We start from the raw sequence: 57671 nt of genomic DNA on the forward strand, positions 1-57671 counted from the left end.
TGAGACACTGGACAGCGTGATCAGAGCCGCGCGGCTTCTGTCCCCGGTCTACAGAGGGGCGAATACATTATATAAAGACGAAGGAAACAGTATGTTTCTTCTGGCACTGGCGCCCTCTGCTCACTCCGCCAACGAATTCAACAAGATCTGCAATATGCTTTCTGAATATGCCTCACCTGAAAAGGCAGATCCGGCTGTCCTTGCTTATCTCGAAGAGCACTTAAGGATCATTATTTCAGCGGATGCCATACAGAAGTTGTCTGTACTTTAATATGTCTGCATGATTTCATCTTAATTGAAGATATACGTGTCCGTACACGCAAAAAGTCCCGGAAGCTCTCCGGGACTTTTTATATTTCTCCAAAAACTTACAGCCTGTCTTATTTTCCTGCGGCTGTCATCGCCGCGTTAATCTTCTCTACAAGAAGAGCGCTGTCAATACCATGTACCATGGCCGCTTCTTCCAGTGTCTCCATCTGGGAAGCAGGGCACCCGAGACAGTGCATGCCGATCTCCATCAGGATCGGAGCGGATTCCGGAAAAATGTTGAGAAGTTCGCCGATTTTTGTATCTTTAGAAATCTGTGCCATTTCTATTTCCTCCTTAAAATTATAAATTGATATTTCTCAGTGGATTTTATTATAATCCCTGTTGAATAAATTATCAACCGGGAAATGCTCTGCTTATCTGAATTTTCTGACAGGTTCCCTTAAATATTTTTGTTTTTTTGAATACTTAAAAGTCAAGAATCAACCCGATTTTTTTCGACAATTTTACATTTTCATAACAAATCCCCAAAACGTCCGTTCTTTTTCCGCCGGTGAATAATTCACCAAAACCATGTGTTTTTGTGTGGATAATGTGGATAACTTTGTGGAAATCCTTACCTTTTCCACGTTTTTCATACTTTTCTATGTGGATAAGTTGAAAACTTCCTGCTTTTTTATTTCGACGCTTTTTTACAAATAAAAACATTTTTGTGCATTTTGCTTATTCATCTTCCGCTTTATGTCGAAAACGGGAATCCCGCACCTCAGAACTGAAATACAGTTTTCCCGTTTTTATCAAATTTGTATTTAAATATTTATCAGAGTACACGCCTTACAGCAATGATGGGCGCGTAAGTAGCGCTGCAGATCCCAATGCCGTCCGCCTCATTCATGGCATTGACAATATTTCCATCTCCCATATACAGACCCACATGTCCGTCATACAGGATCAGATCTCCCGGAAGCGCCTCTTCGTAGCTGACCGCATATCCCGAATTTACCATATCATATGTGGTCCTCGGAAGGCTTATACCAAAATGCGCGTATACCGACTGGACAAACCCGGAACAGTCCGCCCCATTCGTCAGGCTTGTCCCGCCCCAGACATAAGGATTCCCTATAAACTGACAGGCATAGTCTATAACAGCCTGCCCTGCTGCCGCCGCCTCAGCCGACGCGGTCTGGGCTTCTGCGGCGGCCCGGGCCTCCTCCTCGCGGGCTTTTTCTTCCGCGATACGCTCTTCTTCCTCTTCCTTTGTCTCCCCGTAGGAATAGGAAGTCTCACAGGTTACATAGCTGCCGGACACCCAGCCGTCAATATCTCCCACTTTCACAGGATACCAGCCGTCTACCGGATCACCGGTCATTTCATACTGCTCATCCATCTCGATCTGCGTCAGGATGTCGGCATCCGTCCCCTGCCCGTCCCGTACATTGAGAACATAGGCAGTGACTGTAACTGTATTATTTTCATACTCCCGGGCACAGGCCTTAGCTTCTTCGCCCGTAATAAGGGCTTCGGAAGGTACGTACCCCTCCGCAGCACCTGACCGGATCTTCGTCCAGCCATCCAGATACTCCAGCACCTGAGCCGCGGAGTCACTGTAAAGCTTCCCGATCCAGTCGCTGTTGTCATCCGGAGCACTTCTGATATAAGTATAATCTCCTGTATCAGAAAATGCCATATTCAGATACTCTCCCTCTTCTGTTGGTACCAGATAGAGATCTATATTGTTTTTTACTTCTGTCTCATAACATTCTTCCAGCACCGATTCAATCCCTGCCGCCTGAATAAATGGCTGCTCTTCTGTATTTTCTGCTGCCATAACATTCAGCGCGCTCCCCGGGATCATGGTCATGCCTGCCAGGACAGAAATGACCAGTTTCTGCTTAATGTGTGTTTTATCCATATAAAACCTCCTTCATCGTATGTCTTTATCTTTTGTAGGAAGTTCTAAATGTTACACATTTGTTAAATTTGTTACGTTGGTATTATATCAATACAAATGTGTGATGTCAACTGATTTCACAATGTTTTCATCGACATTCATTGACATACATTGCCGAAAATCCTCTTATACAACCTTTCCGGCCGTGATTTTATTAATTATTTTGTAATATTTTAGTACAAATATTCCTTCATTATATAATTTATAAAAATATCATTTTCTATTTTTTTAAAATAGTAGTTGACAAAACACAGATTAAGTATTATATTTTAATTACAGTAATTGTTATTGTTATTATTTTAATAACTGTTCTCATTTAGAAATGAAAGGGGGATTCCCGATGGCATCATTAAAGTACAGCCGACAGCGAGAATGCATCCGTCATTACTTAATGGAAACGAAGGAACATCCTACTGCTGACTCGATATATATGCATGTGAAGCAGGAATTTCCCAATATCAGTCTTGGAACTGTCTACAGGAATCTGAACCTTCTCACAGATATCGGAGAAGCGGTAAAGATATCTACTCCTGACGGAGGAGACAGATTTGACGGAAGACTTGAGCCGCACAATCATTTTCTCTGTACGAAGTGCGGACGATTACTGGATCTGGATATCGATATGCACAGCCTTGAAGAAGTCAACCGCCTTGCGGCGGAAAACTTCGATGGCGTCATCACATCCAGCACCACGCTGTTTTACGGTGAATGCAGTGACTGCATTAAAAAGTCATAACAATAAAAGTTCAAAAAGAAAAGGAGAGAAACATCATGAAAAAATGGGTATGTACAGTTTGCGGTTATGTTTACGAAGGAGAAGCTGCTCCGGCAGAATGTCCGGTTTGCCACGCACCGGCTGAGAAATTTAAAGAGCAGACAGGCGACAGAGAATGGGCCGCTGAGCACGTTGTCGGTGTGGCACAGGGCGTAAGCGAGGACATCCTTGCTGATCTGAGAGCAAACTTTGAGGGCGAGTGCTCTGAAGTAGGCATGTATCTGGCTATGGCAAGAGTCGCGCACAGAGAAGGATATCCGGAAATCGGACTTTACTGGGAAAAAGCTGCTTACGAAGAGGCTGAGCACGCCGCGAAATTCGCTGAACTGCTTGGAGAGGTCGTAACAGACAGCACAAAGAAGAACCTTGAGATGCGTGTAGACGCTGAGAACGGCGCTACAGCAGGCAAATTTGACCTGGCAAAACGCGCGAAAGCCGCCAACCTTGACGCGATCCATGATACCGTTCATGAAATGGCAAGAGACGAGGCCCGTCACGGAAAAGCATTTGAGGGACTTCTCAAGAGATATTTTGGCTAAACCCTGTATTTCATAATAGAATATAATCAGGAGGATACAATATGTCCAAATATACTGGAACAAAAACAGAAAAAAACCTGATGGAGGCGTTCTCCGGTGAATCACAGGCCCGCAACAAATATACTTATTATGCTTCCGCGGCCAGAAAAGCCGGTTTTGTACAGATGGCAAATATTTTTGAAGAGACCGCGAATCAGGAAAAAGAACACGCTAAAATGTGGTTCAAAGAATTCCACGGCATCGGAAACGTAGAGGAAAATCTGGCGGACGCGGCTGCCGGTGAGAACTATGAGTGGACAGACATGTATAAGAGGATGGCTGAGGAGGCCGAAGAAGAAGGTTTCCCGGAGCTTGCCGCGAAGTTCCGCGGTGTCGCTTCAGTAGAAGCGGCTCATGAGAAACGTTATCAAAGACTCCTGGACCACTACCGCGAGGGCAAGACCTTTAAGGATGAGGCTCCCCTTGGGTGGAAATGTGGCAACTGCGGGTATATCTACGAGGGCGACGAAGCTCCGGAAATCTGCCCGGTATGCGCTCATCCAAGAGCCTACTTTGAGAGAAAGGCTGAAAATTACTAAAAAACACTTTTTCAGAAATTATTGATCTTTCGTTCCCGGATCATTTATTATTCAGAAAGATTTTGCTCCTGCAGGATGCCTTTCTGATATGGTAAATGATCCGGGAATTTTTTATCCTGTCTGACAGGATCCTGCCTCCAGTAACTTTAATTTTTCCGCGCGGCTCATGTGCTTGATCGCCCACTCTCTGCGCATGGCCTCTTCTTTTGTCATAAATTCTTCCCAATATACAAGAGTGACCGGCCGGCGGGATCTGGTATACTTCGCGCCTTTTCCCTCATTGTGGTCTTTTATCCTTTTATCCAGATCGTTGGTCCATCCAGTATAGAATGTTCCGTCATGGCAGCGGACCATATAAGTATACTTCATATTCTGCTCCTTCTTTCGATACTTATATAATATCATATACGGCAGAATCCGGAAAATAAAAACAGGCAGAACCGGGAAAATTTCCTCTCCCGGTTCCACCTGTTTCCGTTTTTATACGCGGCAGTCTTATTCCATGAAGTTCATCGGATCCACCGGTGATCCGTCTTTGAGGATCTGAAAATACAGATTTGGTCCTTCCACGCTGTAATATCTGGTAGGTTCGTTCAGGTTTCCGACCGTCTCTCCGGCGTTGACATAATCGCCCACGGCCAGGGGAACATCTGTCAGCTGACCATATACGGCAGTATACCCATTTCCCATATCAAGGGTAACCGTTGTCCCTGTCTGCGCGGTCTCTTCAATATTAGTCACGATACCGGCAGCGGATGCGCCGATTGTCTCGCCTACTTCGCCGCCGATGATCATTGCCGGATTATACTGATACTGTTCCAATGTCTGAAAAAATACTGTCTGATCCATGCTGTATCCCATGATCACCGCTCCGCTGGCCGGCCACGCCAGAGTACTCTCCTCACTGAACCATACGCCTGATGTATCTGTACCGGTCACTTCCGCATTCTTCAGATCTCCGGCAGCGCTGTCTTGTATATCTGCCTCCTGGCTGCTTTCTGTCAGATCCTCACTCTCATCTGATGTATCCTCGTCTGCCTCCGGGAGCACGATATCATCTGTTGTCGTCTCCTCTGTATTTTCTTCTGTAAGCTTTTCTGCCTGCTCGTCCGCCTTCGCCATCTGTTCTTTGATATCCCTGCGGTAATTACTGAAGGTATATGCTCCAACTAACGCTATGACCGCGACAAAACAGATCACGATGCCGACCGCGGCGCCCTTTCCTTTAAGGAATGAGGGTTTTTCATTCTTGTTCATTTATCATCACCTCTGGCTATATTTTTGCCAGAAAGCGCCTGTATTATTCTGCATATTGAAAAGATTTCCCTCCGCGTTAAAATACTTCTGTTTCCTGGATATCTTTTCTTATCTCGGTCCCTTCAAAGAAAAAATCCAGGATCTCTTCGTATGTTTTTCCTTCTTCCGCCATTTTGTCCGCAGTCCACAGACTCATTCCCAGTCCATGTCCCTTTCCTGTTGTCGTGATCTTGATGCCTTTTTCCTCTTCGCTGAAAGAAAACGCGCTGGACGGAAGCGACAGCGCGTCCCGGAACTGATCCCCCGTACATATGGTATTCCCGATCCTCAGACTTTGTACATAGCCGGCAGAATCACTGGACTGGATCTCAAAATCAGCAAAAGTGTATCCTTTTTCCGCCTGATCTCCGTCACTGGCCGCCACAAGGAAATCTCTGCACAGCTCCTGGATCTCTTCGTATGTAAAGGAAAATATCTGGATCTCATCTTCCGCTTCTTTGTCAAGCGGACATTCCCGGACGGCTACATAGGGATACTCCTCTGTCCCCAACGCCTCCGCGGCGCTCCTTGTCTTTCCGCAGCTGGACTGATGAAAAGGAGTCCACGCGTATGTTCCATTGTACTGAAGCACTGTATCATCTGTCTCCTCCACCGCCCGGACATATTTTTGATAGTACTCTTCAAAATCTTCTGCTCCCCATTTCTTCTGCATCTCTTCCCAGGTCAGATACTCCATGTCCAGTACCTTTGGTTCCCCGCTGTCCGAAGTGCCTGTGTCCTGGCTGCGGTAAAGCTGGGTACGTATCAGCACCGCCTGTGCCTTCAGAGCTTCCGTTTCGCAGTCTTTTGGAACTTCTCCGGCAAGGATCCCTGTCAGGTATTCTGTCCATCCGATCTCTGTCACTTTATCCGTTTCCTCTGTATCTGACACCTTTACATAAAAAGAACCTCCGTCTTCCGTGGTCACATCCGCTCCGTTTACAAATACAGAGACAATATAAGGAAGCAGGATCAGAATAGTAAGAAAAGCGGCCAAAGACCGGAATTTCTGCCTGATCACATATCGATTCATAAAAACAGCCCTCCATATTTCATCATATGAAGGGCTGTTCTGTGTCATACCTTTGTTTATGGATTCTCCGGCGGCTCCGGACTTTCTTCCGGATGGACCGGAGGCGCAGGCGGTTCCGGGTTTCCTTCCGGATGGACCGGAGGCGCAGACGGTTCCGGATTTCCTTCCGGATGGACCGGAGGCGCAGGTGGTACCGGCGGTTCCGGAGGTGTCAGTCTGGGCTCCATTCCGGGATTAAAAGGTTTATTTCTCATGGCAAACATACAGAAGGCGCCATAGAACGGTATGATCGCCGAGAGCACAGAATGTACGATAGCCATATTGTGAGTGGTAAAATTCTCGAAGATCTGTGTATTGATCAAAATCGTAAGTGTACTGTGGATTCCTGCATATACCAGCAGCAGTGCGATCATAAAGAGATACAGCAGCAGGATCAGCATAATGCTGCCCGCTCCTATTCCGCCGGAACCTCTGCCCACAGCAAAAGCTCCAAAGACAATGGCTCCGACTATTACAGCGACGAACACGCTTGTTATCACTCCATAGGCAATCGGAAGGATCAGGTTCCATATGCCCGGGTTCTTGATCTTCCTGCTTTTAAGTGAAATTTCTCCTGCCAGTTCGCCATGAAAATAGTCCCTCGCGAACGGAACAAATGCCAGCCAGGAATTATTTTTCCCCATACGCTTTCCGATCGTGTAAAGACCTACCGAATGGAAAATATAGTCTACCAGTACAAAGATCAGTGCCACTGTGAGCACGATCAGATAAATAGACAGGATCGCGGCCGCAAGCGCGTCGCTGCCGCTGCCCATCGGATAATCATATTCATAGGTATACTCAAAATTCATATTTTCAGCCTCCTTTCTGTTTTCCTCCCCGCGAGACCGGGGCCTGGCACATCCTTATTCTTCCTGTCCGGACGGAACATCCACTTTCTCCAGATGCCAGATATCCCTGACGTATTCCTCAATGGTCCTGTCTGAAGAAAACTTTCCGCTGCACGCGGTATTCAACATAGCCATCCTGGACCATCTCTGCTGGTCTCTGTAAGCCTCCTCCACTCTCTTTTGGGCATCTGCGTAGGAGCGGAAATCTTTCAGGATAAAGTAGGTATCCGCCCTGTCTGTACACTGTGTGTTGAGCAGAGAATTGTAGAGATTTCTGTACATATTATGGTCGCCGTGTGAGTAAGTCCCATCCATCAGCTGGTCAACTACGCGCTTTAACTCCCAGTCATTGAAATAGATATCTGTGGGATTGTAGCCGCCGTTGTTCTCATAATTGATGACTTCCTCTGAGCTGAGCCCGAAGATGAAGGCGTTCTCCTCGCCCACCTCCTGGACGATCTCCACATTGGCGCCGTCCATGGTCCCCAGCGTGGGAGCCCCGTTCAGCATGAACTTCATGTTTCCGGTTCCGGAAGCCTCCTTGGACGCAGTAGAGATCTGCTCACTGACATCCGCTGCCGCAAAAATGATCTCCGCGTTGGACACCCGGTAGTCCTCAATAAATACAACTTTCAGTTTCCCATTGATGCTTCGGTCATTGTTGACCACATCCGCCACGGAGTTGATCAGCTTGATCGTCTCCTTGGCCCTGAGATATCCTGCTGCCGCCTTTGCTCCGAAAATAAATGTCCTGGGATAGAAGGACATCTCGGGATGCTCCTTGATCTGATTATACAGATACATAATATGCAGGATATTGAGAAGCTGACGTTTGTATTCATGGAGACGTTTCACCTGCACATCAAAAATGGAGCGGGGATCAACATCAATTCCGTTGTGTTCTTTAATATATTTCGCGAGACGGACTTTGTTCTGATACTTGATCTGCATAAATTCACGCCTTGCGTTCTCATCATCTACATAAGGTTTCAGATCCGAGATCTTAGACAGATCCGTGATCCAGCCGTCCCCGATCTTTGCCGTGATCCAGTCAGCCAGCAGAGGATTGCCATGTGCCAGGAAACGCCTCTGGGTGATGCCGTTTGTCTTGTTGTTAAATTTCTCCGGCATCATTTCATAGAAGTCTTTCAGCTGCTGAGTCTTCAGGATCTCTGTGTGAAGCTTTGCCACGCCGTTCACGGAGAAACCTGCTATGATCGCCATATTCGCCATGCGCACCTGTCCGTCCATGAGAATGGCCATTTTCTTTACCTTCTGCTCATTGCCCGGATACATCTGGCGCACCTGGATCAGGAACCGGCGGTCGATTTCCTGTACGATCTGATAGATACGCGGAAGAAGACGGGAAAACAGGTCGATCGGCCATTTCTCCAGAGCCTCTGCCATGATCGTATGGTTTGTATAGGCACAGGTCTTTGATGTAACATCCCACGCCTCTTCCCATGTCAGCCCTTCCTGATCGATAAGCAGGCGCATCAGTTCCGGCACGGCCACTGTCGGATGAGTATCATTCATCTGAATGACCACTTTTTCATGAAGTTTGCGTATATCGTCATGTTTCTTCTTATATTTCGAGATCATTGCCTGGAGGCTCGCAGATATGAAGAAATACTGCTGTTTCAGACGAAGTTCCTTGCCTGAGTAATGATTGTCATTGGGATAAAGTACATCGACGATCAGTTTCGCAAGGTTCTCCTGCTCCACAGCCTTGTGGTAGTTTCCTCTGTCAAATTCATCCAGCTTAAAGTCTGTGATCGCCTTTGCGTCCCATACACGCAGCGTGTTCACTACATGGTTTCCATATCCCACGATCGGCATATCATAGGGTATCGCCAGAACCGACTCATAATTTTCCTGGATAAAGATATCTTTTCCGGTCTCCGGATCTTTCTCAAAACGGATATTTCCTCCGAAACGGACTTCCTTCGCATACTCATCCCGGCGCAGTTCAAAAGGATTTCCTTCCTTCAGCCAGTTATCCGGGACCTCTACCTGATAGCCGTTTTCGATCTTCTGTTTAAACATGCCGTACCGATAACGGATGCCGCAGCCGTAAGCCGGATAATTCAATGTGGCCAGCGAATCCAGAAAACAGGCCGCAAGACGTCCCAGCCCTCCGTTTCCAAGCGCCGGATCCGGCTCCTGATCTTCGATCGCGTTCAGATCAATGTTCATTTCCGCCAGGGCTTCTTTTACTTCTTTGTATGCGGTCATATTGATCAGGTTGTTCCCCAGGGCACGCCCCATAAGAAATTCCATGGACATATAATAAACGATCTTCGCGTCCGCTTTGTCATAAGCCTCCTGGGTCGCCAGCCAGTCATCGATGATGACTTCCTTCACTGAGTAGGACACTGCCTGAAAAAGCTGCTGCCGGGTGGCCTCATCAATGGTCTTTCTGTAAAGAGTCTTTACATTTTCTCTGACCGACTCCTTAAAAGCTTCTTTATCAAATCTTTTGCTGTACATGTTATTGATCTCCTTCTTTCTCAACACCCATTGTAACCGCTTCACCGTTGATCTTCCAGTCCTTTACGAAGCCTGCCGGCTCTGCTTTCACAATCTCGTCCGCGAGGACTTCCCCGCTGATCTGAGTGCCGTATTTCTCAAAGATTTCTTCTGCCTTCCCGCTTCCGCTGTAAGTCACGCGGATCCGGTCCATGACCTCAAAGTCAGCCTCTTTCCTCATTGTCTGTACTTTGCTTATGATCTCCCGGACAAACCCTTCCTCCAGAAGTTCCTGTGTCAGGTTTGTATCCAGAACTACCGTGATGCCGTTATCATTCTCAGACACGTACCCCTCCACCTGGGCGGTCTCGATCAACAGATCCTCCTTAAAAAGGGTGATCTCCTGTCCGTTCACGTCAAGTTTCAGGGCTCCCGCGGCATTGATCTCATCCATGGCCGCGTTTCCGTCTATATTGTCAAGGGCCGCTTTGATGCCACCTAACATTTTACCATATTTCGGCCCCACTGTCTTTAACTGTGGTTTAAAACTATATGAAGTAAAATCTCTTACATCGTCCGTAAATTTAACATTCTTCACATTCAGTTCATCTGCCACGATATCCTGATAGAAATCAGAAAGGACAAAATCCGCTTTCACGAACATCTGGCCGATGGGCTGGCGGTTCTTGATATTGGACGCGTTCCTGCAGGCGCGCCCCATGACCACCAGCTTAAGCACCCGGTCCATATCCTGCTCCAGCTCTCTGTCGATCTGCTCTTCTTTCACCTCCGGGAAGAGACACAGATGGATGCTCTCCGGCGCGTCCGGATCAATGCTGCGCACCAGGTTCTGATAGATCTCCTCTGTCATGAAGGGGATCATGGGCGCCGCCGCCTTGGAAACGGTGACGAGGGCTGTATACAGTGTCATGTACGCGTTGATCTTATCCTGTTCCATCCCCTTTGCCCAGAAGCGCTCACGGCTCCTGCGGACATACCAGTTGCTCATGTCATCCACAAACGCCTGCAGCGCGCGGGCCGCCTCAGGGATCCGGTAATTGGCAAGGTCGCCGTCCACTGTTTTTACCATGGTGTTCATCTTGGACAGAAGCCATTTATCCATTACCGTCAATTTATCATATTCCAGTGTGTATTTTGTGGCGTCAAAATTATCAATATTCGCGTAGAGCACAAAAAACGCGTAAGTATTCCAGAGCGTCCCCATGAACTTTCTCTGTCCTTCCACGACTGCCTTCCCATGGAACCGGTTAGGCAGCCAGGGGGCACTGTTGACATAGAAATACCAGCGGATCGCGTCTGCTCCGTATTTCTCCAGAGCATCAAAAGGATCTACCGCGTTCCCCTTGGACTTGCTCATCTTCTGGCCGTTTTCATCCTGTACATGCCCCAGGACAATGACATTTTTATAGGGCGCTTTGTTGAAGATCAGAGTGGAGATCGCCAGCAGAGAATAAAACCATCCTCTCGTCTGATCCACCGCCTCGGAAATAAAGTCCGCCGGGAACTCTTTCTCGAACAGCTCCTGATTCTCAAAGGGATAGTGATGCTGTGCAAAAGGCATGGAACCGCTGTCAAACCAGCAGTCAATGACCTCCGGCACCCGGTGCATCTGAGCGCCGCACTTCGGACATTTGATCGTAACTTCATCAATATACGGACGGTGCAGCTCGATGTCATCCGGGCAGTTATCCGACATTTCCTTTAACTCGGCGATGCTGCCGACAGAATGCATGTGCCCGCACTCGCACTCCCAGATATTCAAAGGTGTTCCCCAGTAGCGGTTCCGGCTGATGCCCCAGTCCTGGACATTCTCGATCCAGTCGCCGAAGCGGCCTTTGCCGATGCTCTCCGGGATCCAGTTAATGGTATTGTTGTTGGCGATCAGGTCATCCCGCACGGCGGTCATCTTGATAAACCATGACTCACGGGCATAGTAGATCAGCGGTGTGTCGCATCTCCAGCAGTGGGGATAGCTGTGCTCAAACTTCGGCGCGTCATAGAGCAGACCTCTCGCGTCGAGATCCTTCAGCACTTCCGGGTCCGCCTTCTTCACAAACAGACCCGCGAAAGGAGTAGACTCTGCCATGTTTCCCTTTTCATCCACCAGCTGGACAAAAGGAAGATCGTACTTCCTTCCTACATTGGCGTCATCTTCACCAAAAGCAGGCGCGATATGGACGACCCCGGTACCATCCGTCAGTGTAACGTACTCGTCACATACGACATAGAAGGCTTTCTTATTCTGCTTCGCGGCAGCGTCCGCCGCGCACTGGAAGAGCGGCTCATATTCTTTATATTCCAGTTCTGTCCCTTTATAAGTCTTAAGAATCTCATAAGCCGGCTTCCCGTCTTCCGCCAGCTTGCCGAGCACCGTGTCCAGAAGCGCGCAGGCCATATAGTACGTATGACCGTCCGCCGCCTTTACTTTCGCGTAATCCTCCTTCGGATGCACGCAGAGTGCCAGGTTGGACGGAAGCGTCCAGGGCGTGGTGGTCCATGCCAGGATATATGCGTCTTCTTCCTTTACCTTGAATCTCACGATGGCGGAACGCTCTTTTACATCCTTATATCCCTGCGCTACCTCCTGGGCAGACAACGGTGTCCCGCAGCGGGGGCAGTAGGGCACGATCTTGAATCCCTTGTACAGAAGCCCTTTCTCCCAGATCTTCTTGAGCGCCCACCATTCAGACTCAATAAAGGAATTATGATAGGTCACGTATGGATGCTCCATATCAGCCCAGAATCCTACAGTTGCTGAAAAATCCTCCCACATGCCTTTGTATTTCCAGACACTTTCCTTACATTTCCCGATAAATGGCTCCAGTCCATACTCTTCGATCTGATCTTTTCCGTCCAGGCCCAGAGACTTTTCCACCTCCAGCTCCACCGGCAGGCCGTGTGTATCCCACCCTGCCTTCCGGGGCACCATATATCCCTTCATGGTACGGTACCTGGGAATCATGTCCTTGATGACACGGGTCAGCACATGACCGATATGGGGCTTTCCGTTGGCAGTCGGCGGCCCGTCATAGAATACATAACTTGGACAGCCTTCCCGCTCTTCCATGCTTTTTTCAAAAATGTGATTATCATCCCAGAATTTCTCAACTTCTTTCTCTCGTCCGACAAAATTCATATCAGTGGGAACTTTCTTGTACATTTTTCCATTCCTTTCTGTTCATTTTTTATGTCCCGATACTTCGTTCCCGTACCGGAATGTGTCCCGGATGGAAACAGCAGGCATCGGAAAGAATCCTGGATGGCTTTTTATCATATAAAGCAGCCCGGAAGGCCGTTTCATATGATAAAAAAGGCTTTCGTCCTGTAATAGGACGAAAGCCTGGTTCTCTCGTTTTACCACCTGTTACAACATACTTGGATACTCTGTCTCATCCCGTGCTGCCGGCCGCCGCTCATCTGTCATATGGCTGCCCCGCCATGGCCTGTGTACAGGGATCCGTATATGGCGCCCCTTAACGCGGGACTGACGTCGGCTCTTATTCTGTCAGGGCGGCACTGTCGCCTGGTCATTTCGGATGCCGCGGCTCGGGAGTGATCTTTGATAACCTTCTACTTGTACCGGGCTTCCACCTTCCCCGGCTCGCTGGAACGTTCAAACAGCCACTACTGTCTCCGTTTTCGCCTTTTCAGTGTAAATTTTATGCACAGACATATTATAAGTAGAAACTCCTGATTAGTCAAGAGGCAGAAATCAGCCTTTCTGCAGTCTTTCTTTTGCCTTTTCAAGCAGCTCATCAGAAACCCCGGAGTATTTTTTTATATCTTCCGGAGACATGCCTCTTTTCAGCATAGCTGCCACCAGTGAAGTCTTTCCTTCTTTTTTTCCTTCCTGATAACTTTCATCCCGTATCGTCTTTTCATATTCTTCCTGATCAAAACTTGTCAAAATCATCCCTATGACCTCCGCTCTGTTCTTCATCAGGATATCGCTCAGGATATTCTTCTCAATACACTCGTCTACTGTCTCCGCCACTGCTTCCTTCAGAGGCCGCCCGTTTCTGATCTTCTCCCTGACCCCGGCAACAAGGATTGCATATTCTTTCAGTTTCCCGCATCTGTCCATCAGCGTTTTATTGTGGCCGTAGTTGACATTGAGCATCACTGCCGTGCATTCCAAAGCCGGCTCCCTGTCCTTCTGTACATATGCGTCGGAAAGTTTCAGCTTCGATCTGTCCGGCTCTGCGGCCGTGCCGTTATAGAATACGATAAACTGTGGCGTGGGCAGTTTGATCCGGGTCCGCCCGTAAATGCGGATCTTCTGTGACTCTGCATAACCTTCATAAAGTCTGCTGAAGTAAAACAGCCCCCGCAGGGGAAGATTCGGGCACTGGGTGCTGTTATGCTCGTACAGGTTCATCGTCCCGTCAATGAGAAATGACCGGTCGTTTCTCATTCCCAGATAGATCACATCCTCCAGTGTATTCACTTCCAGTGCCTCCGGATCTTTATAATCCGTACCGTTCACCGCATTATAGAGCTCCAGCAGATCCTCTTTCCTCTCAAAGACCTTGCAGAAGAGCCTGTCTTTGTACTCCCGGTTCACCTGATCCGATATTCTGTTGTAATTGCCTGTTTCCATCTGTACCTCCATTATAAATCTTTTTTCTTCTCTGGCAAAGCTTTTCATGTCAGATATTTTAGCGATATTTTTCTGTGTTTGATTCCCGGGATTTTTTCTGATCCACCTGTGGACCGATCAGGCAGAACGCCTTTCTGTGACAGCTCAAGGATAGCATTTCCATGCCGGCTGGGCAATGTGTTTTTTGTTGATAATCCATTTATTTTGTTGACAGATCGGTGGATATCTCAGATGGGCCGTGATACTGTATGATCAGCAGTGTTTTGAAATTTACCTGAAAATGGAGAATGGCAATCATGCCATTCTCCATTCCTGAAATAAAGGGGGACATTTTAATTTTTCTTTGTCTTCTTTGTGATCACAATGGATACTGCCGCAATGCCCGCGATACCGATGATCACGAACAGGGCGATGCCCATGCCTCCGGTCGTCGGAAGGGTGAACCCTTTATGGTTCTCCACCGCGATGATCGCGGTTCCGTTCTCCGTGTCGATCCTGGATACATAGGTGCCGGTAGTCTCATCCACTTCCTGACCGTTTACTTCCAGGGTAAACGTGCCGTCTGCCGCGTCTGTGGCTGTGATCTTCACCTTGATGGGATCCGCCAGAAGCGTGTAGCCTGCCAGCGCTTTTGTCTCTTTCAGATAGTAGGTGCCTTCGTCCAGGCCTTCAAAACAGAGTTGCCCATTAGAACCTGTGAGTTCCAAAGTACCAATCTGTGTTTGGAGTTCCGAATCTTCATACAAACCAAACTGTACGTTCTGCAGAGCCTCTCCACCCGCATTTCCAGCCTCTTTGGTAAACTTTTCTACCATGATATTAAAGGTATATACATTTACCACCGGAGTTGTCGGCGTCACTTCTTCTGTGGTGCCCGGCTTGTTGTTATATGTAAGTGTCGCCTCGTTTCCAATTCCGCCGGTTCCGGCTACTGCGTCTTCCGTAATTTGGGCGTAATAGGTAACGATCACCTCTTTACCTGGATTGGCCTTGATATAGTCCTCTGCAAAGTCAATTGTCAGATCCGGAGTATCACCGGTCTGATCCCCGGCAGTAAGGGTATACGTGGAATCGCTCTCCGTTACCTCTCCGGCATCGACAGTTACTTTGATCGGATGAGTCACGTCATTCTGGATCTCCAGTCCGTCACTCATTACGTCGGTAATACGGAAGGTCACGGTCTGATCAAAGTATTCCTCCGGATAATCCGGAATTGTCGTCGTTATCTGATACTGTACGAAATCGCCGATCGCAACGGTATCGTCTCCACCTACAACTTCTTTCTCAATCCCGATTCCTTTGTTTTTCGGAGTCGCTGTCACATCATAGATCCAGGCATCTCCGGCGTCATTGGTAGACGGCACTGCGATCAGGAATGGGCTTCCTGCAGTATACCCCTCCGGAGGCGTGGTCTCTACTACCAGGTAGTATCCAAGTCCCAGCCCTGTAAAACTTGCCACTCCATTCGCCTCTGTCGTATCCGTACGGACATCTTCCGCACTCGCGGACGCGGTTACCAGCTCATCGATCAGAGCCTCGATCTGCTGAGCGGAATAGTTGCCAAGAGCATCTGGCCTTACTCCATCCAGAGCTGTCTCAAAAGCTGTCTCAACTGTGTAAGAAGCATAGCTGCCGTCAGAACCCGGTGTCAGGCTCATGATCTTGTAGATCGTGTACGTAGCGCCTGACAGGGGTTGCTGCTGATCGTCCTGCCTTGTAATGGTGATGCTTCCTGTTGTGGTCTGTCCATCGATGATGGAATCTGCCTCTGCCGTCACCGGGGAGAACACTGCCGCCCCTGCGAAGGCTGTGGCCCCGATCAGACACAGGGCCAGGGCTCTTGCCGCCCATCTTGTTCTTCTGCTCGTTTTCATATTCTTTCTCCTCTCTTTCCTATGAATCTGAGCGTTTCTGTGCTGCTTGTTTATGAGTTCCATTGTAGGTTTATTTCTGTTTCTTCCCCATCCTCCACAGGATGAAGATCAGGGCTGCCAGGGCCAGCAGGGCCCCGCCGAAAATCCAGGCATTCCCACCGGTCAGCGGAAGGGTGAAGTTCCTGCTGTTGTAGATCTTCACATGGACCTCGTCATTGGATCCTGTGTTCTGTACGATATGGATCTGGTCGTCTTCCTCCTGGGAGGTAACGCTGTTCCCGTCCACCGTCACTCTCATGACGCTCCCTTCCCAGGTCACGTCCAGCTTCACCGGGTTCGCTAGGAGCTGATACCCCTGTGGCGCTTTCGTCTCCACCAGATAATAGGTCCCGGTCTTTAAGTTCTGTACGGTGATCTTCCCATCTGAGCCTGTGATGTAGGGGTCTGCCTGCACCGGGTTGTTCTCCAGCTCATCCCGGTACAGCATGAACTCTGCCCCGGAAAGGGGGCTCCTGTTCCCCCGGTCCTCTTTCGTCAGGTACAGGTCGAAGAGTTTTGCCGTATACTGGTTGGTAAAGGTGAAGCTGACATTGCTCCCACTCTCCCCCAGAGTTCCTTCCAATACCGCCTTTTTGGCTTCATATTCATATCCCGGGTCCAGTTCCTCCACCTGGTAGTATCCCGGGAGCAGCCCTGTGAACCGGGCTGTCTCGTTGGCTTTCAGGGTAAACTGTCCTTCTCCGTCTGTCCGGTAGGTGTTCTGGGATGTCCCGCTCTCAATGCTGTAGACCGCCCCCTCTACTGGCTGGTATCCTTTATCCTCCTGATACCTCAGGACAAAGGTAAACTCCTTCTGCTCCAGGGGAGCCTCCCCGTCCAGGTTTTCGATCACTTTTGTGACCGAGAGGGAAGCAGGGGCTTCCTTATTCACGAAGGGCAGCACTTCCACTGCGTCAGTGACCGTCTTATCGGTGTATCCTTCCACGCTTAATGGCAGGGTCTGGATGTAGTTCGGGTTCGCCGTTTCGCTCACGTTGTACACCGTTCCTGCCGGGATCCCGGTGAAGAGAGCGGTCTGCCCGGCCTGCAGGGTGAAGGTCCCGTTTTCATCGGTGGCTCCCGTAACCTGGGTCCCCTGTCCATCCGTTACCGGCTCTCCTCCGGTAGTATAGAGCAGGTAGTCTGCTCCCTCCCATACGCTCCGGTCCTCATGGGTCAGGAGGAAGGTAAAGGCATCCTCAGGGGTGCTCCCGTCCTCCATCCGCTTGCTCACCGCGAAGGAGGCGCTGGCGTTGTTGAAGTTCTCCAGCACTGCTCCCCCTGTTCCGGTGGTCCCTTCCCGGACCGCCTCCCCGGTGCATCTCCAGTCTTCCAGTCCTTCCGCGTCTGTGTCTTCCGTGATCCGATAATCTACATCCTGTGGGATCTCCGGAAACTCGGCGGCCTGTCCGCCTTTCAAGGTGAACCGTCCTTCCCCGTCCGTGGTCCCGGTCCCGATCTCCAGTCCGGTGGCCAGGTCCCGGATGGTATAGTTCTCCTGGCTGTAGGGCTTCCCGTCGATCTCCAGAATGAAGGGGAAGTCCGGGGTCTCCGGCGCTTCATACCCCTCCGGGAAGGAGATGGTCTTTTGAACCACCATCCGGGTGGTCCCGCCTCCGCCTCCAATGGTGTTGGTGAAGGCCGCCCAGGCTCCCTGGGCTCCCACAGTACCCACCGCGGCGGCCCCTCCGGCGGGCCGGGTCTGGACCCATCCCTCAGAAGGCACTTCCGTAACCTCATAGGCCACGCCGGTGCCTACATATTCAAACTTGGCGGTCTGTCCGGGCTTTAGGGAAAAGGTCCCGGACCGGTCCGTCTTCCAGGGAACGTTGTTCCCGTTGGTATCCTTGTCAAACACTTCTGTCCCGGAGGCGTCATAGAGACGGTACTCCATCCGGTTCACCAGTTCCCCGTCCAGGCGGAGGATAAAGGTGAAGGACAGGTCCTCCGGCACTTCATATCCTTCGGAGAGGCTCTCCACCTCCTTGGTGACAAACAGGTCCGGCGTCTCGTTCTGGGCGTTCTCAAAGACTACCCGGGGTGTGGATTCCGATCCTGGGGCGTCATCCCCGGCAGAATTTCCATCGGCCCACACGGGAAGGGCTGTCCCGGCCAGCAGGCAGAGGGAAGCCAGGAAGACAACAGTTTTTTTGATATACTTTTTCATTTCTTTTGTGGGGACCGCTCCAATCGGCTATTGAATGTTCTATAACATCCGCATCTCATTGCCTAACGGAACAGTGTCGTAGAAACACAATAGTCCCGCTCCTCCTTTCTTTCCTCGATAAACTACTGCCTGAGCCAGATGACCTCGCCGCCTTCCCAGCCCCATGGGGCGCCGGTGATGGCGTCGGGTGTGTTGTCAACGGAGATGGAAGTAAAATTAGTTCCTTCAAAAGCACTGTCGCCTATATTTGCTACTTCCTTCGGAATTATTAGTTTTCCATAAAGTCCTTCGCAACCCATAAATGCATAGTTTTCTATTATTTTTAACGTGCTTGGTAATGATAGCCTACCAGTAGGATACTCTCCACCCAGATAATTTTCAGCAAACGCACATTCCCCGATACTTAATACACCTTCTGGAATATTCAAGTCTCCTGAAATCAGAGGACAATTATAAAAAGCATAATCGCCTATACTTGTTACTCCTTCCATAAGTTTAAGCCTTGTGAACTGAGTACATGATTGAAAAGCATAATCGCCTATACTTCCCCCTGAAATTTTTATCTCTCCTGTAAGACTGTCACAGCCAGCAAAGGCATACTCTCCTATCGTTGCCGCCGGAACTTCCAAATCTCCTTTCAAATGTGTACACGAATCAAATGCCATATTACCTATTCTTTCTATACTATCTGGAAAATGGATTCCCGTAATTTCACTCTCCTGAAATGCACTGTTTGCTACTCCTGTAACCCGATATTCTCCTCCTTCCCAGATGATATACTCTGGTATCGTCACATCTCCACTGTTCAGAACTACCTCCTGCCCGGTCTTAGCATCTGTTACTCCTGTATTAACCATTTCCTGAGTGATATCAATTTCATCAACTACTGTGAACGTAGTTGTACCTTCAAGTCCTCCTTCTGTCCAATACACAGTAACTTCTCCTGATGATCCTGCTAACCAACTAGGAATAGTTTCCGGGTCCAAAGTAAATTCCTCTGATGTCAGCTGTATTCTTCTCCCATCAGAGTAGATTACATTCACAATAAAATTGTCTTTATCCAGAACCTCTCCTGCAGTTACCCGGTTATCCTCCATCCGTACGTCCAATTCTGCCGGTATCACTTCCGCCGTTGGCTGGATCAACATTAGATTGTCTCCCAGTTTTGTAACCCGATTCTCCGGCGTGCCGCTTAAGTTCTTCAGTACATGGTCTGCCTTCAGTTCCTCCCGTACTGTCCATACCGTTTGGTCGGGGAGATAAAGCCGGGCATACTGACCTGCTTTCAGGATGATTTCTCCTCTGGCTCCGGTCACATCTGTTCTGATCTCTGCGTCTGTTGCCGTATCATATACCGTATAGGAGATCCCTGCCCCCGGCCTTGTAGCCAGGATATCGTCCGCACTTGATACCAGTTGGCTTCCTCCTCCCGGATTTAACCTTGCAACAATCTCATCCGAAGGGCTCTCTGCGCTGTCCCGCGAAATCGAACCTTCTGAGTGACTCTGATCCTTTATGGATAATACCTGTTCCAGTATCATGGTAAAATCTGTGTCTGACGGATTTTCCATCTTTTTCTCAATTTCTACCGGAGTCGTCCGATTGGAGTTTACAAAAGCGTTTCCATTTTTCTTATATAGATTTTGTCCAGTACTAATTTCCAAGCCTGCCCCATCTCCACCCGGATCATCTGAGCCAGAATCTATTCTGCGTCCGGAACTGATATCTCCTGATTCTTCAGCTTTATCAGGGTCTCTATGGTCACTGTCTACAGTATTGCCGCCAAAACCATATCCCGCCAACAGTCCCCAGCTTTCATCTGACTCTTCCGGAACTTCCACTACTCTGTAATCTCCTGCCTTTGCTCCTTCATATAAATTTATAGAAACATCGGCTTCTGTAAATCTGACACTAGGATATCCATTTGCTGCTTTTGTGAGGGTAATCTTCCCATCTGATCCTGTCGTAAGTATACGGTCGCATGTCGGGATCCCTTCCGCAGATGTCACATAATCAACCCCTTCTGACGGATTCCAGGTCATTCCGTCATACTGTTCCACCCTCCAGACCAGTTTCGCGCCTTCCGGCACTTCATCTGATCCCAGAGTCATTTTTTTATAGATCTCAGAAGCAATCGTTACAGTAGATATCTCATTAATGATCTTAGCTATCGGCTGCTCTTCCAGCGTACCGCTTATTGGCCGGTCTCCAGCCGGCTCTTTCTGAGATACTGCCTTCCATGACATGTCTGGTAGCACAATGATCCCTCTGCTTTGAGGATCCTGATCAGGCGCCAGCATCTGGATTGTTGGCACAATGATCCTGTGCTGATCTTCTTCGGACTCGGAAAGCCGATAAGATACCACCCCTTCCAGGGCAGAGTCCGTGATCAGCACGATCTTCCAAGGCATGAGTTCAAAAGAGGACCCTGCGCTCCAGGTCTCTTCTGTTGTCTCTCCCCTCAGAGTATCTATCACCGTCACCTGTGTATCACTTCTGGGCCAGATATATGTATCTCCGGTGCTGTCTGTAGCTTCCAGAGTAAGAGAAACTGCTGCTTCGATCCGGCTGCTCGTATCTGTCCATTCACCGGTTCCCAGATCCAAGCTTCCACCTTTCATCTGTTCTATATAGGTTCGCGCCGCTTCATCCGCCCCTTCGTATTCTTTCGTGATTGCCAGTCCACCCGGTGTTCCATTGATAAAGGTAACTTCACTTCCCTCACTGCCAAGAGTGCCTGTATGGGGCTGCTTCTCTGTCGGATAGATCTGTTTGTAGTCCGAATCTTCCGTTTCCTCTACTTCAAAAGATTCTCCCAGCATTCCCGCCTCTGCCAGCTCTGCAGTCTGCCCGTCCTTCAGGGTGAATGTTCCATCCGCTCCGGTCTGGTACTCCCCGATCACCGAGCCTCCTTCTGTCAGTGTATAAGTATGGTTGCCAAGCGGCTCCCCTTCCACACTGGCAGTCATAGTAAACTCTTTTGCTTCTACTTTTTCCACTTCCGCCTGGTCTGCCCGGTCATAGTTCACGAACTTGGTCACAGACAGGGAACGCATCAGATAGTCATTGATGAACTCCACGCTCCGGCTGCTGCTGTAGAGAGGCATCTCTGCCTCCTGTGTCGTGTTGGCTGCCCGGTAGAGTTCGCCGCTGTTCGTCTCGGTAATGATATAGGTCTCTCCACCCTCCAGTCCCCGGATCCTGACAGTCCTTCCCGCGCAGTCACAGGTAAATTCGCCGTTTTCATTCAACGTCCCGGAGTCTCCCGGCGCGGTGCTCTCTGTTCCGTCGCTGTTTAAGAGAACCCATTCTTTTCCGCTGACCGGTGTTTCACTGTCTCCTTCCACCTTCTTGATCCGGAAGGTAAACTCCTGGGTACAGTCTGACGGATCCTGATGCGTCAGGTTCTTGGTCAGGAGCAGGTCCTTCCACCGGTAGATATTGGTAATGGAAGTAGAGATGCCCTGCAGCGGCACTGTACCTTCCACGGTATCACTATTGCACAGCCAGTTGTCGGATTCACCGTTGGCCCCGCTGACCTCTTTCAACTGATATTCCACTCCAACATCTCCCGGGAAAAGCGCGATGATCTCTCCCGGCCGGATGGTGAACCTTCCTTCTTCATCGGTATATCCCTCTCCGGCTGTACCGAGACTGGTGACTTTCGTCGGGATCCCTCCGTCTGTACGGGCGCTGTTCACATACCAGAACTCCGCGTTGGAAACCGGCGTGTAGGTTCCATCTTCTCCTTTTACACGAAGCTGGAAGGTAAACTCTTCTCCGCTGATATCCACACCTTTGGGTACTGCCTGTGTCTTTTTCTGGGCATACAGCACCGGCCGGTACGTATTTGCTGCCGTCACCGTGCGCACTGCGGCCGTGCCGCTATCGTCCACTGTTTCGTTATCTGTAATCTCTGTTTTCCAGAAGGGATTCTCTTCCTCTTCTATCTGGATCCGCCCGGCATCGGGAAGTTCGGTAAAGACCGCCTTCTCCCCGGCTTTCAGGGTGAGGATCCCGCTGCCGTCTGTGGCATACATCCGGTCTGTCTGCTGGATCCATGCCCCGTCCGTCAGTTTCCACAGCTGATACTCTTTATTGGCGAAAGCTGTCCTCTGTCCGTCTTCTTCTTCATACAGATAGAACTGGAAGGACGTATCCTGCACGGCTTCCGGTGTCTCCCCGGCAAACTCTTTGACCACTTCCAACGTCTCTTCCCGGCCCAGCCTTACTTTGACGGAATTTCCTTCCGAGAGCACTGTCATATCCAGCATTTCATTCTTTGCGTAATAAACAGGACTGTTACAGATATCCGTTTCTGTGTCCGGTATGCTGTCCGGAGCCTGCATCCGGATCTGGAACGAGGCCGCCCGCATATCTTCCAGGGCAAATGCGCCCCCGCCTGCTGCCTGCGACAGATCCACCGCCACTGCCCGGACTTTACTGGCTGTATGTGTGGTCAGGAATTCCCCAGCCGGATACCATCCATAGGCTTCTGTCAGGATCTCCGACGGCTCCTGGCCCTCTGCCGGAAGCTTTGCGTTCCGGTCTTCATTGTAATAGACCACCGGTTCCGCTCCCATTTCCTCCAGTCCTGTGGTATCCACAGACTGGAAGGTTCCATACAATCCGCCATTTTCGGGATCCGCGTTTTCCAGCTGGTCAAAGATCACGATATCTGTCAGAGCCTGACCTCCTGCTGACACGGTAATGTCATAAGTATATCTCTTTCCCGGCCCGACTACGGCACTGTTCTGATAGCTGCCGAAACGATCCGCGTCTGCCCTTACCAGCTTTGTGATGCCCTGCATTCCCGCAATGGCGATATCTTCCTGATCCATTGCGCTGGCATACAGGACGTTCCGGATATCTGTAACGTCATCCTCGTTCAGATCGCCGTCTTTAAAAGGCTCATAATCCCCTGCCAGATCTTGGGGGACGATCGTTCCGTCATCAAAAGCGACTTCGTCCTCTGTCCCGAATAAAGGCTCTCTCCACAGCGGATCCCCTTCTTTATCTTCCGGCATAAAAGCGCTGATATTCGCATTCTCATGAACGACATCCAGATCTTTCCAGTCATAGTAGGCCTGGAAGCTGACGCCCCAGCCTTCTGCCCACATGCCGTCCCGATAGACCTGGGTTCCGTCGCTGTCATATGTCCATCTGCCTTCGCTGTAAACAGCGGAATCTGCCCCCTCATACTGGATATGGAAGATCACCATTGTTCTTCCGCTGCCCCGGTAATCCTCAATGATATCTTTTTCCGGGTCTACCGTTACTGTAACCTGGCTCTGATCCCAGCTTCTGGGCTGAGTCTGATATGACAGATCATTTACATCCCGGATCCGGCCTGCGGTCACTTCTACAGAGGGATCAAAATGCACTCCGTAGGGAAGCAGGTCATAGAAGACCACGTTGTTTCTTCCCGGTGACGGGACTCCGCCCCGTTCCAGTGCCTCCGCTGTTTCATGATCGTAGATGTAATAACCATCGCTGGCCGTCAGACAGTAATTCAGCAGCATACGACTGTTGTCCGGATCATTGCTCCCCTTTACCGTTTTATGGGATTCCGCGTGGGGGATAAGTCCCGTCAGGGTCTTATAGGCGTTATCTCTTGCCGGAAGGACACCATAGAGTTGCTCGGAAGCTTCCCTCAGGCCCGGCTCCTGATAGTTGGGCGCCTCCGTGGGAGCCTCATAACAGTATCTTTTAAACTGTCCGTCCTCAAGTTCCTCTACGATCGTGCCGCACAGATCTTCCAGACGCACATAGTCGCTGTCCGCCATTGCCGCCATTGCCGGAGAACCATGCCGGATCCGCACTTCTACATCAATCGCGCAGTATGTTTCATAGTTGATCGTCTCATGCTCTACTTTGACCCTCCACGGCTGTCTGCTCAACTGGTCTTCAGAGAAACTGTAGAACATCACGCCCGCATTATTCCACGGGACCGTCGCGACCAGCTCCCACTCTTCCGTTTCCGAATCAGCAAACATGGCATAGATCTTCATGTCCTGTGCTACATCGTTCACTTTCTCCGCCGCCGATGTACTGTTTTCCCACACGTCATATCCTGTATCTGCCTGACGGACCGTCACATCGGTAAAGTAATAGTCCTCACTTCCCAGCATCTGCGCTCCGCCTGTCCCTGTCTCTCCCGGATAAGCATACATAAAGTCATCCACCAGAGTCGTCCGGTAGCTGCTGCCTTCTATGTACTCTCCCAGTGTCTGGCCTTCCGTCGGCTCCGTCACATGGGTCAGCTTATATCCCCGGACAGATACTGCGGAGCTGTATGAAAAGCTTCCCGCATCTTCCTGCCGGTCACTGGCGTATTTATAAAGCTCCAGCCAGCCGAAATGAGTGTCCAGTTCCGCTGATGATCCTCCATCTTTGCCGATCTGGATCTCATCCCCTTCATAGGTCCACTCATAATTCGCCCAGTTCCAGGTGGCAGAACTGCTCTTCTCCTGTACGGGATCCTCCCCGTCTGCCGGCGTCAGCCTGACATCGAACTGATTTTCAAGAACCGTCCCTGCCTGCACCTGATTTGCCGGATAAGCGGTAACTACGTAAAGATATCCCTTCAGGGCCTCCTTTTTGCTTCCGTTGATGATCTCTGTATAATCATCTGATACTTTCAGATCCGCATTCAGGCCAAGATAATTCCTGTATCCCACTACCTTTCCTGCCGTGCCTCCGATGATGGACGGAACCTCCCGGATCTCCAGGTTCCACGGCTGGGTAGCCTCACCTTTTAAGTCCACTTTCCAGACCACATACCTGTAGTTATCAAAGTTCTCCCCTGCATACTCCGCCGGGAGCTCTCCTGTAATATAGCGTTCTACCTGAGACTGGGTATAGAGTCCCGGCGTATAGCTCTTTCCCGGTTCGACATAAGCCTTTTTCGCCAGGCTGGTGATCTCAGCGTAAGTATTTACTTTCCCTGTAAGAGGTTCCAGATCCCGTCTTGTTTCTGTCTGCTCTGTCCGGATGAAAATTGTTGGTGTCAGCTCCCACCGGGTCTCATCTTTGATCTCCATCACATCCAGCTGTTTGTACAGTACCTGCCAGGCCGCGCTGGTGCCCGCCTGGATTTCTCTGTAGTTATAGAACACCAGGGTTGTTCCATCCTTGTAGTAATTAAATGGAGTATTCCTGCTGTAGATTGGCTCTTCCTCAGGTGACGCCTGGGGTACCGCGATCTCTGTCGGTGTGACTGGATTTCCCTCACGGTCATAGAGGAGAGTCTCCTGGATGCGGATCTCGACAGAACCGGCGGTGATATCCCTGCTGGTATAGAACTCCATCTGATATTTCAGATTGAAGTCTTCCGACTTCTCCACATCGTATTTGTCATCTTCGTTTACATAGTAAGTGTCAAAGGTCCATTCACTCCCGGAAGCCATACGTTTCAGCCGGGAGTAGAACCCGTTCACATTCAGCTGTTCTACCGTGGCTCCGGCCATACTGTTATCCGTCTGAGCCAGCTGCGCTACGGTCAGGCTGCCGGTAAGACCGGAATTATTTTCTCCCGGCATCTCTGTCTCAGCCTGGCTGTTCTCCTGCGCCTGCTCTTCCGTCTGCCCCTTCACTGGTTCCTGACTGTTTTCTTTCGGAATTTCCCCGGTAAGGTTCTCCTCATTGTTCCCTTGCTCTTCTGTTTCCTCTATTGTTTCTATCCCCACCCCTTGTTTCTCTTCCAGCTCCAGATCCAGTTCCTGTCCGGACTCCAGCTCCAGCGACGGGATCACCGCAAAGTAATCCCTCTCCTTTACCGGCCCTCCGGCAGCTTCCTCCGCTGCCTTCTCATCTTCTGCCATGATCACTTCGTAACCGGCCTCTTCCGGAAGCACTGATGCCTTGTAATCCTCCGGGCAGAACTCCCCGTCCATGCTGATATATTCGATCCGATAGTTTCCCGTTGTCAGTCCTTCTGCCTTAAGGAAACCATCCTCTTCCGATCCTGTTTCTGCCACTGCAGAATTTTCCTCTGAATCCGGATCATAGGAATCCGCGTCGTAGAAACGGATCTTGACCTCTTTCAATACTGTCTTTTGTCCCTGGAGATCTGTCAGACGAACATAACCTTCCAGAGAAAACTCCGTTTCTCCGCTCTCCGTGCTTTCTTCCGGCACTTTCTGTTCTTCAGATGACTCTGACTCCTCCGGACTCACTGAGTCTTTTAGATCTTCTGTCGTTTCTGCTGCTGTCTCTCCTGCCTCTTCTTCGGAAGAAACCGGAGCTTCTTCTTTTATCTCTGTTTCCTCATTCTGTCCTTCTGTTCCGCTCTCCGCAAAAGTTGTCATGGAGGAGGATGTCAGCAGCATTGATGCCGCCAGCAGCGCTGTCAGCGCTCTCCGGATCCTGTTTCCTTTTCTCATCTGCCGTTCCCCCTTTCTCCTTCCTCTTTTTCCTTTTTTAACTCTTTCCTTTTCAAAACCGCAATAGTTATCAACGCCAGAACCGCCGCCGTCAGGACCAGGAGATATCCGGCTGCGGAAGTTTCATCTCCCGTCTTTGCCGCCGTCTTCCCCGGATCCGTCGTTTCTGATTCTACGGGATGGGGCGATGCCTTGGGCTCCGCCTCCACCTCGTAGACCGGGCCTTCCATCTGACCCTCTATTTCTTCCCAATAGGGCAGCTGGACCAGGAAAGGAGAGATCTCTCCATATGGATTGTCCTCTCCCGCCCGGAGCAGATATACTCCCCGCTCCACCTGGTCGAAGAGGAGGCAGCCGCCCTGATCGGTTGTTTCTTTTCTGTCGGGTCCTTTGCCCGCCGATGAAAGAGCGTCCGAAATCTTTTTCGCCGCCTCGTCCAGCGACTGACTGTCCTGGGGATATCCCTTAAGCCCGTATCTTTCATCGAATACAGGAGTTCCATATTCATTCACGGTCCCTACTTTCCATAGACCAAACTCCACCCCTTCACAGGAAGAAGTCTCTGCCCCCAGATCCTTCAAAATGATCCGGATGCTCCCCGGCTCATTTCCTGTTCCCCGGAGTGTTTCTTTTTCTTCCTTCGCGGATACTGGCGCCGCTGCCAGCGTCACTGCCAGCACTGCCGTCAGGACTCCCGCCAGGATACGTCCTCTTTTTCTCCCTTTTTTCTCCATATCTGCACCCTCTTTATTCTCAACCTGTGAAACTGTTCCTGTTTTTCCATGTACTCCGGCACAGCAGACACTGTGCCCACAACATAAGGATTCTTATGTTGCTCTGTCGCGGTAATTCCGGAATCGTAAAAGAGAAAAAGAACAAGAACTGAAAAAAACGGCCGACAAGCCAGGATCCCGGGGGATGCCTTTTCCAAAGTTTAACAAAAAGATAGGCATACCCTTAAAAAAGTGCGCACTTTTCTAACGGCACTGCCGTCTTCATTCCGGTGCCGGTCGAAAAAAGAAGAATTTTGTTTTATAAGAAAGGGCAGAAACTGCCTTTTATTTCTTGCAATTCCTATGTATGGGTGATAAAATAATGGCGTCAAAAATTCTATCTGATTCTGTGTACGACATAAGAATCCTTATGTTGTCTTCCGGTTGTCTGCTCATAAAGAAGATCCATATCCCTTTCACATTCCTCCATGCCGCTCCTTGCGTACCCCCTTGTAACTTCGATACTGCTGTGCCCCAGGATATCCGCCAGTTTTACCAGGTTCCTTGTGATCCGGTAAAAATTGACCGCAAAGAAATGTCTCAGGTTATGGGGAAAGATTTTTTTCGGGATCAACACCTGATCTCTCTGCCAGCCGTTTCATCTCTCTCCAGATGTTGCTCCGGTTCTTGGGATTCCCCTCCCTCGTCAGGAAGATTTCTCCTTGCCGGATCCCCTGCTTTTTCAGATAAGCTGTCAGCTTCATCCGCAGCCTTCGGGGGATCAGGATGACCCTGCGCTTTCCCTTGTTGTTCACTTCTACTTTTCCTTTCCGAACACTTTCCACGGTAAAAAACTTCAGCTCACTGACCCGCGCTCCGGTCCCCCCGATGGTCTCCATCAATATGGCCAGCTGTTCTTTGCCCTGCCCTGCGGCCGCCTCCAGGAGCCGTCCGTATTCCTCTTTTGTCAGCTTTTTCTCTCCTCCTGAAAAAGCCTGCTTCTGAATACGAAACGGCCGGATCTTCAGTTGCTCTGCTCCCAGGAATTTAAGGAACAGATTCAGAGCCGCGATCATGGAGTTCGCGCTGGCGGGCGCGTAGTTCTCCTCCAGCCATTTCTTGTATCCCACCAGAAGTTTTTTTGTGACTGTTTTGCTTTCTCCCAGAAACCGATAAAAGGTTCGGATATCTGTACGGTACTTTGAGATCGTGTTGTCCGCGTGTTCTTTTTCGTACAGATACGCGGTGAATCCTTCCAGGGCTTTCTGCCGTTTTTCATAGGTGAGGAATAATCCCGTTTCTTCCTCTCTGATCCAGTCATTCTCTTCTTTGCTGCGAAACATGATAGTCCTCCTTCTAAATTAAGTGTAAGGTTATTCTGAAATGTTACTCTTAGTCTGCCATTTTTTTCCGGAAAAATACATTCACAAAATAACCAATGAAAAAACTGCCCGGCAAAAACCGGACAGCTCTGCTGTTCCCAATCTCCTCTTTATTATTAAAGTTTCTTCACAAACAGGGCGCGGATCGCGTTGAGTACAGCGATGATCATCACGCCCACATCGGCAAAGATCGCCAGCCACATGTTCGCGATCCCGACAGCTCCCAGGATCAGGCAGATGATCTTGATCCCTATGGCAAACCAGATGTTTTCATACACAATACGCAGACACTTTCTCGAAATACGGATCGCTTTTACGATCTTCAGGGGATCGTCATCCATAAGGACCACATCGGCTGCCTCGATGGCCGCGTCGGACCCCATGGCGCCCATTGCGATGCCGATATCCGCCCGGGAGAGTACCGGCGCGTCGTTGATCCCGTCCCCGACAAATGCCAGTCTTCCCCTGTCTTTTCTTGTTTCCAGTAATTCTTCTACTTTCGTAACTTTATCTTCCGGCAGCAGTTCACTGTACACCTCATCGATCCCGATGGAGGCCGCCACCTGCTCCGCCACTTTATCGGCATCTCCGGTGAGCATCACAGTTTTTGCCACACCGGAAGCTTTCAGCTGACGAATGGCTTCTTTCGCATGGGGCTTCTCTACATCCGAGATCACGATATGCCCGGCGTATTCCCCGTTTACCGCCATATGGATGATAGTACCCACGCTGTGGCAGTCTATATAATTGATGCCAAGTCTTCTCATCAGTTTTGCGTTTCCCGCGGCTACCGGGATACCGTCTACAACCGCGGTGACACCATTTCCGCCGATCTCATGGATATCCGTCACTCTGCCGCGGTCCGGCTCCTTCCCATATGCCCGCTGAATACTTTTACTGATCGGATGAGAGGACGCGCTCTCTGCCAGAGCAGCATATTCCAGCAGTTCTTCTTCTGTCATCTTGTTGTGATGAACTGCGTTCACCTCGAAAACCCCTTTGGTCAGCGTGCCGGTCTTGTCAAACACAACATACTTTGTCTGGGACAGTGTTTCCATGTAATTGGAGCCTTTCACCAGGACTCCCGCGTTGCCGGCTCCTCCGATCCCCGCGAAGAAGCTCAGAGGAATGCTGATGACAAGGGCGCATGGGCAGCTGATGACAAGGAAGGTCAGCGCCCGGTAGATCCAGGTTCCCCAGTCAGCCGGCAGTCCGAGACCTGCCATACGCACCAGAGGCGGAAGAACCGCCAGGGCAATAGCGCAAAATACGACTGCCGGTGTATAGATCCGGGCGAATTTCGTAATGAATTCTTCGGACTTTGATTTTCTGGAGCTGGCATTCTCTACCAGATCCAGGATCTTTGATACAGTAGACTCGCCAAATTCCTTTGTTGTCCTGACCTTCAGGACCCCGGTCATGTTGATACATCCGCTCAGGATCTGGTCGTCCTTTTCTACCTCCCTGGGCAGGCTCTCCCCGGTCAGAGCGCTGGTGTTCAGTGAGGATGAGCCTTCCAGTATAATGCCGTCTATCGGGACTTTTTCCCCCGGCTGCACCACGATCACAGAACCGATCTCCACCTCGTCAGGATCTACCTTCACCAGTTTCCCGTCTTTTTCTACATTGGCGTAATCCGGACGGATGTCCATAAGCTCACTGATATTCCTGCGGCTTTTCCCGACTGCATAGCTTTGAAACCACTCGCCGATCTGATAAAACAGCATAACCGCCACAGCCTCTGTATAATCTCCGTTTTCCTTCAGCGCGATGGCAATGGCCCCGATCGTGGCTACTGCCATCAGAAAACTCTCATCGAATGGCTGCCTGTTCTTTATGCCTTTTGCGGCCTTGAGCAAAATATCATATCCGATGACCAGATAGGGCACAAGATAAAGTAAAAATCTGATATACCCCGTAACAGGAATAAAATGGAGCAAAATCATAAGCGCAGCCGCGATCAGAATGCGGAGCAACATTTTTTTCTGCTTTTTATTCACGATGTCTCCCTCTTTCTTTTAACAATTTAATAATTAAATAATTTTTTAATTATATGTCTCTTTTAAACCCCGGTCTGTTTCCGGCATCCGGGGTATAAATTCTGTTTCCGTGTCTTGGTCCGCAAACATATTACAGGAAAATCTCACAGTCATCCTCAACCTTCTTACAGTTCGCGCGTACTTCCTGCATGACTGCCTTTGCGTCGTGTCCCTCTTCAAATTCTACATTCATCTTTAATGTCATAAAATTTACTACAGCATCCTTGACTCCTGCTGTCTTTTTTGCGGCTTCTTCCATTTTATTCGCGCAGTTAGCGCAGTCTACATCTATTTTGTATGTTTTTTTCATATTTTCGCTCCTTTTTTATTTATTAAACTATTTTTTCATTTCTTTCAATCGGCTCTTCTTTTGTCCATATCAATAGTTAAACAATTATTTAATTGTTGACTATAATGTACCTCCGAGAGTATAATATGTCAATAAAACAGATTCGCATTTTTCTGTTTGGGCGAAAACTATTTCCGATTGGAGCAATTTATCGATGAAAAATGATTTAAACGAAAAAGAAAAAAATATTATGGACAATATGCCCGGTGAAAATGAGATCGCGGGAGTGTCCGACGCATTAAAGCAACTGGGCGATCCCAGCCGGCTGCGAATTTTCTGGCTGCTGTGCCATTGCGAAGAATGCGTCCTCAACATCGCGTCTCTCGTGAATATGAGCAGTCCTGCCGTCTCCCACCATCTGAGGCTTTTAAAAAGCAGCGGCCTGATCGTAAGCCGCAGGGACGGCAAAGAAATGTATTATCGGACTGCGGATACTGAGCTGGCTCAGGTTCTTCACCACATGATCGAAAAACTTGGCAGGATCACTTGTCCCGAGTCATAAAATTATACAGAATATAAACTATTTTAGAAGAAAAGTTTGTGCCGCCAGTCAGGTGGCTGAATGGAGATTTCTTATGGAAAAGGAACAGATCTGCGAGATAAAAAACAAACTGCGTGACGTACCGGGAGGAAAATATCTTGCGGTCCGGCATCCTCTGGAAGATGGAGATCCCACCTGGGAGTGTCCCCCCCTGGAACTGCCTGCCACCGCGCAGATCAAAACAGAGACCTATGAACTGTATCCGGGAATCGAGCTGTCCTACAATTATTTTCTGGCAGACCGGTTCCATTTTCACCATCACCATAAAGGAACCGTCCTGTCCGTCGACCACTGCCGCCGCGGCCGTATCGGATGGGAAATGCGCGGAGGTCTGAGCCTGTATTTTGGAAGCGGTGATCTGTCTTTCCATGCCACGGACAAATGCTCGGATTCCTTCATTACGCTTCCTCTGGGATACTATGAAGGGCTTTCTGTCTCAATGGATCCGCTGGTTTTAAAGGAACAATGCCCCTCTCTTCTAAAAGAAGCCCAGGTCGACACCGCGGCCCTCTGCCGGAAATTCTGCGGTTCGCGGGAGACCGCGGCCCTGCCCGCAAGCAGCTGTATCGAACACATCTTTTCTGAAGTATACGATCTGCCGGAAAGAATGAAGCTGCCTTACCTGAAATTAAAATGCCAGGAACTCCTTATGTTCCTGAGCATGACCGAAGCGGGCGCTGCTCTGCCGCTTGACCCCTATCATTCGGAACAGGTAGAAATCATCCGCCGTATCCATGATCAGATAACCGACGACCTGAGCCGTCGATATACCATCGACGGGCTGGCTCGGCAGTACCATATCAACAGCGCCTCTCTTAAAGAAATTTTTAAGTCTGTCTATGGCATGCCTGTCGCTTCCTATATGAAGCAGTACCGGATCTCACGGGCAGCTGTTCTTTTAAGGGAAACCGGAGACAGTATCGCTGCCATTTCCCGTGCCGTAGGCTATGAGAGTCAGAGTAAATTTTCTGCCGCATTTAAAGATATCATGAAAATACTGCCCACGGATTACCGCAGGCAGTATCTGTAAATATATTAATTTGTAAACTTAAAACTTTCTTTTATTTTAAAAAATATAATTTTAATTATTTTGTCAATTATACCGTCTTTTTCTATGAGGATTTTCATGTCTCTTCCGAATTTCTTCCTCTGAGATACGTCTCTTTACCGGCTTCTTTTGCGAATGTCTCTTTCTTCTCATCATCTGAAGGCGCCTTCTTCTGCGTTTTATCAGCTGATATCTAAGAACAATTAGAAATACTGCCAGCAGGACAAGGACTGCCGCCCCCACTCCGATCAGGAGCTTCACCGGAAATGGAAGTCCCCCTTCTTCTCCATTTTGTGCGTCCCCGGAGCCATCCAGCGCTTTTATCTCGGCTTTTTCACTGTATCCGGTCATCTCCTCCACATAATCAGCGGTAAGCACGACATCCGCGCTTCCCACATTCTGGCCCTGGTAATAATAGGTGATCTTTCCTGATGCCTCTTTCTCATCCTCAATTGTAATCTCACTGTCCAGAGAGGAAAATTCAATTCCTGCCGGAAGGAGTACATAAGGAGTTTCATCCACATAAGATCTGACTCCTTCTGCCCTATTCTGATCCTTGAGAAATACTTTTGAAAAATTGCCGAAAGCATAGTCAAACATGGCCCGGGTATCTACATATACATCTCCGTCATCCTGCAGAATAACAGCCACTAACTGGAGATCACCATTATCGGCCATAGTCACCAGTGTTGTCCTGGACTGATCTGTATATCCCGTCTTTCCGCCGGTACAGTATTCATAATAGTAATAATTTTCCGGCCAGAGCATTTTATGGTTCTGCTGAAAGGTCCGTGATTCTCCCACAAGATTTGTCGGGCCTATCGTATAATTCAGCGTCTGGGTGACTGTGCGGAACTCCTCAAACTGGTAGACCGCTGAGGCGATCAGCGCCATATCATGAGCCGTAGTATAATGCTGATCATCGTGAAGACCGTTGGCGTTGACCCAGTGGGATCCTGTACACCCCAGCTCGGCCGACCGGTCATTCATAGCCTGTATAAACGTATCATAACTGCCGCCCATCAGGGTGCCTACACTCTCCGCGATGGCATAAGATACTTCATTTGCCGAAGCCAGGAGCATCCCGTACAGCGCGTCATTCATGCTTAGGATCTCTCCCGGAGTCATCCCGATACTGGCATCCCCCCACTCAAGAAAAGAGGTACTGTTTTCTGAAAAATACACCTGATCATCGAGGCTGGCATTCTCTAAAGCAACCAGTGCCGTAAGCAGTTTGGTAATACTGGCCGGATAATGTTGATCATCGATCTTCTTCGCATACAGGACAGCACCGCTGTTCATATCCATCACAATTCCCGAATTTCCATAGATCTGAGGTCCCTGCGGCCACCCCTGGATCCCGTTGCTCTCAGGGACCGTGTCATAGGACGCCTGCCGCGCGGTCTCAAAATCCATCACTTCCTCTGCTGCCGCTTCTTCCCGAAATACCGCGGCAGAAAGCGCAAGTGTCATCGCAGCCGTAAGCACTGCGGCCGTGACCCGTTTTATTCTCTTCTTCATAATCCGCTCCCGTTATCTGTCATTTTCTCCCACTGTTCTGTATGAATCTGTAAGGATAAAGAGAAAATGGTAATCTTTCTACCCATTATAGTAAATTGCAGGAGGGGTTTCAAGATGAGGTTCTCACTAAATAGTGTTTTTGCCCTACGCAAGTCTCTCAGAATTCTTTTTTCATTTGCTCTCGAAAAGTTACTTAACCAATATGACCGAATTCTTGTTTTAACAATAACCGAGATCAAGAATCCACTGTTTACAAGATTTGCGCATCTGTTGATCACTGTTTTATTCGTCACGCCAATCATTCTGCTTACATCGATCGGTGTAAATTCATAGAGCCTCTTCTTGATCAAAAACACCAGGACCTCTTTTCCCTTCTGTTAAAATGAGAAAAGCTGCCTGCCAATTCCTCTTCTTCCGCTGTCTTCGATAACTCACATACTTTTTTTGAATACAGACACATCATTTTCAGGAAGTAATTAATCCAGAATATATCCTAACATTAATCTGGCAGTCCTTCCGTTTCCGTCTTCAAAAGGATGGATGGTAACCAGCTGGTAGTGGACAACGGCCGCAATGATCAGGGGATGATCATCTGTTGTATTCACATATTCAATGAGTTCATCCAATAGCGCCGGAATATCTGTATATTCTGGCGGAATATATTCCGGTATTCTTGTTTCTAAATCGTACACGGCAAATAATACGACCGGCGGCATTGGACCTCTGAGCCCGATTTTCTCTTTTGATGCTCCCTTTTCCACGATCGACTGAACTTTTAGGATCATGGATTTGGAAAAATATTTTTTTCTTTAAGCTCTCTTCAAGAGAATTCAACGCCAGAAAATGATTTTGGACTTCCTGTTCCGGCTTCAGAAAGTGTTTGTGCAGATCACTGTCAATTGCTTCATTTGCCTGCTGTTCTGTCAGTGTATTCCCTTCTATTTTATTTGAAGCATAGGAACTTTTCTTTTTAGAGTATTTCACTATTTTCCGTTTTTTCTGCATTTTGCAATTTCCGTCAGCTACGTCTCAACAACCAGAAAATTTTCTGAAAATATCACCAAAAGGGAACAGACTCCTTTTAAAAAGTACCTGTCCCCTTAGGCAACGTCCCATAAGGAAGTAAAAAGAATTTTGGTAGGAACCGGCGTGTCAAGTCACGCCGGTTCCGATTCGTTTAAGGACTCCCTTCCAATCTTCAAAGGAATGCGGATTTGCCCCACATAGGTGAAATACAGGTCGATTCGCACCTGCTTCCTTCCGTTCTCCCTTACCGGGCTGTGCACCACGATCCTGCTCACAAGCTCATTGAGGATGGCGGCGTCGAGTTCTGGAATATCCAGGTACTTGTCCACCAGCTTCAGAAACTCGTTCACATCGGAAACCTGCCCGGCCTGTGCCTCAATTTCCCGTTCCAATACGGCGGCAAGCTGCTTAATCTCTGCCTGCTCCTTCTCATATTGGCGGGATAATTTTAAGTACCGGCTGTCAGACAGCTTTCCCAGCACATTATCCTCATAGATATGCTGGATAATCCGGTCCAAGTCCTCCATCCGTTTTTTCGCCCCGGAGAGGGCTTTCTGTTTTTCTGCCAGTTCGGCCTTGCGGCTTTCCTCGTCCTGCGCCAGCATTTCCAGCTTGAAATCCTTCCGGAACATACGGACATAACTCAATGTCTGCCGTATGGTTTCCAGCACAATCCGATAAAGCACCTGTTCCCGGATATAGTGGATTTTGCAGGAGCCGGTGTTGCTCTTGTAATTGGAGCAGACAAAATGATTCTGGCTGTCGTCTTTGTAGGTATTGCAGGTGCAGAAATACAGCTTGGCCCCGCAGTCGGCGCAGTAGAGCAGGCCGGAGAAAATGCTGGTTCTTCCTGTTTTTGTCGGCCTGCGTTTGTTCTTCCGAAGTTCCTGTACCCGTTCCCACTGTCCCTTATCAATGATGGCGGGCTGGGTATCCTCAAAAATGCGCTGGTTCTCAACCGGGTTTTCCATCCGCTTTTTGAATTTCAGGGACTTGGTATAGGTCTTGAAGTTCACGGTACAGCCCGTGTACTCCCGCCGCTCCAAAATTCTAAGCACGGCGTTGGTATTCCAACGGTATAGGTTCTCCGGCATAGCCCAGCCCTTTTGCCTGGCGTGATAGGCGGTGACGGTCAGCACCCTGTCGGCTGTGAAGATTTTTGCGATCTGCATAGGGCCTTTCCCCGCAATGCAGAGGTTGAAAATGCGCTGCACCACCTTTGCCGCTTCTTCGTCTACAATCCATTTCTTTTTGTCCTGCGGGTCTTTTATGTACCCATAAGGCGGATTGCTGGCGATATGCTCCCCGGCTTCGCCCCGCATCTTAACCACTGCCCGGATTTTCTTGCTGGTATCCTTGGCGTAGTAGTCGTTGAATACATTTTTGAACACCGCAAAATCATTTTCCCCTTTGGCGCTGTCCACATCGTCGTTGATGGCAATAAAGCGGACGTCATAGGCAGGAAAGATGAAATCCTGCAATCGCCCCATGTAGGAATACTCCCTGCCCAGCCGGGACAGGTCTTTGACAATTACAGCGGATACGCTGTAATCCTCCACATATCGCATCATCTCCTGGAACCCCGGCCTTTGAAAGCTGGTTCCTGAGAAGCCATCGTCCACGAAGAACCGGGTGTTCCGAAATCCATGATCGGCGGCGTATTTGCTCAGCAGGGCTTTCTGAGACGAGATTTGTCAAGGAGTGTTTTTGCAAAGCAGTGTGCAATTCGCATGTCAATAACTTTTGAAAATGTCACTTTTTAATATTAAGTTTCACTTGAGATAATGTCACTTTCGTAAAAGGGCAAATGCCCTTTTACGAAGCAGACTGTTGTTTCTCAAAAAACAATTCGTACAAAAATTTAAGTGACAGGTTATAATCTTCCAGCCACCAAATGGCTTTCCATTCTTCGCTGCTGTGCCGTAACTGCAAATGTGGTTCTACAGTTGTCCGTACCTTTTTAGGTACCTTTAAGCTGGCATTTTTGTTTTGCGGTTTCAGGTACCGGATCGTGTTGTAAATCCGGCCTCCGTACTCTATGCGGATACCGAAACGGGGATTTATCAATACGGTGATCTCACGGCGGGCATTGATAATGGGGAACCCTTCGTCTAAAATCTGAAAACAGCGGTTTTTAAAAGAAAAAGTTCCGGCTGCATCTGTTTTTCTCGTGTGTTTTACACAGAGAATGGAATCCAGATCGATTCCTTTTGCTGGGGGGATAAAAATGGACTCCGCTTCCGGTGTGACAGAGAATTTTTGGTTGAAGAGTTCCCGATACTCCATTTCCAGGAAACGGTTTGCTTCCGTCAGGGTCCTGATCCCCCGCCTTGCGAATTCAACAGGAAGCCTGCTCTGAAGAGTTGCCCATAAGCGTTCAATACGCCCTTTTGCCTGAGGTGTTTTTGCAAAGATGAGATCAACTCCCAGTTCATGCAGCACTGACGCATGGTTTCCAGGTAACCGTAAAGGCATTCGTTGTGGGTAAGGAACAGGCCGGCCACGTTGCCGGTGGCATCATCAATGGCTCCATGCAGAGCATACTTGGTATTACCGCCAAACCATTCGTAAGGCGTAGCGTCAATCTGTATCAGTTGTCCGGGATGAGGCTTTCTTTTCCGTCGATGGGTACGGTGACGGATTTTTTTCTTTTTGGGGCTTTCAAAACCTGCATTTTTTAGTATACTGGAAAGGGCAGAATAGGAAAGGGTGATTCCGAAATCTGCTACGAGTATATCTTTGAAATGGAGGAAGTTGACCCCAGAAAATTCCGGGCGGGAATAAATCTGAAGGACGGCTTCCTTCAATTCATCTGGAACAGCGTGAGCAGGCTTTCTGCCGGTATTTTTGTGAATGAGGGATTCTGCGCCAGAAGTAAGGACTCCTTTCTTTAAACGTGAGATCTGGCGTGGAGAAAGACCTAGAAGCTCAGCAGCCTGTTGTCTGGAAATGGATTTGTCAATAAAACGGTTGATGACAGTAAGAGTTTTCAGTTGTTTTTGTGACAATGTAATTTTACCTTCTTTCATAACTTTAATAGGATACCAAAAAGAGACAAAATCTCAAGTGAATCCTAAGGTGACATTATCATAAGTGAATAACAGAGTGTGCAATTCGCATTGACAAGCAGCAAAAAGAACGCTATAATAATGTCGTTATCGATAATGATGTTATTATTTAGGCGCAGAGGAGTGAAGACATGGCCAATAGGGATCATTCCCTGGATGATGGGATCATTCAGGCTGCTTATTCGGAATTTCTTGCTTACGGCTTTCAGAAAGCCTCTCTGCACAAGATCGCCGAAAAAGCCGGTGTTACTACGGGGGCAATCTACACAAGATACAAGAATAAAGACGCGTTGTTTGCCAGTCTGCTTCAGGATTTTTTTGAGACGATGCAGGTTCTCTTTGCTCCCATCGCGGAAGAATACGAAAAAGCAAAGTGCAGCGCGCAGCCGGATGATATCCTCCGCGCCATAAACGCCGAAGAACAGGTATATTTTCAACTGCTGACCGAGCACTGCAATGACTGCACTTTATTTTTCTGCCGCAGCGATGGCAGCTCCATGGAAACCGTGCTGCATAAACTAATGGATCAAAAAGCGGAACAAACGGTGGAATTCTTTTCGCATATCTATGGGAAAGCGCCAAATGCCGATGCGATCCGTCTTTTGATGGGCTCACAGTTCTGGTACTTCCGCCAACTGCTGGATCAGCATATGGAGGAAGGCAGAATGCTTACCTGCTTACAGGCAGTCCTTGATTTCACCAACGCTGGCTGGCGGCAGCTATGCGATACCTTGCAATAAATCCGAAAAGTTGATTCGGACGGTCCATCCGTCCGTTTCTTACGACTGTTGGTTAGAGATGGCTAACTAATAAGAAAAGAGTTTGCGATGATAGATTTTGAATTTGAATTCCAATATGCGGAGGCAAAGCTGCCCATCCTCCGACAGGTCGGCGGCGGCATCCCGGCGGGACGCTGCGTGGTGCTCTGCGGAGGCAGCGGATGCGGAAAATCCACGCTGCTGCGGTGCATCAACGGACTGATACCGCAGTTTTATGAGGGAGAGCTAAAAGGCTTTTGCCGCCTGAACGGGCAGGACACCGCCGGAATACGTATCGGCGAGATCGGCGAGTTGGCCGCCTCGGTCTTTCAGGATCCTCGCAGCCAGTTTTTCACCGTGAACAGCTCCAATGAAGTGGCCTTCGGTCTTGAAAATCACGGTCTGCCGCAAGATAAAATCCGACGGCGGGTAGATGAGGCCTTCCGGATCTTTCATCTGGAGCGGCTGAAGGATCGCAATGTCTACGAGTTGTCCAGCGGCGAGCGACAGCTCATCTCCATCTTGTCCGCGTGGGCAATGGACACAGATATTTTTCTGCTGGATGAGCCCACGGCCAATCTGGACTTTGCAGCCACGCAGCAGTTAAAAGAGATTCTGCTTGCCCTGAAAAAGCAGGGCAAAACGCTGCTGCTCAGCGAGCACCGACTCTACTATCTTGCCGACATTGCCGACGAATTTTGGGTCATGGCAGACGGCGAGATCAAAGGAAAATATACTGCCGCAGAGGCAAAGGCGTTCTCAGTGGAGCGGAGACAAACACTTTCTCTGCGCACGCTCGACCTTGCGGAGATCACCGTGCCGGAGAAAGAGCCGCTGCCGAAAACCGCGCCGACGGCGCTTGCCGTCTCAGATGTCTGCTATACATACGGCAGGAAGGCCGGAGATACCCTCTCTGGTGTCAGCTTTTCCGTCCGTGAGCATGAGATCGTCGGCCTTGTGGGCGCAAACGGCTGCGGCAAAACGACCATCGGCAAGCTGATTGCAGGGCTTTACCGCCCCTCCGGCGGCAGGACAATGCTTTTCGGAAAGTCGCAAAATCCAAAGCAGCTGCAAAAGCAAGTGCTGTTCATCCTTCAGGAGGCGGAGTTCCAGTTCTTCACAGGCTCCGTCCTGCACGAACTGCAATACGGCCATGCGGTGACACCGGAGTTTGAAGCAAAAACGGAAGCGCTGCTGAAAAGTATGGATATGTGGGACTGCCGCAACCGGCATCCCTTTTCCCTCTCCGGCGGGCAGATGCAGCGTCTGACGCTGATGATGGCGTATCTATCCGACAAGCCGATCGTCATACTGGACGAGCCGACAGCAGGACAGGACGCGGAAAGTCTGGAGCGGTGCGCAGCGCTGATCCGGGAGATGCGGAAAGAAAAGACTGTTCTCATCATCACCCACGACCCTGAGCTAATTGCAGGTGCGTGTGACCGCTGCATTGGGCTGTCGGATAGGCATGCAGAAATAGAATTTCCCGTTCATTCGGAACGAGATTTGCAAGCGGTACGGCAATATATGGAGCGCTTCCATCTTTCCAATGCTCCTGCGAAAAAACAGCATAAAGAACGATTCCACCCGGCAACGAAGCTGCTTTACTGGCTGGCCCTGCTGGTCGTGATCTCCACATCCAACAACCACTTAGTTTATGCCGTATATACGGCACTGATCCTGCTGACCGCAGCGGACGGCTGGCTCGGAACGGCGCTGGCAGGCGGGATGAGCTTTGGGCTGCTGTGGGCGGCAAACGCTCTGCTGCCGGGCACGGTGTTTTCCTTTATGCTGGTGCTGTTCCCGCGGATCATTGCCGTTGGCATTTCCATGCGGACGCTGATTGGGCGGAATGAAGCCAGCCGTACCCTGGCAGCGCTGCGCAATCTGCGCCTACCGGAGCGGCTGATCATGATCGTGGCGGTGATTTTCCGCTTCTTCCCCGTTCTGTCGGGAGACATGAAGTTGCTGCGGCAATCCATCCGCACCCGGGGCGCGTTTGTGACGCCATGGCAAAAGTTGCGTGCGCTGCCATCCTATATCGAAATACTGACCGTGCCGATGGCTTTGCGCGTTATCCGCATCGCCGAAACGCTGTCCGCCTCCGCCGAAACACGGGGCATCGACTTAACCCGCCGCAAAAGCAACTATCTGTCGCTTCGGTTTTCTGCGTGGGATGCTGTGTTCTGCGTCCTGCTGGCGGCATCGATCGCCGCCGGCCTTATCCTGTGATCGCCGTCTCTGCGACGTTCAACCATATTCCATTCAAAAAGGAGTCTTTAACCATGAGTACTGCAAACCCTAATAAACTGAAAATCAAGGACATCATCACCGTTGTCCTGCTGGCTCTGATCAATGTGGTCATTTTCTTCGCCAGCTCCGTCCTGTACGCAACGCCCATTACCATCATTCTGATGCCGGTGTTTTTCGCCCTGCTGGAGGGCATCGTCTACTTCATCATCGGCACGAAGGTGAAAAAGCCCGGTGCGATCCTCATTTACAGCATTGTCCGCGCCATTATGGGCGGATACCTGCCGTACATCATCCTCTTTATTCTCTCCGGTGCCATTGCCGAGCTGCTGCTGTGGAAGATGGGCTACGGCAACGCGAAGGCGCTGACCGTCAGTTATGTCATCAATCAGGTGCTGGCTGCATTCGGCAGCACCATCATTCCCTACGCCATCGCAGCCAAGGCTATGGCGGATCAGATGGTCACCGATGGCCGTCAGGACGCCATCCTTTCCGCATCCCAGATGCTGCAGTCCTGGGTATCCGTGGCACTGGTGGCCGGTGTGATCGTGGCCGCATTCATCGGAGCAGCTATCGGCAAGGGCATCGTGAAGAAGCATCTGGCTGCCTGATCTGCCTTGGAGGAATTACCCATGAATCAGAACACGAAGCAAAAGCGCTCCGCCGCCTCGTGGCTGGCAGAGCTGGCAAAAGGGCGGTACGGCGAGTACGCTTTGAGCGTCCTTACGGCGCTGCTGGGCGTTGCCTGCTCGCTTATTCCGTATTTCATCATCATCCGGCTTATCACCGCACTGGTAAACGGCACGGCGGAGCTTCCCCGCTGCCTGACGCTCTGCGCATGGATGGCGGGCTGCTGGGTGCTGCGCTATGTGCTGCACAGCGTGTCCACCTCTCTCTCCCACCATGCGACGTTCCATGTGCTGGCCAATACCCGCGTCCGGCTGCTGGACAAGCTAGCGACGCTGCCGCTGGGTACGGTGCTGGATCGTTCCTCCGGCTCGTATAAGAACATCATCGTCGAGCGGGTCGATTCCATCGAAACCACCCTTGCCCACCTGCTGCCGGAGATGACCACCAACATCGTGGGGGCGCTGGCGGTACTGGTGCTGCTGTTCATCGAGGACTGGCGCATGGGCCTTTCCATGTTCATCGTCCTGCCGCTGGGCATTCTCTGCTTTATGTCCATGTTCAGCGGCTATAACGAGAAGTTTCAGCGCACGGTCACCGCGACAAAGACACTGAACGACACGGCTGTGGAATACATCAGCGGCATTGAGGTCATCAAGGCGTTTGGTCAGTCCAGGACCAGCTATGCAAAGTTCGTCTCCGCCGCAAAAGAGGGCGCGGACTGCTTCATCGACTGGATGCGCGGGAGTTTGTTCGGACAGGTGGCCGGAATGGCGATACTCCCTTCGACACTTCTCGGCATCTTGCCGGTGGGCTGCCTTCTCTATATGCACGGCACACTGTCGGCGGAGACGTTTCTCGCGGTCATTGTTCTGTCCTTCGGCGTTATGCAGCCGCTGATCACCGCTTTTTCCTACACCGATGACATCGCGCAGGTGACGACCATCGTGGGTGAGGTGGCGGAGGTGCTGTCCGGCGAGGATATGCAGCGTCCGGAACGTGCGGAAAAGCTGCCTGCGGACAACGCCGTCGAGCTGAAAGATGTCCGCTTTGCCTATCACGACAAGGAGGTACTGCACGGAATCGATCTGCACATTGCCCCGGGGACGGTCAACGCATTGGTCGGGCCTTCCGGCAGTGGAAAATCCACCATCGCCCGGCTCATCGCCTCCCTGTGGGATGTGAAGGACGGAGAAATCGACCTGGGCGGCGTGGACATTCGCACGCTGCCGCTGGCGGAGTGCACGAAGCACATCGCCTATGTGTCGCAGGACAACTACCTCTTTGACCTTTCTGTCATGGACAATATCCGCATGGGCAGAAAGGGTGCGACCGATGCGGAGGTCATTGACGCCGCGAAGAAATGCGGCTGCCACGAGTTCATAATGGGGCTGGAGAACGGCTATCAGACCGTATGCGGTGCATCCGGCGGTCACCTGTCCGGCGGTGAGCGGCAGCGCATCTCCATTGCCCGTGCCATGCTGAAGGACGCGCCGATCGTCATTCTCGACGAGGCAACGTCCTATACAGACCCGGAAAACGAGGCGGTCATCCAGTCGGCACTGGGAAGGCTGGTGCGGGGCAAGACGCTGCTGGTCATTGCCCACCGGCTGTCCACCATTGCGGACGCCGATCAGATCATTGTTGTCAATCAAGGCAAGATCGAAGCGACCGGCACGCAGGCGGAGCTTCTTGCGTCCTGCCCCCTTTATCAAACCATGTGGGAGGCCCACATCAGCGTCAAAGACGACGGGGAGGTGGCGTAATGCTCAAGACACTGAAAAAATTTTTTGCCTTCTGCGGGGTGGACAACCGCAGGCTGTTTATAACATCTATCTGGCTGGGCGTGGTCAGCGCCATTTGCTCTGCCATGCGTATTCCGGCAGCCGCCATCGTCATTCAGGCGCTGCTGGAAAGGAACGTCACTATGGCAACTTTATGGACGAGCCTCGGCATTATCGTGATCTCATTGATCATTACGATTGCCATCAACATGAAGGCTACCATGCTCCAGACCCGTGCGGGCTACCGCGCCTGCGCCAACAAACGCATCGAGATCGCCGAGCACCTGCGCTACCTGCCTATGGGCTGGTTCAATGACAACAGCCTCGGCGAGGTCACGTCCGTCACCACCAACACCATGGAAAACATGGCGAATGTGGCTACCCGCGTCGTCATGGTCACGACCCGCGGCTTTCTGACCTCCGGCATCATCGCAGCGATGATGTTCCTCTTTGACTGGCGCATGGGGCTGATCACACTGACGGGACTGCTGCTGTTCTTTGCCGTCAACGCCGCCATGCAGCGGGCGGAGCAGACCCTTTCCCAGCGGAAGTTCAATGCCGATGAGCGCCTTGTGTCCAAGGTGCTGGAATATGTGCAGGGCATCGCCGAGGTCAAGAATTTCGACCTGACCCACGACTCTGCCACGCAGGTACACGGCGCTGTGGAGGAAGCCCGCAGGGCGTCCTTTGCTATGGAGATCCCGTCGGTGCTTTATATGCTGGCGCAGTTTGTTGTCAACAAGCTCACCGGCGTTGCCGTCTGCGCGGCCGCTATCGTCTTTTACTTCAGCGGCACCATGGAGCTGACAAACTGCCTTTTGATGCTGATCTGCTCGTTCATCCTCTTTGAGCAGCTGGACAGCGCCGGAAGCTTTTCGGCTTTGTTCCGCTCCATCGACATCGGCGTAGATAAGGCAAGCGCAATTCTGCGCGTAGAACCCATGGACATTGACGGGGAGGAGCTTTCGCCGGAACGGGAGGACATCACCCTGTCCCATGTGGATTTCTCCTATGACAGCAAGCCCATCCTGCACGATGTGTCCCTGACCATCCCGGAGAAAACCACCGTGGCCATCGTCGGTCCGTCCGGAAGTGGCAAGACCACGCTGTGCAATCTCATGGCGCGGTTCTGGGACGTGCAGGGCGGCAGCGTGCGCCTCGGCGGACGGGATGTGCGGGAGTACAGCTACGACAGCCTCATCCGCAATTTCTCCTTTGTGTTTCAGCGGGTCTATCTGTTCTCCGACACCATCGCCAACAATATCCGCTTTGGCAAGCCCGACGCCTCCATGGAGGAGGTGCAGGCCGCCGCGAAAAAAGCCCGCTGCTACGACTTTATCATGGCATTGCCGAACGGCTTTGACACCGTCATCGGCGAAGGCGGTGCTACGCTTTCGGGCGGCGAACGTCAGCGAATTTCCATTGCGCGCGCCATCATGAAGGACGCACCCATCATCATTCTGGACGAAGCCACCGCCAATGTCGACCCCGAAAATGAAAAGGAGCTGATGGAGGCCGTTGCGGAATTGACCCATGATAAGACGGTCATCATGATCGCCCACCGGCTGAAAACCGTGCGCCATGCCGACCAAATTTTTGTGGTCGATCACGGCGAGATCGTTCAGCAGGGCACCCATGACGAGCTGGTTGCTGTTGACGGGCTCTACCGCCGCTTCGTGGTGGAGCGGCAGCAGGCCGCCGGGTGGAAGGTCTGAAGAAACACAATCTAAAAAATATGAAAAGAAGCTCGTATCAGCTATTGACCGATACGAGCTTCTCCGTTTATTCTCTGTTTCCGGTAATAAAGTAGTCGCAATACTCTCCGCCATTCGCCAGCGTCTGTTTTCTGTGCAGCACGCCGTGCTGAAGCGTGATCATCACTTCATCAAGTTCGCAGAACAACGGCATGAGTTCGGAAACACCGAGTTTCTCCGCGTAAATGCAAATCGGGCAGCGGGTAATGCGGTAGTAACAGGCACCCTCATACGGCTGCCCGACAAAATCCACCTTGAAGGAGGTCGGGTATTTCGCTTCCTTTTCGGGCGTGTACCATTTGGCGTATTTGACAACGCTCTTTTTGTTCTCCGCCTTGTCCTTGTCGGTATTCAAGTCGGTCTTTGCAAAATACCACTTGATATGATAGAGTGAGCGGCGCATCATTTCCTGCACGGCCGTTGGTGGAATTTTCTTTTCGCTTGCCACATAGGGCGCAACGAAGGCAAGGGCGAACAACTCGTTGTATGCCATAGGGTTAGGAGAGTGCTCCCACATCTCCCTGCCGGAAGGTTACATTTTTCAGGTGCAGGCGGTCAGCCTTTTCCCGTGCCTGCCTCATCATATCGGGCGAATAATCGAGACAGGTAATGTCCGCCTCCGGCATAGTCTGATAAACCGGCATGGTCAGAATCCCTTTTCCCACCGGCACTTCCAGCAGCTTGCCGGAGAAATGCTCCGGAATACCGGACATTGCCTTTTCCAGATAGGCGTCGTTTTCCGCCCGTCATTCGGTACGCACCGCGAATGGCTTCTTTTCGTTCCATGGCCTTCCCTCCGTGTTTCAATCATCACGCGCCCGTTTCCAGTCTCATCTCTTCAAAAAATCCACGATCTTTGCGAAGTCCTCCTTCGCTTCCTGAAAGATCGGCAGCATACAGTAGCAATGCACCATCTTCGGGCGGGCGGACACCGTATAGGGGACATTTGCCCGTTTGCAGGCTTCCTCAAAGTCCGGCAATGCGCCGTAGAGCACCTCGTCGGCAGAATAGAAGAAGTGAATATCGCCTACGCCGGTAAAATCTCCCCGTGAGCCGGAGAGCATATAGTCCGGCACATTCTCGCAGCCATGCCGCATGAACTTTTCCACCGTCACCATAAAGGCATAGTCGATGGAAACGTCCCGTTTATTGAGTGCCTGCATCCGCGCCCTTTCCGCATCGTTCCACGGCACCTCGCCGGGGGATACGGCGACAATGTGCCTCGGTTGCGGCAGTGGCTCTGGCTGGGCGTTGTTGTGCGCCGCAATGCCAAGCGCCAGCGCACCGCCGGAGGAAAAGCCGCAGGTACTGACATTTCCGCCGCCGTACAGCGTAATCATTTTTCGATAACATTCGTACACCATCGCGTAGGTTTCAGTAATGCAGTGTTCCATGCAGAGCGGGTAAAACGGAAACCACACATCACAGCCGGTCTCGCGGCAGAGCTTGCGCATCACAGGCAGGTCGCCCTTATCGGGGCCGATCACCATGCCGCCGCCAAAGAAATAGAGAATTGCGCGCTCGGACGGCTTCGGATGCTCTCGCACGATCAGGCAGGGAAAGCCGTTCACTGTGATCGTCTCATAATGTGCTTTGTGGTCGGTGGGCGTAAAAACGCCACGATGCTGGTTCTGCTTTTCAATTTCCTTTCGCAGTGCATCCTCCGGCAAGGCGAACGCCTTTTTCGCGCCGGAGAGCTTGTATACGCTGCGTAAGATAGATGCAAAGATACTCATAATTTAGCCCCCTCATTTCCGCGCCGTGATGCACAGCCAGCTTTTCTTTTTGCGTATCTGCACATCGTGAAAGCCCGCCTGCTCCAGATACGTCTTCAGCTCGGCGTCCTTGTAGATGGTCATGCCGCCGATGATTTCCGTCCACTTCTTGTCCTTGTCCGTATCGCCGTTGCTTTCGTTGCAGATGAGTAATGTCCCGCCGGGCTTCAGCACCCGGTAAACCTCCCGGAAGCACTGCGGCAGATCGGGCCAGAAATAGACGGTTTCAAAGGCCGTTACCGCATCGAACCAGTCGCCTGCAAAGATCATATTCGCCACGCTGCCTTGCAGAACGGTGCAGCGGCCCACCGCTATGGCGGCCTCGTTGACCTTTTTGGATTTCTCCACACTGACGGGGGAATAGTCAATGCCCTTGACAATACCCTCCGGGCATTTTTTCAGAAGTCTCTTGATGTTCGCCCCTCCGCCGCAGCCGCAGTCCAGCACCTTGGCGTCCAGAGTAAGCTCCAAAAAGTGAAGTCCCCACCGTGCCACAGGACTGTGCCCCAGGTTCATCATGGTGACCATGATTTTCCCGCCAAGCCCCACAGGCTTTCTGGTGTTCTCAAAAAATGACATCTTATCACACCTCCGATTTCACACATTCCGCATAAGTCAGCGGGAAGGATGCCTTCAGAACAGCGCTTTTCCGCACCGCCCAGCCGTTTTGCCGTAGGAAGCGCAGGTATTCCTCGCTCGTCCATCTGCTGTGGAGAGGGAAGCCTGCCAGCTTCATGAAAAAGGCTTTGACCTTGCCGGGAAACGAATTTCCCGCGTGGGTAAAGGTGGGCGCGATGAGCACACCGTCGTCCTTCAGCACCCGGCGGATCTCGGCAAGGGCTTTCTCCGGCTGCGGCACAATGTGCAGCGCGTTGGACACGATCACCACGTCGAAGGACTCCTCCACATAGGGCAGACGGAACATATCCTGCACCGAAAAGTGCAGCTTCGCCGATCAGTTGTCCCGTTTTGCCTCGGCAATCATCTCCGGGGAGGCATCCGTCGCCTCAATGTGCGCCGCCGCGTTCACGATGTTTTTTGCAATCAACCCTGTGCCGGTGGCCAACTCCAGCACCGTCTTGGCTTTCACCTCCGGTCGGATCAGTTCATACATCTCGTCATATGCTGCCCGGTCCTTTCGCATAAAGCGGTCATACCGACCGGCATTTTTATCCCAGAAATTCTTGTGTTTTCGCATCGCTATCATTCCTTTCGACGTTAGATTCATCTAACCGATATGTGCGGTTGTTCGGTTAGATGATGCTAACCGTTGTGCCTTGGAAAAGCCGCATTTCTGCGGCCTTTCGCTTATTCAAATAACTCCCTGCAAGCACCGTACACCAGCGTTTCCAGCACCTGCGGGTATAGCTCCCCAATCTGCTCCTTATGGGAAACTGTGAGGATCAGTCCCCGCACCGTCGCGGCAGCCAAAGAAGCGCCGCACCTTGGCATCAAATCATATTTTTCCAAGAGCTGACGAATATGCGTTTCGTCATCGTGGTAATGGACATTTTTGACGCCCTCCGGCAGTCTCTGCAAAAGCAGCTTCGCATCGTTTTCAATGAAAACCATGTCGCCAGTATCAGACAGCCTCCGGCAGACGGCAAGAACCGCCTTTGCCGCACGCTCCGACGGCGGCAAGCCGTCAGTTTCGCTCAGTGCATGGTCGGCTACCCCGTAAAGCTCGGCATGGATGCCCTCTAAAACCGCAAAGAAAAGCATTTCCTTGGATTCGTAGAATTTATAGAACGAGCCCTTCGCAATCCCGACCGCCTTCGTCAGCTGCTCTACGGAGGTTTTCTTCATCCCCAGCGTGACAGCACAATGTCTCGTTTCCTTCAGCAACGCCTTGCGGAGCTGTTCAGTCTCGTAATCGGTAAAAGCCAAGCCCACGCCTCCTTAAATATGACCAATTCGGTTCTTTCGGTCATATTATGCCGCGTTTCTTTCTGTTTTGCAAGAGGTGCGGAGAAAAAATCACTAATCAAAAGGGGTGCAGCGTTGCAGAAAGAGACGCTGGAATTCCGGTAATCGTTGTCGCCGCGGTAAAAGAAACTATATCGTAAAAGGGCATCAGAGCGAAGCATCCAAACGCTGCGTTCTGATACCCATTTTGTTTCATATTGCACGGACGGATTGATTACAAGAAAAAAGCAGGAATTAACACAACATGAACCACATATAATATCTGCAATAATCTTCCTATGGAACGATCTGCACAACGCTCAACGACATGCCCCATGTATAGAGACGGCGACTCGTATGAGCCACCGTCTTTATACATGATTACCGCTCAGGGTCATTTCTTTTTCGTTTACTGAGAGAATTTCGATACTGCTCTTGATTTCTGTGCATAATGAGTTGTCGCGCCTGCCGTTCTTCTGCATCCGCGCCAAGCAGGTGGGATGTTTCCTGCTTGGCGCTGAGCAGCATAATGAGAGAAGGCTTCTCGTGCATGGCATCCTCTAACTGCTGTTCTGCCGCCTTTTCCTGCGCAGGACGGATGACCTGCCGTGCTTTGTACAGCTCTACCGGGTCAAAATCCGCAGCCTGCGCTTTCAGCTCGGCATATTCAGTCAAAGAGAAATTTTGTTTTATAAGACCGATAACGGCGACGTTAAGGTTGAAATCCTGCTATATCAGGAAAATTTATGGCTGACGCAGGCAAAGATGGCGGAGCTGTTTGAGGTGCAGAAAGCTGCCATCTCAAAGCACCTGAAGAATATCTTTACCTCTGGTGAATTGATGGAGGGTTCAGTTGTTTCCGTTTTGGAAACAACTGCGGCGGACGGGAAAAACTATCCCACACGGTACTATAATCTGGACGCGATCATTGCGGTCGGTTATCGGGTGAACTCCAAAAAGGCCACCATGTTCCGCATCTGGGCGAACAGGATACTGAAGGAGTATATTATCAAGGGCTATGTCATGGACGATGAGCGCCTGAAAGAGCCGGAGAACTTCTTTGGGAAGGATTATTTTGAAGAACAGTTGGAGCGCATCCGCGACATTCGTTCTAGTGAACGGCGCTTTTACCAGAAAATCACGGACATATACTCCCAATGCAGCGCAGACTATGATGTGGACAGTCCTGTTACAAAAGAGTTTTTCGCCACCGTACAAAACAAACTGCATTATGCCATTACAAAGCACACCGCAGCGGAGATCATCTATGACCGGGCAGACAGCACGAAACCGAATATGGGGCTTACAACATGGAAAAATGCACCGAGCGGCAGAATCCGAAAATCCGATGTTGTGATAGCGAAAAACTATTTGGATGAAACCGAGATGGGAAGCCTGAACGAAATTGTCACGATGTATCTTGATTATGCCGAGCGACAGGCACACCGTGGGAACATCATGTATATGCAGGATTGGGTCGCACGGCTGGATGCGTTTTTGCAGTTTAACGAGGAGGAAGTGCTGCATCATAAAGGAAAAGTGACAGCGGCCATTGCAAAAGCCTTTGCCGAGAGCGAATTTGAGAAATACCGTGTCATTCAGGATCGGCAGTATCAGAGTGATTTTGACCGACTTGTTGCCAGCACCGAGGACAAGGATTAAAACGCAGAAATACCCGTTATCGGCCATACAGCCGATAACGGGCATTTGTCATTCATATACAAGCTCGGTCAAAACGATTTCCTCGGCAAGGCTGCGGATGCTGTTCATGTGGCGCACCCATTCCATTTGGGCAGATGCTTTGAGTGTTTCGGTCACATCTTCCTGCTTCGCCATTGCAGAAACGATGATTTCCATACGCTCGTTGCAGGCTTGGTCGATCTCCGCAAGATGCCGGTGCAGCGTTCCGCTTGTGAGCAGGTTTGTGTAGAGAATGGGGCGATGTTCTTTCAGATAGCTGCGGCGCATACGCCCGTATTTGCCAATCTGATATTCTGATTCATCTGGCAGGGAGAGGTTTGGAATGAGATAATCGCCCTCCTGACGGTAAGTGCCACCCATCTGCTCAAATATTTATTTCATATAAATCAGCTCCTTTTTGTGTTGATTTCCAGTGGTTATACGGACTTTTCTTCTCCTTTCCTACAACTGCTGTTCCATTCACCACAAATGAGCCGCAGTCATATGTATTAGGTGGGAGAAACCACCCTCTACATAGTAACTCTTGGTTGGTAATGGAATTGCTTTCTCCGTCCAGAGCGTCGTCCTGGCTCAAGCGGCAGTATAAAGCGGTGATTTTCTCTGGCTGCTGGTTCATTTGCTTCTCCTTTCTGTTCAGGCAGCCAAGTAAACGGTTGCCCTTATTATAACGCTCCGATTGGCTTTTTGCAGCTATCTTTCCGGTTCTTTCTCTTTCAAATTTTTTTCCATCAGCCGCTTCAGCTTCTTCACGATCCCTTCCGAGCCTTTTTCCGCAAAGTGGGGAATGACCGTATAGACGGTATTCCCCTCAAAGAAAGGATAGCTGCTGCCGCCAAGGTCAAAATAAAACGCCCCATCCTTGAAGTGCTTTTCCATCCGTTCCCCTACTGCGGGGTCAAAGTCTTTCAGCAGCTCATACAGCTTTTGGTCATCAATCATTGGCGCTCCTCCTTTCTTTAGCTGGCAGATTCAGGGTGATCACAGCCGGTCTGCCAAGCCCCTGTTTCCGGCGGAAGATCAAACCGCAGGATTCCAGTTCATGAAACACCCGTGTTGCCACCTGCCTGCTTCGGCGAAGTTTCGCTTTGGCGTCCTCCACAGTAAAGTACAGACGGATAGTCCCATCTGCTTCGATGTATCCTTTCTTCCTGGAAATCCCCGCCCGGTCTAAAAGCAGGGCGTACAGCACCTTGGCGTCATTGGATAAATCCAGGGGGATAAGGAATCGTGGGAAAATGATATAAGACGAAATATCGGTATCTGTTTTGTATGGAATCATAAATTCTCCTTCCTATCCATTCATCGCTATGATAGATAGATTGATATTGACCATTTTGTATTTAACTCTTTTTTATTAACTACCGTCTAAATCCGGGCTGTCTGACAGGCGGGAAAGCCACGGACTGAAAAACAGGATATGGGCGCTCCAGAGCGTCAGCTTTGCCATGTTCTGAAAAACCAATCCTGGATATTCCCGTTTAGGTCAGGAGCCTGTGCGGACAATTAGAAGCTCGTTCTGGGCGGGCATAAGGATTTATCCCTCTATCCCGTTGACCGGTGCTTGCAAAGCCCGCAGAATCAAGCCTTTTTCGTCTCTAATTGTCCGCAGGCAGCCCGCCTTTTCCGGTCACTGGCTGTTTTCTGCCTGCGGTGAACGATAGCGGCGCAGGACTTGCAGTATTTTGCCCGGTTGGAACCGGGAAGAAAGGATTGTCCGCAGACAGCGCACCGTTTATGTTCTTTCCGATGAAGCAAAGCAGTCACCAGAGGTTCATCCAAAGGCAGGACAGCGGCACGGAACCAGTTGCACAGCAGAGAGTAGGAAATGCTTTGCACGCAAACGCATTCTTCTCCATCGTCAAGGGCAAGGCAGTTCCCGCTCTCATAGTTGCAGCACTGATGGACTAGCTTTCTAGCTCTGCGGTATTGGGAGTAGGTCATCACGGGGATTTTCTCTTTGATTTCTATCACCTCCTTTTGGACGGTCAAAACACACCCTTCTATTTATCCGTACATTTTGACAGCAAAATGACACCCCCTTTTGAAAATAAATTTGAGATAGCTCAAAATCCCTCTCATATATCCGTATATTTTCGAGGGAATTATTGCGTGGACAAACACAAAAATACCCTTCTAATAGTCATTTCATTTTGAGGGGATTTTTACGGGGGGTTCAGCAGAAAAATTTAAAAATACCTCTCTATTAGTCGTGACATTTTTAAGGGTGTTTTTATAGGTGTTTTCGCAAAAAAAATACCACCATGGCCGTTTCAAGCCATGATGGCATTCCTCAGATTTCAAATTTATAGCCGACGCGGCAGATAATAAAACTGGAAGAAATAAAGACTTTACGCCAGCTTCCAATTCTGGCTCTCCGTCTGTAGCTTCACCATTCGGGCATATAAGCCGTTTTGCTTCAACAATGTTTCCGGTGCGCCTTCTTCGGCCACAGTTCCTTCAGAAAGCACCACGATTTTGTCTGCTCCGGCTACGGTGCGCATCCGGTGGGCAATCACCAGCACCGTCTTATCTGCGATCAGGCGGGAAAGGGCGGTTTGAATCAGGGTTTCATTCTCTACATCCAGCGAAGCGGTAGCCTCATCCAAAAGAATGATCGGCGCGTTTTTCAGAAAGGCCCGCGCGATGGAAATCCGCTGCCGTTCACCGCCGGAAAGCTCGCAGCCGTTTTCCCCGATGTTGGTATGCCAGCCATCCGGCAGCTTTTCGGCAAATTCATCTACATTAGCAAGCCGTGCTGCCGCTAACACCTGCTCATCAGTAGCGTCTTTATTCCCAATTCGTATATTCTCCAGAATGGTATTGTCAAACAGGGTAACGTCCTGAAATACAATGGAGAACAGGGAAAGCAGCGTCTCCGGGTCAATTTTGGAAATATCCATGCCTCCCACGGTGATCTTTCCCCGGCTCACATCCCAAAATCTTGCAGCCAACCGGGAAACCGTTGTTTTGCCGCCGCCAGAGGGCCCTACCAAGGCCGTGACTTCGCCCTGTTTTGCGGTAAAGGAAACATCTTTCAATACGGTTTCTCCTGTGTTATAGGCAAAGCCTACATGGTCGAAGGTAATGTCATAGCCTTTGTTGGAAAGTCTGTTTTCTCCCTGCTGAATCGGATGATCGAGGATTTCATTCATGCGGGCGATATTAGTGCGGGTGCTGATAACCGCCGCCAGATTTTGCAACGCCCCTTGCAGCGGATCGTAGAGCCGTGAAACAACCAGCAGGAACAGGAAGAAGGTCAGCACATCGAGACTGCCTGCTATCAGCAGAACCGAGCCTGCCAGCGCAACGGTGGCAATTCCCAGCTTTAATATGAGTGAAGCGGATACCACAAAGGCCGCCAACCCAAACTCATTGAGAATGGAACGATGTTCCACGGCGCGGATTTTCTTTTCCAAGCCTTTCAGGTATTCTGCTTCGGCGTTGTTGGCTTTTAAGTCGCGCACAGTTTCAATGCACTCTTGAATCCCGTCGGCGCAGGCCATCTTTACATCCATCGCTTTCTGATTGAGCCGTTCCTGCACCTTTGCGGAGAAGCCTACAATAGCAAAGGCAACCGGCAATACCCACAGCGCCGCTAATGCCATGCGCCAATCGAATACAAAAAGGCTAATGGAAATTAAGACCGTAGAAATAATGGAGCCTGCCAGTTCGGGAATGAAGTGGGAAAAACTCTGCTCCAAAAAGGTGCAGTCGGCCATGATGGTGCTGGTGAGATCCGCCAAATCCTTTTTTCCAAAGAAGGACAAGGGAATTTTCCGCAGCCGTTCGGCCAGCGTAATCCTCCGCACTCCGCTTTCCGTATAGGTGGCAAAATACGTGGCGTTGTACTGAAAGTAAGTGGTAAGCAGGATCAGACCGATACACACCGCGCAGCCGATGATATAAAAGATAATTTTTTCACCGGGTACGCCGCCGTTCATCAGATCGGCCACTAAAAAATATAAAAGCCCAACGGGAAACATAAAGGAAAGATTCTGGAGGACGCAGGCAAGGCAGCCTTTTACCAGATCCTTCGCCCCCTGCTCGGAAAGGGCATACCGTTTTTGCAGCCGTTTTATCATGTTATTGTACCTCCTTTGCAACCTTCCATTGAACAGAAGTTTGATAGTCCTGCCACATGCGGCTGAATACGCCGCCTTTTTTCAACAGCTCACGGCTTTTGCCGCTCTCTGTGATCTGCCCGTCCTCAATGATATAGATTTGGTCTGCGCCAGCCACGGTAGAGAGCCGATGGGCGATCATAATCACCGTTTTCCCCTGTGACAGCTTGGAAAAGGCTGCCTGTACGCGGGATTCATTATCCGGGTCGGCAAAGGCGGTGGCCTCGTCTAAAATTACGACAGGCGCATTTTTCAGCATCACGCGGGCGATGGCAATCCGCTGTTGTTCGCCGCCGGAAAGGTACACACCTTTTGTCCCGATCTCGGTGTCTGCGCCCCTCGGCAGCTTTTCCAGAATATCGTCGCACTGGGCATTATGGAGCGCGGCCATAATTTCTTCGCGGGTCGCGTTAGGCTTTCCCATGCGCACATTTTCCAAAATTGAGGCTTTGATTAGGCGGCTGTTCTGGAATACAAAAGAAACGGTATTCATAAGTTCCTCTTTGGCGATGTTCTTCACATTCACGCCGCCAATTTTCACCTGCCCGCCTTGCGGGTCAAAAAACCGGCAGATCAGATTGGCAAGCGTGGTCTTGCCACCGCCAGAAGGTCCCACAAAAGCTACCGTCTGCCCTGCGGGAATTGAAAGGGAAATATCCTTGATGACCTCGTTTTTTCCATCATAACTGAAATGAACATGGTTAAGCTGTACCGAAGCGTCCTCTGGGTGTTCCGGCTGTTTTGGTTCTGCAAGCGGCTTAAGATTCAATACGCTGTCGATTCTCTGCAAGGCATCGTCTACAATCATGGCGTTTTCGCTCTGGAACATGATGCGGGTGAGGGTAACGGAGATAATGGGCGTAATGATGATATAGAACATGAGATCCAGCAGGAAATCCTTGGTAACGCCGCCTTGGGTAAAAATCAGCGCACCGGCAATCAGCGCGGCAAAGACGCCGTTGATGGCTGCCGTATAGAACATCATGGGTGCTCGAAGCTGCTTGGTATAGGCAATCACCCACACCTTATACCTATCAATGGAATCCTTGAATTTTTTGAAGGAGAATATGGTCTGCCCGAAGGTTTTTACAACGGGAATCCCCCGTACATACTCTACCGCTTCATTGGACATATCATCGAGAGCGTTTTGGTATTCTTTCATTTTTTCCTGCATTTTCTTTCCGGTCATCGTCATCATAATCAGAAAGCCCAGCACTACCGGCACAAGGCTCAAAAGTCCCAGCCGCCAGTCGAACACCAGTAGCAGAACCAAAAGGCCGCATGGCGTCGCAATGGCATTGGCACGGTCGGGAAGCTGATGCGCCAGATAGGTTTCGGTGGCGGCGCTGGATTCATTGACGATCTTGCGCAGCCTGCCGCTGCCGAATTGCTCTGCAAACCCCAGCGGCAGCTTTACAATATGCTCAATCGTTTGTAGGCGCAGGTTGGTGGCAATGCGGAACGCCCCTTTGTGGGAACACATCAGAGCGCCTATGTAGACCAACACCGCGATCACTGCGAACAGCACCGCCATCCAGCCGTTACGGGTCAGGTTTTGCGCATGGCTGAAATCCGGCGCAACTGCCAACACTTCCTGCATGACCTTCCAGATATAGTAGAAAGGCACTAACGCTATGAGGGCGCTGATGGCCGAAAGCACCCAGGAAGCGTAAGTCAGGTATTTGTGGTTGCCTGCAATCTGTAGCAGGCGTGACAGATTGGATTGTTTTTTCAAAGAAGATTCCTCCTTTTCTTTATTTCATCTATGATAAAGAGAACACAAGCGCGTCCTTCTTATATCCGTATAAGTTAGTTATCGCTAACCTATGAGCAAAAATTACAGGGCATTACTGCCCCATAATTTTCATCCATCCGGCTGTATAGAAAGCCCGCATTTCCTTCACATAATTTTCTGCGTTTTGAAGCGGCATCTCGTGAATCACCAATTCAAAAAAGGTGTGGAACATGCCGGTAATCAGGATATGCTCCAGCGCGGGGTCAATCTGGGGAGAAGGCCGCCCAAGCTCCTGCAAGACTTCTTGATAGGCATGGGTTGCCGCTGCCTCAATTTCCACCATTTCATCAATAAGGCCGGAAAATTTTGTCCCTTCCGAGCAGCAGAGGATGAGCTTACATTCCTCAAGATGTTCATAAGCGTAGTGGAGCATATCAAACATGCAAGCGCCGGAAATGTCTCCCATAACCTCCGGCTGCTGCTCGTGGGGGAGATCGGCAAATTCCTTCTGCGCTTTTTGAAAACAGCCAAGCAGGTACGCATAATGCTCGCCTACCAAAGCCTCGAACAATTCTTCTTTGCTTTTGTAATAGCCATAAAAGGCTCCGGTAGTCATTCCCACGGATTTCACAATATTCCGCAAGGAAGCGTCTTTGTACCCTTTTTCTAAAAACTCTGCTTTTGCGGCCTG

At 50.3% G+C, this 57671-nt stretch carries 51 protein-coding genes and 1 pseudogene (2 of these 52 cut by a window edge); 12 read left to right on the top strand and 40 right to left on the bottom strand.

The genetic code is table 11. From position 1 onward, the window contains the following. Positions 1–271, top strand: partial view of an adaptor protein MecA gene (locus BQ7367_RS03970; protein ID WP_072524303.1) — the end only. The gene continues 446 nt to the left of window position 1, outside the view; only the last 271 of its 717 coding nucleotides appear in the window; the start codon falls outside the window, past its left edge; it ends in the stop codon at positions 269–271. A 109-nt stretch (positions 272–380) separates the two neighbouring features. Here BQ7367_RS03970 and BQ7367_RS03975 read toward each other — a convergent pair whose 3' ends face one another. The 3 genes from BQ7367_RS03975 to BQ7367_RS03985 form a co-directional block, all read right to left on the bottom strand. Then, the gene (locus BQ7367_RS03975; protein ID WP_072524304.1) at positions 381–590 is read right to left on the bottom strand and encodes a DUF1858 domain-containing protein; all 210 of its coding nucleotides are present in this window, start codon (positions 588–590) and stop codon (positions 381–383) included. A gap of 145 nt (positions 591–735) precedes the next feature. Beyond that, positions 736–975, bottom strand: a complete 240-nt coding sequence (locus tag BQ7367_RS14430) for a hypothetical protein (RefSeq protein WP_072524305.1) — start codon at positions 973–975, stop codon at positions 736–738. A gap of 112 nt (positions 976–1087) precedes the next feature. Next, positions 1088–2179: a C40 family peptidase gene (locus BQ7367_RS03985; protein WP_072524306.1), complete on the bottom strand. Its 1092-nt coding sequence runs from the start codon at positions 2177–2179 to the stop codon at positions 1088–1090. Positions 2180–2558: 379 nt separating this feature from the next. On the opposite strand from BQ7367_RS03985, the gene BQ7367_RS03990 reads away from it, so the two are divergent. The 3 genes from BQ7367_RS03990 to rbr are packed head-to-tail and all read left to right on the top strand — an operon-like array spanning position 2559 to position 4110. Then, complete coding sequence (locus BQ7367_RS03990) at positions 2559–2954, top strand: Fur family transcriptional regulator (protein ID WP_072524307.1); 396 nt, start codon at positions 2559–2561, stop codon at positions 2952–2954. A 35-nt stretch (positions 2955–2989) separates the two neighbouring features. Beyond that, entirely contained in the window at positions 2990–3532 is a 543-nt protein-coding gene (locus tag BQ7367_RS03995) for an NADH peroxidase (protein WP_072524308.1), read from the top strand. 41 nt (positions 3533–3573) lie between these two features. Beyond that, the gene (gene rbr / locus BQ7367_RS04000) at positions 3574–4110 is read left to right on the top strand and encodes a rubrerythrin (RefSeq protein WP_072524309.1); all 537 of its coding nucleotides are present in this window, start codon (positions 3574–3576) and stop codon (positions 4108–4110) included. A 111-nt stretch (positions 4111–4221) separates the two neighbouring features. On the opposite strand, the gene BQ7367_RS04005 is transcribed toward rbr, so the two are convergent. From BQ7367_RS04005 to BQ7367_RS04075, 15 genes are all read right to left on the bottom strand, one after another. After that, entirely contained in the window at positions 4222–4479 is a 258-nt protein-coding gene (locus BQ7367_RS04005; protein ID WP_072526056.1) for a GIY-YIG nuclease family protein, read from the bottom strand. Positions 4480–4605: 126 nt separating this feature from the next. After that, positions 4606–5367: a M23 family metallopeptidase gene (locus tag BQ7367_RS04010; protein ID WP_072524310.1), complete on the bottom strand. Its 762-nt coding sequence runs from the start codon at positions 5365–5367 to the stop codon at positions 4606–4608. Positions 5368–5443: 76 nt separating this feature from the next. Next, positions 5444–6439 (bottom strand): SpoIID/LytB domain-containing protein, encoded by a 996-nt coding sequence (locus tag BQ7367_RS04015; protein ID WP_072524311.1) that lies wholly within the window; start codon positions 6437–6439, stop codon positions 5444–5446. Between the two features lie 56 nt (positions 6440–6495). Continuing rightward, positions 6496–7290, bottom strand: a complete 795-nt coding sequence (locus tag BQ7367_RS04020) for a hypothetical protein (RefSeq protein ID WP_072524312.1) — start codon at positions 7288–7290, stop codon at positions 6496–6498. A gap of 54 nt (positions 7291–7344) precedes the next feature. Continuing rightward, positions 7345–9819 carry a glycogen/starch/alpha-glucan phosphorylase gene (locus BQ7367_RS04025; protein WP_072524313.1) on the bottom strand — a complete coding sequence of 825 codons (2475 nt, stop codon included), beginning with the start codon at positions 9817–9819 and terminating at the stop codon, positions 7345–7347. 1 nt (position 9820) lies between these two features. Continuing rightward, complete coding sequence (gene ileS, locus BQ7367_RS04030; protein ID WP_072524314.1) at positions 9821–12979, bottom strand: isoleucine--tRNA ligase; 3159 nt, start codon at positions 12977–12979, stop codon at positions 9821–9823. A 552-nt stretch (positions 12980–13531) separates the two neighbouring features. Then, entirely contained in the window at positions 13532–14419 is an 888-nt protein-coding gene (locus BQ7367_RS04040; protein WP_235837533.1) for an RpnC/YadD family protein, read from the bottom strand. A 332-nt stretch (positions 14420–14751) separates the two neighbouring features. Continuing rightward, complete coding sequence (locus BQ7367_RS04045; protein ID WP_159431624.1) at positions 14752–16293, bottom strand: SpaH/EbpB family LPXTG-anchored major pilin; 1542 nt, start codon at positions 16291–16293, stop codon at positions 14752–14754. A gap of 70 nt (positions 16294–16363) precedes the next feature. Beyond that, positions 16364–18499: an MSCRAMM family protein gene (locus BQ7367_RS04050; RefSeq protein ID WP_072524317.1), complete on the bottom strand. Its 2136-nt coding sequence runs from the start codon at positions 18497–18499 to the stop codon at positions 16364–16366. Positions 18500–18621: 122 nt separating this feature from the next. Further along, complete coding sequence (locus tag BQ7367_RS04055; protein WP_072524318.1) at positions 18622–26883, bottom strand: leucine-rich repeat domain-containing protein; 8262 nt, start codon at positions 26881–26883, stop codon at positions 18622–18624. After that, on the bottom strand, positions 26880–27617 hold the full coding sequence (locus BQ7367_RS04060) for a hypothetical protein (RefSeq protein WP_072524319.1): 738 nt from the start codon (positions 27615–27617) through the stop codon (positions 26880–26882). The genes BQ7367_RS04055 and BQ7367_RS04060 overlap by 4 nt, the downstream gene beginning before the upstream one ends. A 376-nt stretch (positions 27618–27993) precedes the next feature. Continuing rightward, on the bottom strand, positions 27994–28230 hold the full coding sequence (locus tag BQ7367_RS14735) for a tyrosine-type recombinase/integrase (RefSeq protein ID WP_235837534.1): 237 nt from the start codon (positions 28228–28230) through the stop codon (positions 27994–27996). Then, positions 28202–28939 (bottom strand): tyrosine-type recombinase/integrase, encoded by a 738-nt coding sequence (locus BQ7367_RS04065; protein WP_235837535.1) that lies wholly within the window; start codon positions 28937–28939, stop codon positions 28202–28204. The genes BQ7367_RS14735 and BQ7367_RS04065 overlap by 29 nt, the downstream gene beginning before the upstream one ends. A gap of 155 nt (positions 28940–29094) precedes the next feature. Continuing rightward, positions 29095–30978: a heavy metal translocating P-type ATPase gene (locus BQ7367_RS04070; RefSeq protein ID WP_072524320.1), complete on the bottom strand. Its 1884-nt coding sequence runs from the start codon at positions 30976–30978 to the stop codon at positions 29095–29097. Between the two features lie 130 nt (positions 30979–31108). After that, positions 31109–31327 carry a cation transporter gene (locus BQ7367_RS04075; RefSeq protein ID WP_072524321.1) on the bottom strand — a complete coding sequence of 73 codons (219 nt, stop codon included), beginning with the start codon at positions 31325–31327 and terminating at the stop codon, positions 31109–31111. A gap of 193 nt (positions 31328–31520) precedes the next feature. On the opposite strand from BQ7367_RS04075, the gene BQ7367_RS04080 reads away from it, so the two are divergent. Both BQ7367_RS04080 and BQ7367_RS04085 read left to right on the top strand, forming a co-directional pair. Beyond that, positions 31521–31868, top strand: coding sequence for an ArsR/SmtB family transcription factor (locus BQ7367_RS04080; RefSeq protein WP_072524322.1), 348 nt, complete (start codon positions 31521–31523; stop codon positions 31866–31868). Between the two features lie 73 nt (positions 31869–31941). Continuing rightward, complete coding sequence (locus BQ7367_RS04085; protein ID WP_072524323.1) at positions 31942–32937, top strand: helix-turn-helix domain-containing protein; 996 nt, start codon at positions 31942–31944, stop codon at positions 32935–32937. A gap of 63 nt (positions 32938–33000) precedes the next feature. Here the strand turns inward: BQ7367_RS04085 and BQ7367_RS04090 are convergent, their stop codons facing one another. The 6 genes from BQ7367_RS04090 to BQ7367_RS14755 form a co-directional block, all read right to left on the bottom strand. Next, positions 33001–34476 carry a D-alanyl-D-alanine carboxypeptidase family protein gene (locus BQ7367_RS04090; protein ID WP_072524324.1) on the bottom strand — a complete coding sequence of 492 codons (1476 nt, stop codon included), beginning with the start codon at positions 34474–34476 and terminating at the stop codon, positions 33001–33003. A 476-nt stretch (positions 34477–34952) separates the two neighbouring features. After that, a complete protein-coding gene (locus BQ7367_RS14740) occupies positions 34953–35102 on the bottom strand; it encodes a Fic family protein (RefSeq protein ID WP_235837536.1) in 150 nt (49 codons plus the stop codon). Next, positions 35095–35481: a hypothetical protein gene (locus BQ7367_RS14745; RefSeq protein WP_235837537.1), complete on the bottom strand. Its 387-nt coding sequence runs from the start codon at positions 35479–35481 to the stop codon at positions 35095–35097. Before BQ7367_RS14745 ends, BQ7367_RS14740 begins: the two co-directional genes overlap by 8 nt. A 152-nt stretch (positions 35482–35633) precedes the next feature. Then, positions 35634–37193: a recombinase family protein gene (locus tag BQ7367_RS04105; RefSeq protein ID WP_072524327.1), complete on the bottom strand. Its 1560-nt coding sequence runs from the start codon at positions 37191–37193 to the stop codon at positions 35634–35636. 124 nt (positions 37194–37317) lie between these two features. Next, positions 37318–37788: a hypothetical protein gene (locus BQ7367_RS14750; RefSeq protein ID WP_235837538.1), complete on the bottom strand. Its 471-nt coding sequence runs from the start codon at positions 37786–37788 to the stop codon at positions 37318–37320. A 23-nt stretch (positions 37789–37811) separates the two neighbouring features. Then, positions 37812–38531, bottom strand: coding sequence for a helix-turn-helix domain-containing protein (locus tag BQ7367_RS14755; protein WP_235837539.1), 720 nt, complete (start codon positions 38529–38531; stop codon positions 37812–37814). A 170-nt stretch (positions 38532–38701) separates the two neighbouring features. On the opposite strand from BQ7367_RS14755, the gene BQ7367_RS04115 reads away from it, so the two are divergent. The 5 genes from BQ7367_RS04115 (at position 38702) to BQ7367_RS04135 (ending at position 45704) form a co-directional block, all read left to right on the top strand. Then, entirely contained in the window at positions 38702–39310 is a 609-nt protein-coding gene (locus tag BQ7367_RS04115; protein ID WP_072524328.1) for a TetR/AcrR family transcriptional regulator, read from the top strand. A gap of 87 nt (positions 39311–39397) precedes the next feature. Continuing rightward, a complete protein-coding gene (locus BQ7367_RS04120) occupies positions 39398–41560 on the top strand; it encodes an ATP-binding cassette domain-containing protein (RefSeq protein ID WP_072524329.1) in 2163 nt (720 codons plus the stop codon). A 53-nt stretch (positions 41561–41613) separates the two neighbouring features. Next, positions 41614–42189 (top strand): MptD family putative ECF transporter S component, encoded by a 576-nt coding sequence (locus BQ7367_RS04125; protein WP_072524330.1) that lies wholly within the window; start codon positions 41614–41616, stop codon positions 42187–42189. A gap of 21 nt (positions 42190–42210) precedes the next feature. Further along, positions 42211–43971, top strand: coding sequence for an ABC transporter ATP-binding protein (locus BQ7367_RS04130; RefSeq protein ID WP_072524331.1), 1761 nt, complete (start codon positions 42211–42213; stop codon positions 43969–43971). After that, the gene (locus BQ7367_RS04135) at positions 43971–45704 is read left to right on the top strand and encodes an ABC transporter ATP-binding protein (protein WP_072524332.1); all 1734 of its coding nucleotides are present in this window, start codon (positions 43971–43973) and stop codon (positions 45702–45704) included. The genes BQ7367_RS04130 and BQ7367_RS04135 overlap by 1 nt, the downstream gene beginning before the upstream one ends. A gap of 67 nt (positions 45705–45771) precedes the next feature. Here BQ7367_RS04135 and BQ7367_RS04140 read toward each other — a convergent pair whose 3' ends face one another. The 8 genes from BQ7367_RS04140 to BQ7367_RS04170 all read right to left on the bottom strand — a co-directional run bounded on the left by BQ7367_RS04140 (position 45772) and on the right by BQ7367_RS04170 (position 50098). After that, the gene (locus tag BQ7367_RS04140) at positions 45772–46236 is read right to left on the bottom strand and encodes an L-2-amino-thiazoline-4-carboxylic acid hydrolase (RefSeq protein ID WP_072524333.1); all 465 of its coding nucleotides are present in this window, start codon (positions 46234–46236) and stop codon (positions 45772–45774) included. Positions 46237–46240: 4 nt separating this feature from the next. Continuing rightward, positions 46241–46456: a class I SAM-dependent methyltransferase gene (locus BQ7367_RS04145; protein ID WP_072524334.1), complete on the bottom strand. Its 216-nt coding sequence runs from the start codon at positions 46454–46456 to the stop codon at positions 46241–46243. A gap of 117 nt (positions 46457–46573) precedes the next feature. Continuing rightward, complete coding sequence (locus tag BQ7367_RS04150; protein ID WP_072524335.1) at positions 46574–47479, bottom strand: alpha/beta hydrolase; 906 nt, start codon at positions 47477–47479, stop codon at positions 46574–46576. A 12-nt stretch (positions 47480–47491) separates the two neighbouring features. Further along, positions 47492–48097 (bottom strand): class I SAM-dependent methyltransferase, encoded by a 606-nt coding sequence (locus tag BQ7367_RS04155; protein ID WP_072524336.1) that lies wholly within the window; start codon positions 48095–48097, stop codon positions 47492–47494. Between the two features lie 4 nt (positions 48098–48101). Continuing rightward, a complete protein-coding gene (locus BQ7367_RS14760) occupies positions 48102–48443 on the bottom strand; it encodes a class I SAM-dependent methyltransferase (protein WP_235837612.1) in 342 nt (113 codons plus the stop codon). A 30-nt stretch (positions 48444–48473) separates the two neighbouring features. Next, the gene (locus BQ7367_RS14765; protein ID WP_235837540.1) at positions 48474–48746 is read right to left on the bottom strand and encodes a class I SAM-dependent methyltransferase; all 273 of its coding nucleotides are present in this window, start codon (positions 48744–48746) and stop codon (positions 48474–48476) included. Between the two features lie 80 nt (positions 48747–48826). Further along, the gene (locus tag BQ7367_RS04165; protein WP_072524337.1) at positions 48827–49411 is read right to left on the bottom strand and encodes a TetR/AcrR family transcriptional regulator; all 585 of its coding nucleotides are present in this window, start codon (positions 49409–49411) and stop codon (positions 48827–48829) included. Positions 49412–49804: 393 nt separating this feature from the next. After that, positions 49805–50098 carry a hypothetical protein gene (locus BQ7367_RS04170; RefSeq protein ID WP_072524338.1) on the bottom strand — a complete coding sequence of 98 codons (294 nt, stop codon included), beginning with the start codon at positions 50096–50098 and terminating at the stop codon, positions 49805–49807. Between BQ7367_RS04170 and BQ7367_RS04175 the strand changes: the two genes are divergently transcribed. Beyond that, a complete protein-coding gene (locus tag BQ7367_RS04175) occupies positions 50069–51085 on the top strand; it encodes a virulence RhuM family protein (protein ID WP_072524339.1) in 1017 nt (338 codons plus the stop codon). The two genes, BQ7367_RS04170 and BQ7367_RS04175, sit on opposite strands and share 30 nt — an antisense overlap. Before the next feature lie 48 nt (positions 51086–51133). Here BQ7367_RS04175 and BQ7367_RS04180 read toward each other — a convergent pair whose 3' ends face one another. From BQ7367_RS04180 to BQ7367_RS04215, 8 genes and pseudogenes are all read right to left on the bottom strand, one after another. Then, on the bottom strand, positions 51134–51484 hold the full coding sequence (locus tag BQ7367_RS04180) for a TnpV protein (RefSeq protein WP_072524340.1): 351 nt from the start codon (positions 51482–51484) through the stop codon (positions 51134–51136). A gap of 154 nt (positions 51485–51638) precedes the next feature. Further along, positions 51639–51740 (bottom strand): annotated as a pseudogene (locus BQ7367_RS14990) (recombinase family protein); the annotation flags it as partial. 74 nt (positions 51741–51814) lie between these two features. Continuing rightward, positions 51815–52063, bottom strand: a complete 249-nt coding sequence (locus BQ7367_RS04190) for a hypothetical protein (protein ID WP_072524342.1) — start codon at positions 52061–52063, stop codon at positions 51815–51817. Next, positions 52056–52403 (bottom strand): replication initiator protein A, encoded by a 348-nt coding sequence (locus BQ7367_RS04195; protein WP_022789415.1) that lies wholly within the window; start codon positions 52401–52403, stop codon positions 52056–52058. The genes BQ7367_RS04190 and BQ7367_RS04195 overlap by 8 nt, the downstream gene beginning before the upstream one ends. A 299-nt stretch (positions 52404–52702) precedes the next feature. After that, positions 52703–53065: a cysteine-rich VLP domain-containing protein gene (locus tag BQ7367_RS04200; RefSeq protein WP_072526058.1), complete on the bottom strand. Its 363-nt coding sequence runs from the start codon at positions 53063–53065 to the stop codon at positions 52703–52705. Between the two features lie 407 nt (positions 53066–53472). Further along, positions 53473–55206, bottom strand: a complete 1734-nt coding sequence (locus tag BQ7367_RS04205) for an ABC transporter ATP-binding protein (protein ID WP_021658783.1) — start codon at positions 55204–55206, stop codon at positions 53473–53475. Position 55207: 1 nt separating this feature from the next. After that, positions 55208–56980 carry an ABC transporter ATP-binding protein gene (locus tag BQ7367_RS04210; RefSeq protein ID WP_072524343.1) on the bottom strand — a complete coding sequence of 591 codons (1773 nt, stop codon included), beginning with the start codon at positions 56978–56980 and terminating at the stop codon, positions 55208–55210. A 112-nt stretch (positions 56981–57092) separates the two neighbouring features. Further along, positions 57093–57671 carry the 3' portion of a TetR/AcrR family transcriptional regulator gene (locus BQ7367_RS04215; protein ID WP_072524344.1) on the bottom strand. Its footprint extends 45 nt past the window's final position, so the window shows 579 of its 624 coding nt (coding positions 46–624); the start codon falls outside the window, past its right edge; the stop codon is at positions 57093–57095.

The organism is Clostridium sp. Marseille-P3244 (assembly GCF_900120155.1).
Classification (GTDB): Bacteria; Bacillota; Clostridia; order Lachnospirales; family Lachnospiraceae; genus Mediterraneibacter.

What these genes read in the sequence shown, in the direction of transcription:
- BQ7367_RS03975 (WP_072524304.1), bottom strand. Translation starts at nt 590, where the DNA reads ATGGCACAGATTTCTAAAGATACAAAAATCGGCGAACTTCTCAACATT.
- BQ7367_RS14430 (WP_072524305.1), bottom strand. Translation starts at nt 975, where the DNA reads ATGTTTTTATTTGTAAAAAAGCGTCGAAATAAAAAAGCAGGAAGTTTT.
- BQ7367_RS03985 (WP_072524306.1), bottom strand. Translation starts at nt 2,179, where the DNA reads ATGGATAAAACACACATTAAGCAGAAACTGGTCATTTCTGTCCTGGCA.
- BQ7367_RS03990 (WP_072524307.1), top strand. Translation starts at nt 2,559, where the DNA reads ATGGCATCATTAAAGTACAGCCGACAGCGAGAATGCATCCGTCATTAC.
- BQ7367_RS03995 (WP_072524308.1), top strand. Translation starts at nt 2,990, where the DNA reads ATGAAAAAATGGGTATGTACAGTTTGCGGTTATGTTTACGAAGGAGAA.
- rbr (WP_072524309.1), top strand. Translation starts at nt 3,574, where the DNA reads ATGTCCAAATATACTGGAACAAAAACAGAAAAAAACCTGATGGAGGCG.
- BQ7367_RS04005 (WP_072526056.1), bottom strand. Translation starts at nt 4,479, where the DNA reads ATGAAGTATACTTATATGGTCCGCTGCCATGACGGAACATTCTATACT.
- BQ7367_RS04010 (WP_072524310.1), bottom strand. Translation starts at nt 5,367, where the DNA reads ATGAACAAGAATGAAAAACCCTCATTCCTTAAAGGAAAGGGCGCCGCG.
- BQ7367_RS04015 (WP_072524311.1), bottom strand. Translation starts at nt 6,439, where the DNA reads ATGAATCGATATGTGATCAGGCAGAAATTCCGGTCTTTGGCCGCTTTT.
- BQ7367_RS04020 (WP_072524312.1), bottom strand. Translation starts at nt 7,290, where the DNA reads ATGAATTTTGAGTATACCTATGAATATGATTATCCGATGGGCAGCGGC.
- BQ7367_RS04025 (WP_072524313.1), bottom strand. Translation starts at nt 9,819, where the DNA reads ATGTACAGCAAAAGATTTGATAAAGAAGCTTTTAAGGAGTCGGTCAGA.
- ileS (WP_072524314.1), bottom strand. Translation starts at nt 12,979, where the DNA reads ATGTACAAGAAAGTTCCCACTGATATGAATTTTGTCGGACGAGAGAAA.
- BQ7367_RS04040 (WP_235837533.1), bottom strand. Translation starts at nt 14,419, where the DNA reads ATGGAAACAGGCAATTACAACAGAATATCGGATCAGGTGAACCGGGAG.
- BQ7367_RS04045 (WP_159431624.1), bottom strand. Translation starts at nt 16,293, where the DNA reads ATGAAAACGAGCAGAAGAACAAGATGGGCGGCAAGAGCCCTGGCCCTG.
- BQ7367_RS04050 (WP_072524317.1), bottom strand. Translation starts at nt 18,499, where the DNA reads ATGAAAAAGTATATCAAAAAAACTGTTGTCTTCCTGGCTTCCCTCTGC.
- BQ7367_RS04055 (WP_072524318.1), bottom strand. Translation starts at nt 26,883, where the DNA reads ATGAGAAAAGGAAACAGGATCCGGAGAGCGCTGACAGCGCTGCTGGCG.
- BQ7367_RS04060 (WP_072524319.1), bottom strand. Translation starts at nt 27,617, where the DNA reads ATGGAGAAAAAAGGGAGAAAAAGAGGACGTATCCTGGCGGGAGTCCTG.
- BQ7367_RS04065 (WP_235837535.1), bottom strand. Translation starts at nt 28,939, where the DNA reads ATGTTTCGCAGCAAAGAAGAGAATGACTGGATCAGAGAGGAAGAAACG.
- BQ7367_RS04075 (WP_072524321.1), bottom strand. Translation starts at nt 31,327, where the DNA reads ATGAAAAAAACATACAAAATAGATGTAGACTGCGCTAACTGCGCGAAT.
- BQ7367_RS04080 (WP_072524322.1), top strand. Translation starts at nt 31,521, where the DNA reads ATGAAAAATGATTTAAACGAAAAAGAAAAAAATATTATGGACAATATG.
- BQ7367_RS04085 (WP_072524323.1), top strand. Translation starts at nt 31,942, where the DNA reads ATGGAAAAGGAACAGATCTGCGAGATAAAAAACAAACTGCGTGACGTA.
- BQ7367_RS04090 (WP_072524324.1), bottom strand. Translation starts at nt 34,476, where the DNA reads ATGAAGAAGAGAATAAAACGGGTCACGGCCGCAGTGCTTACGGCTGCG.
- BQ7367_RS14745 (WP_235837537.1), bottom strand. Translation starts at nt 35,481, where the DNA reads ATGCAGAAAAAACGGAAAATAGTGAAATACTCTAAAAAGAAAAGTTCC.
- BQ7367_RS14750 (WP_235837538.1), bottom strand. Translation starts at nt 37,788, where the DNA reads ATGGAGTATCGGGAACTCTTCAACCAAAAATTCTCTGTCACACCGGAA.
- BQ7367_RS14755 (WP_235837539.1), bottom strand. Translation starts at nt 38,531, where the DNA reads ATGAAAGAAGGTAAAATTACATTGTCACAAAAACAACTGAAAACTCTT.
- BQ7367_RS04115 (WP_072524328.1), top strand. Translation starts at nt 38,702, where the DNA reads ATGGCCAATAGGGATCATTCCCTGGATGATGGGATCATTCAGGCTGCT.
- BQ7367_RS04120 (WP_072524329.1), top strand. Translation starts at nt 39,398, where the DNA reads ATGATAGATTTTGAATTTGAATTCCAATATGCGGAGGCAAAGCTGCCC.
- BQ7367_RS04125 (WP_072524330.1), top strand. Translation starts at nt 41,614, where the DNA reads ATGAGTACTGCAAACCCTAATAAACTGAAAATCAAGGACATCATCACC.
- BQ7367_RS04130 (WP_072524331.1), top strand. Translation starts at nt 42,211, where the DNA reads ATGAATCAGAACACGAAGCAAAAGCGCTCCGCCGCCTCGTGGCTGGCA.
- BQ7367_RS04135 (WP_072524332.1), top strand. Translation starts at nt 43,971, where the DNA reads ATGCTCAAGACACTGAAAAAATTTTTTGCCTTCTGCGGGGTGGACAAC.
- BQ7367_RS04140 (WP_072524333.1), bottom strand. Translation starts at nt 46,236, where the DNA reads ATGGCATACAACGAGTTGTTCGCCCTTGCCTTCGTTGCGCCCTATGTG.
- BQ7367_RS04145 (WP_072524334.1), bottom strand. Translation starts at nt 46,456, where the DNA reads ATGTCCGGTATTCCGGAGCATTTCTCCGGCAAGCTGCTGGAAGTGCCG.
- BQ7367_RS04150 (WP_072524335.1), bottom strand. Translation starts at nt 47,479, where the DNA reads ATGAGTATCTTTGCATCTATCTTACGCAGCGTATACAAGCTCTCCGGC.
- BQ7367_RS04155 (WP_072524336.1), bottom strand. Translation starts at nt 48,097, where the DNA reads ATGTCATTTTTTGAGAACACCAGAAAGCCTGTGGGGCTTGGCGGGAAA.
- BQ7367_RS14760 (WP_235837612.1), bottom strand. Translation starts at nt 48,443, where the DNA reads ATGTTCCGTCTGCCCTATGTGGAGGAGTCCTTCGACGTGGTGATCGTG.
- BQ7367_RS14765 (WP_235837540.1), bottom strand. Translation starts at nt 48,746, where the DNA reads ATGAATCTAACGTCGAAAGGAATGATAGCGATGCGAAAACACAAGAAT.
- BQ7367_RS04180 (WP_072524340.1), bottom strand. Translation starts at nt 51,484, where the DNA reads ATGGGTGGCACTTACCGTCAGGAGGGCGATTATCTCATTCCAAACCTC.
- BQ7367_RS04190 (WP_072524342.1), bottom strand. Translation starts at nt 52,063, where the DNA reads ATGATTGATGACCAAAAGCTGTATGAGCTGCTGAAAGACTTTGACCCC.
- BQ7367_RS04195 (WP_022789415.1), bottom strand. Translation starts at nt 52,403, where the DNA reads ATGATTCCATACAAAACAGATACCGATATTTCGTCTTATATCATTTTC.
- BQ7367_RS04200 (WP_072526058.1), bottom strand. Translation starts at nt 53,065, where the DNA reads ATGACCTACTCCCAATACCGCAGAGCTAGAAAGCTAGTCCATCAGTGC.
- BQ7367_RS04205 (WP_021658783.1), bottom strand. Translation starts at nt 55,206, where the DNA reads ATGATAAAACGGCTGCAAAAACGGTATGCCCTTTCCGAGCAGGGGGCG.